At 43.8% G+C, this 43,328-nt stretch carries 34 protein-coding genes, 2 tRNA genes and 1 pseudogene; 2 read left to right on the forward strand and 35 right to left on the reverse strand.

Translation table 11 applies throughout. From position 1 onward, the window contains the following. Nucleotides 1-47: 47 nt before the first annotated feature. The 13 genes from pgk to rsgA all read right to left on the reverse strand — a co-directional run bounded on the left by pgk (nt 48) and on the right by rsgA (nt 17,273). Nucleotides 48-1,247: a phosphoglycerate kinase gene (pgk, locus tag HMPREF2704_RS03660; RefSeq protein WP_070845725.1), complete on the reverse strand. Its 1,200-nt coding sequence runs from the start codon at nt 1,245-1,247 to the stop codon at nt 48-50. Nucleotides 1,248-1,449: 202 nt separating this feature from the next. Further along, on the reverse strand, nt 1,450-6,243 hold the full coding sequence (locus HMPREF2704_RS03665; RefSeq protein ID WP_070466641.1) for an endo-beta-N-acetylglucosaminidase: 4,794 nt from the start codon (nt 6,241-6,243) through the stop codon (nt 1,450-1,452). 234 nt (nt 6,244-6,477) lie between these two features. Beyond that, nucleotides 6,478-7,488 (reverse strand): type I glyceraldehyde-3-phosphate dehydrogenase, encoded by a 1,011-nt coding sequence (gene gap / locus HMPREF2704_RS03670; RefSeq protein WP_070466643.1) that lies wholly within the window; start codon nt 7,486-7,488, stop codon nt 6,478-6,480. Nucleotides 7,489-7,767: 279 nt separating this feature from the next. Beyond that, on the reverse strand, nt 7,768-9,849 hold the full coding sequence (gene fusA, locus HMPREF2704_RS03675) for an elongation factor G (protein ID WP_003003071.1): 2,082 nt from the start codon (nt 9,847-9,849) through the stop codon (nt 7,768-7,770). A 425-nt stretch (nt 9,850-10,274) separates the two neighbouring features. Beyond that, nucleotides 10,275-10,745, reverse strand: a complete 471-nt coding sequence (gene rpsG, locus HMPREF2704_RS03680; protein WP_003003105.1) for a 30S ribosomal protein S7 — start codon at nt 10,743-10,745, stop codon at nt 10,275-10,277. A gap of 19 nt (nt 10,746-10,764) precedes the next feature. Next, complete coding sequence (gene rpsL, locus HMPREF2704_RS03685) at nt 10,765-11,178, reverse strand: 30S ribosomal protein S12 (protein WP_003003125.1); 414 nt, start codon at nt 11,176-11,178, stop codon at nt 10,765-10,767. A 205-nt stretch (nt 11,179-11,383) separates the two neighbouring features. Next, entirely contained in the window at nt 11,384-11,938 is a 555-nt protein-coding gene (locus HMPREF2704_RS03690; RefSeq protein WP_049506569.1) for a hypothetical protein, read from the reverse strand. Nucleotides 11,939-11,961: 23 nt separating this feature from the next. Next, on the reverse strand, nt 11,962-12,777 hold the full coding sequence (gene purR, locus HMPREF2704_RS03695; protein ID WP_003012466.1) for a pur operon repressor: 816 nt from the start codon (nt 12,775-12,777) through the stop codon (nt 11,962-11,964). Nucleotides 12,778-12,912: 135 nt separating this feature from the next. After that, entirely contained in the window at nt 12,913-13,857 is a 945-nt protein-coding gene (locus HMPREF2704_RS03700) for a 3'-5' exoribonuclease YhaM family protein (RefSeq protein WP_021153975.1), read from the reverse strand. Then, nucleotides 13,844-15,094: a DNA recombination protein RmuC gene (locus HMPREF2704_RS03705; protein ID WP_049506568.1), complete on the reverse strand. Its 1,251-nt coding sequence runs from the start codon at nt 15,092-15,094 to the stop codon at nt 13,844-13,846. The genes HMPREF2704_RS03700 and HMPREF2704_RS03705 overlap by 14 nt, the downstream gene beginning before the upstream one ends. 1 nt (nt 15,095) lies before the next feature. Continuing rightward, entirely contained in the window at nt 15,096-15,728 is a 633-nt protein-coding gene (locus HMPREF2704_RS03710; RefSeq protein ID WP_049506567.1) for a thiamine diphosphokinase, read from the reverse strand. Beyond that, nucleotides 15,721-16,380 (reverse strand): ribulose-phosphate 3-epimerase, encoded by a 660-nt coding sequence (rpe, locus tag HMPREF2704_RS03715; RefSeq protein WP_070466649.1) that lies wholly within the window; start codon nt 16,378-16,380, stop codon nt 15,721-15,723. Before rpe ends, HMPREF2704_RS03710 begins: the two co-directional genes overlap by 8 nt. 14 nt (nt 16,381-16,394) lie before the next feature. After that, nucleotides 16,395-17,273 carry a ribosome small subunit-dependent GTPase A gene (gene rsgA / locus HMPREF2704_RS03720; RefSeq protein WP_070676015.1) on the reverse strand — a complete coding sequence of 293 codons (879 nt, stop codon included), beginning with the start codon at nt 17,271-17,273 and terminating at the stop codon, nt 16,395-16,397. A gap of 248 nt (nt 17,274-17,521) precedes the next feature. Between rsgA and HMPREF2704_RS03725 the strand changes: the two genes are divergently transcribed. Next, nucleotides 17,522-17,604: transfer RNA gene (locus tag HMPREF2704_RS03725), tRNA-Leu, on the forward strand. A 4-nt stretch (nt 17,605-17,608) separates the two neighbouring features. Continuing rightward, a tRNA-Ser gene (locus HMPREF2704_RS03730) sits at nt 17,609-17,698 on the forward strand. Nucleotides 17,699-17,742: 44 nt separating this feature from the next. Here HMPREF2704_RS03730 and rsmA read toward each other — a convergent pair. From rsmA to HMPREF2704_RS03840, 22 genes and pseudogenes are all read right to left on the reverse strand, one after another. Next, a complete protein-coding gene (gene rsmA, locus HMPREF2704_RS03735) occupies nt 17,743-18,618 on the reverse strand; it encodes a 16S rRNA (adenine(1518)-N(6)/adenine(1519)-N(6))-dimethyltransferase RsmA (protein WP_023919235.1) in 876 nt (291 codons plus the stop codon). A 52-nt stretch (nt 18,619-18,670) separates the two neighbouring features. Then, nucleotides 18,671-19,255 (reverse strand): ribonuclease M5, encoded by a 585-nt coding sequence (gene rnmV / locus HMPREF2704_RS03740; protein ID WP_176745632.1) that lies wholly within the window; start codon nt 19,253-19,255, stop codon nt 18,671-18,673. Beyond that, nucleotides 19,227-19,997, reverse strand: coding sequence for a TatD family hydrolase (locus tag HMPREF2704_RS03745; protein WP_049483646.1), 771 nt, complete (start codon nt 19,995-19,997; stop codon nt 19,227-19,229). Before HMPREF2704_RS03745 ends, rnmV begins: the two co-directional genes overlap by 29 nt. Before the next feature lie 125 nt (nt 19,998-20,122). Further along, the gene (gene rpmH / locus HMPREF2704_RS03750) at nt 20,123-20,257 is read right to left on the reverse strand and encodes a 50S ribosomal protein L34 (RefSeq protein WP_003003086.1); all 135 of its coding nucleotides are present in this window, start codon (nt 20,255-20,257) and stop codon (nt 20,123-20,125) included. A gap of 147 nt (nt 20,258-20,404) precedes the next feature. Continuing rightward, nucleotides 20,405-21,035: pseudogene (locus HMPREF2704_RS03755) on the reverse strand (HI_0552 family protein). Between the two features lie 75 nt (nt 21,036-21,110). Then, nucleotides 21,111-22,058, reverse strand: coding sequence for an RNA-binding cell elongation regulator Jag/EloR (jag, locus tag HMPREF2704_RS03760; protein ID WP_070845726.1), 948 nt, complete (start codon nt 22,056-22,058; stop codon nt 21,111-21,113). A gap of 15 nt (nt 22,059-22,073) precedes the next feature. After that, nucleotides 22,074-22,889, reverse strand: a complete 816-nt coding sequence (locus HMPREF2704_RS03765; protein WP_003015944.1) for a YidC/Oxa1 family membrane protein insertase — start codon at nt 22,887-22,889, stop codon at nt 22,074-22,076. A gap of 1 nt (nt 22,890) precedes the next feature. Further along, nucleotides 22,891-23,232 carry a ribonuclease P protein component gene (gene rnpA / locus HMPREF2704_RS03770; protein ID WP_003002960.1) on the reverse strand — a complete coding sequence of 114 codons (342 nt, stop codon included), beginning with the start codon at nt 23,230-23,232 and terminating at the stop codon, nt 22,891-22,893. 78 nt (nt 23,233-23,310) lie between these two features. Next, nucleotides 23,311-23,988 carry a CPBP family intramembrane glutamic endopeptidase gene (locus HMPREF2704_RS03775; protein ID WP_070676011.1) on the reverse strand — a complete coding sequence of 226 codons (678 nt, stop codon included), beginning with the start codon at nt 23,986-23,988 and terminating at the stop codon, nt 23,311-23,313. Nucleotides 23,989-24,073: 85 nt separating this feature from the next. Beyond that, nucleotides 24,074-24,967 (reverse strand): TDT family transporter, encoded by an 894-nt coding sequence (locus tag HMPREF2704_RS03780; protein ID WP_070845727.1) that lies wholly within the window; start codon nt 24,965-24,967, stop codon nt 24,074-24,076. A 377-nt stretch (nt 24,968-25,344) separates the two neighbouring features. After that, nucleotides 25,345-25,569, reverse strand: a complete 225-nt coding sequence (locus HMPREF2704_RS03785) for an accessory Sec system protein Asp5 (protein WP_003003038.1) — start codon at nt 25,567-25,569, stop codon at nt 25,345-25,347. 1 nt (nt 25,570) lies between these two features. Continuing rightward, nucleotides 25,571-25,762 (reverse strand): accessory Sec system protein Asp4, encoded by a 192-nt coding sequence (gene asp4, locus HMPREF2704_RS03790; protein ID WP_003003066.1) that lies wholly within the window; start codon nt 25,760-25,762, stop codon nt 25,571-25,573. Then, entirely contained in the window at nt 25,755-27,110 is a 1,356-nt protein-coding gene (gene gtfB / locus HMPREF2704_RS03795; protein ID WP_070845728.1) for an accessory Sec system glycosylation chaperone GtfB, read from the reverse strand. The genes asp4 and gtfB overlap by 8 nt, the downstream gene beginning before the upstream one ends. Beyond that, nucleotides 27,094-28,608, reverse strand: a complete 1,515-nt coding sequence (gene gtfA, locus HMPREF2704_RS03800; protein ID WP_024056280.1) for an accessory Sec system glycosyltransferase GtfA — start codon at nt 28,606-28,608, stop codon at nt 27,094-27,096. Before gtfA ends, gtfB begins: the two co-directional genes overlap by 17 nt. A gap of 11 nt (nt 28,609-28,619) precedes the next feature. After that, on the reverse strand, nt 28,620-31,004 hold the full coding sequence (gene secA2 / locus HMPREF2704_RS03805) for an accessory Sec system translocase SecA2 (RefSeq protein WP_083312264.1): 2,385 nt from the start codon (nt 31,002-31,004) through the stop codon (nt 28,620-28,622). A gap of 25 nt (nt 31,005-31,029) precedes the next feature. Continuing rightward, nucleotides 31,030-31,500 (reverse strand): accessory Sec system protein Asp3, encoded by a 471-nt coding sequence (asp3, locus tag HMPREF2704_RS03810; protein ID WP_024056283.1) that lies wholly within the window; start codon nt 31,498-31,500, stop codon nt 31,030-31,032. Further along, nucleotides 31,497-33,041 (reverse strand): accessory Sec system protein Asp2, encoded by a 1,545-nt coding sequence (gene asp2 / locus HMPREF2704_RS03815; protein WP_024056284.1) that lies wholly within the window; start codon nt 33,039-33,041, stop codon nt 31,497-31,499. The genes asp3 and asp2 overlap by 4 nt, the downstream gene beginning before the upstream one ends. After that, nucleotides 33,034-34,623, reverse strand: coding sequence for an accessory Sec system protein Asp1 (gene asp1, locus HMPREF2704_RS03820; protein ID WP_024056285.1), 1,590 nt, complete (start codon nt 34,621-34,623; stop codon nt 33,034-33,036). The genes asp2 and asp1 overlap by 8 nt, the downstream gene beginning before the upstream one ends. Before the next feature lie 8 nt (nt 34,624-34,631). Continuing rightward, nucleotides 34,632-35,849, reverse strand: coding sequence for an accessory Sec system protein translocase subunit SecY2 (secY2, locus tag HMPREF2704_RS03825; RefSeq protein ID WP_042760209.1), 1,218 nt, complete (start codon nt 35,847-35,849; stop codon nt 34,632-34,634). Nucleotides 35,850-36,072: 223 nt separating this feature from the next. After that, complete coding sequence (locus HMPREF2704_RS03830) at nt 36,073-37,077, reverse strand: sugar transferase (RefSeq protein WP_070676006.1); 1,005 nt, start codon at nt 37,075-37,077, stop codon at nt 36,073-36,075. A 183-nt stretch (nt 37,078-37,260) separates the two neighbouring features. Next, a complete protein-coding gene (locus HMPREF2704_RS11625) occupies nt 37,261-41,922 on the reverse strand; it encodes an accessory Sec-dependent serine-rich glycoprotein adhesin (RefSeq protein ID WP_070845731.1) in 4,662 nt (1,553 codons plus the stop codon). A gap of 195 nt (nt 41,923-42,117) precedes the next feature. Then, nucleotides 42,118-43,328 (reverse strand): LPXTG cell wall anchor domain-containing protein (locus tag HMPREF2704_RS03840; RefSeq protein ID WP_141760632.1); only part of this gene is annotated, 1,211 nt, incomplete at its 5' end.

The following is a 43,328-nucleotide window of genomic DNA, read 5'->3' on the forward strand; positions in this document are numbered from 1 at the left end:
ATTGAGAGGCTAGGACTTGTGTCCCAGCCTCTTTCATTCTATTTAGATTATTTGTCTGTAAGAGCAGCCAATCCTGGAAGTTCTTTACCTTCAAGGAGTTCCATAGAAGCACCACCACCAGTAGAGATCCATGAGAATTTGTCTGCACGGCCAAGGTTGATCGCAGCAGCAGCTGAGTCACCACCACCGATGATTGATTTAACGCCTGGTTGTTTCACGATAGCGTCCATCACACCGATTGTACCAGCTTGGAAGTCAGGGTTTTCAAATACACCCATAGGTCCGTTCCATACAACTGTTTTCGCACCAGTCAATTCTTGGTCGAATTTAGCGATTGATTTAGGACCGATATCAAGACCAAGGAATCCTGGATCTACTGTTTCACCTTCAGTGTCTTTCACTTCAGTGTAGTCAGCAAATGCGTTTGCTTCTTTTGAGTCAACTGGCAAGATCAATTTGCCGTTTGATTTTTCAAGAAGAGCTTTCGCAACATCCAATTTGTCTTCTTCTACAAGTGAGTTACCGATTTCGATACCTTGTGCTTTGTAGAATGTGTAAGTCATCCCACCACCGATAAGGACTTTATCAGCTTTTTCAAGCAAGTTTTCGATAACACCGATCTTGTCAGATACTTTAGATCCACCAAGGATAGCTACGAATGGACGTTCTGGAGCTTCAACTGCTTCTTTGATATAAGCAATTTCGTTTTCAAGAAGGAATCCAGCAACAGCTTTATCAACGTTTGCAGAGATACCAACGTTAGATGCGTGTGCACGGTGAGCAGTACCGAATGCATCGTTTACGAAGATACCATCTCCAAGTGATGCCCAGTATTTACCAAGTTCAGGATCGTTTTTAGATTCTTTCTTGCCGTCAACATCTTCGAAACGAGTGTTTTCAACCAAGAGAACTTGTCCATCTTCAAGAGCGTTAACAGCTGCTTCCAATTCAGCACCACGTGTAACACCTGGGATAAATTTCACTTCTTGACCCAATTTAGCAGCCAAGTCAGCAGCTACAGGAGCAAGTGATTTACCTTCTTTATCTGCTTCTTCTTTTACACGTCCAAGGTGAGAGAAGAGGATTGCACGTCCACCTTGTTCAAGGATGTACTTGATAGTTGGAAGAGCTGCAGTGATACGGTTATCGTTAGTGATCACGCCGTCTTTTACAGGAACGTTGAAGTCAACACGAACGAGAACTTTTTTCCCTTTCAAGTCAACGTCTTTAACAGTCAATTTTGCCATTAGATATGACTCCTTCTTTTTTTAATACATGATAATTATATCACAAAAGCTGTAAAAGAGGTAGAAAAATCCAATGCTTTTCCCCTCTAATTCACAGGATCCGAACGACACTTCTAAATACAAGATCAAACCTCTCTGGTTTTCACCAGAGAGGTTTTTTGAGAGTGACTTTTTAAGTGAACGAAAGAATCCTGTAAAAGACTTACTCTTCTTTCTTCTTACCAGCCAAGAGGAAGCCGCCTAAGGCCGCTAAGAGAACAGCTTCAGCTGCAAAGGAAGCTTCTAGGCTTGCCGTATTTGGCAAGTGTTCCGATTGACTTTCTTTGCTTGCATCTTTTGTTTCTTGCTGAACCGTTGGCTGTGAGTTCGCTCCTTGGTGGGCACTTAACAACTGATGGATCTCTTGATCGACCATATCCTTGTGTTCTTCCTCCTGATGACCCGCTTGAGTAGAAGTCGTTGGGGCCAACTGATCCACTTGAGAAGACTCTGTAGGCTTCAATGGATTAGCTGGATCCGGAGTTACTGGGGCAGCTGGTTGGACTGGTTGATTTGGTTGAGCTGGTTGAACAGGCTGATCAGGTTTAGCCGGTTCCTCTGGTTGGATCGGTTGATCTGGTCCTTCCGTTTGTGCTGGTTTATAGACAATCGCATAGTGAGTAAAGTGAGGAGCTGTAAAGATGACTACATCTCCTACTCTCTCAAAGGCCAAGGATTGAGGAGCTTGACCTTCTGGGAAGAAGAGAACTTGCTCCACTTCTTTATCCTTATCCACAGGGATTTTCACAAAGGATGGATGGTGGGTATCAATATCTTGACCGCTGGCATCCACGCCTTCAATATCAAAGACGATTCCTTCTCGACCCTTCAGCTCTTCTTTTTCTGCCTGATTGGCTTCAACTTTTGCGACTTTCAGTCCTTTGACAACGGTTGGCTCTAAGTTGGAGAATTGAACTTCGACTCCAGTTGCAGGGTCTACAAAGACCGCTGGCTTATCTTCTTTCAGGAGCGCAATCAAGGTCTCTAGACCTGTCTTAGCTGTTTCAAGCGCTTCAGGAGTGAGCTCTGAAGAAGCTAGGAGCTCTTTATTTTTCTCAACCAGTGCCTGCAAAGCTTCACCAGAAGGGTGATTTGGCTTGCTTGCTAATAGAGCAGTCGCTTCTGTTGTCAGAGCAGAGAGAGCTTCTTTTTCTTTTGTTAGATTGGCTTGACCATCCAAGGCTTTCAAGAGAGCGGTCAATTGGTTCAACTGCTCATTGACTTGATCTTGTGTGCTGGTATCATGCTCTTTCAAGACTTTTTCAGAAGCAGCCATTCCAGCCAGCAAGGCTTCTTTGACTTCAGGAGTCGCAAAAGTAAAGTCTACTTTGGCTTTTGCAGCTTCAGCTTCAGCCAATTTTTGCTTGAGGTATTCATCGTTGAGAGCTGGTTTTGGATTGACGAGGACATCAAAGCTTGTGCTAGCTCCTTTGTAATGGACAGTGATGGTTTGACGACCTTCCTTGGTCGTATCAAAGCCAGTCACTTCCACACCTTCATCTGTCAAGGCATGCGTTTCGGTCGTTTCATCTTCAAAGACGACTGTAAAGCGTCCACCTTCTTTTTCCAATGATTCTCCGACAATATATTCCACTTTTGGTTTGTCGGTCAATTCTAGACCAGCAACTGCTTTTTCACCTGCTTCTTCTGCACTGACCACAAAAACAGTGAGGGTCTTATCCAATTTCTGACCAAGGTAAGAGACTTCTAGGTGTTGTTCTCCCAGCTTGCTACTGTCAAATCCATGAATCTCTACACCTGAGTTGGTGAGGTTGACCAGTTGATCTGCTTGGCCATCTTTATAATGAACGCGGAGAGTCGCCCCTTTCAAGGAAAGGGCATCGCCTTCCCGGTAGACCTTCTTGGTCAAGCCATCTTCAAATTGAAGTCCCGCAATTTCTTTATCATTTTTTGGAACTTCAATTGCTAGAACATTACTGATATCTTTGCCAGGTTCTTGCGCACGATAGTAGAGAAGAGATGGGGTTGATTCAAAAGCCAGTGGTTTAAAGATCAGATTTCCAGCTTGATCGGCTGTCATGGTCGCAATTGGATTAGTAGCTTCTTTATCGGCATAAAGAGTCAGAGTAGTATTAGCTGGAACATCTTTGAAGCCGACTTGGACAAAATGATTACCCAGATTTTGCGCTGCAGCATGTTTCATCGGGATGTTGACCGTTTCCGTATCCAGACTTTCATACATCTTCCAGTTGTAAATCCGGATGGCTTGCCATGGAGTTCCGTTATCTGCCGTAATGACATGGAGACGCCAGTCTTGAGCCTTGATCGGATGATCAAGTGTAATGTCAGATACATGGGCTTTATTGCCACGAACTTCCTTGGCTAATTTCCACTCACCGGCTTCGTCCTTGTAGTAAAGGTCGAAGTCACGGGTGTTCATCTTGCCATCATCGACAGATTCCCCACCAGCACCGGCATGGTCCATGACCCAACGAACAATGGTCCGAGGTTGTGTCAAGCGGATATCGACGGTTCCACTCAATTGAGCAGAAGACCATTTATCTGAAAGACTGGTAATGGTCCCATTTAACATGCCTTCAATGCCTTCACTACCATCCGCATCTGGGAAGCTCGAACCGATCACTTTGGCTCCAATGACTACGTTTGGCGCTAAAGCTTTTGGTAGACTGGTATCTGACACGGTCATGCCCCAATCAAAGGCTACAGTTCCCGCATCTGAACGTTGACCGTTCTTCCCAACTGCCACAACCTTGAGTTCCTGAGTGGTTCCTTCAGCACTTGCTGAACGGCTAACTTTTGGTAGATAGACGGTTGTCGCAGAAGACCCTGTTAAGAGACGCCAGTTATCGCCATCTTTTTCATAGACTTCATAATAATCCGCATCTGCTACCCCTTTAAAATTGAGGACTGCTTCTGCTTCTTGCGCATTTTGTAGGCGTTTTGCTCGAACGGATACTTCTGCTGGAGTCGCTGGTTTCTCTTGGTTTGACGTAATCGACAATTGGCCGAGATTAAATTTGTAGTCTTTAACATCCGTATCATGGTCAAAGAACATCTTCACAGCATAAATGGTCTTGCCAGCCAAACTTCCCAAATCAAAGGTTTGAGTAGACCAATCCGCACTCGGTGTCAATTCTTTCCATTCGTATTCAGAGTAGTCTTCTTTGGTGGCAACAGCTACCCAGGCAGCTGCTCCGATCCCACCTTTATGACTGACGCTCAATTTTGTCGTTTCTGTCACAGGAATCTTGGTCGAATAGAGCATGACATTTTGACTGCTATTGGCTTTTAAATCTCCTTCAAAGGCTAGAGAATTTCCTCCATTGTAGGCTTGATCAAAATCATAGCGACCTTTCAATGGTGTACTATCTTCACTATGCTCTACCCACCAACGCCATGTTGGAAGGTAGCCAGAAACAGAACGGTAGTTCCACTCCCCTTCTTTAGAAATCTTGCCATCCACAAACCAGTGTTTTCCGTGACCAGTATTGAAGGAAGTATTGAAATCTTCACTTGTAATAGGAGTTTTGTCCACTACTAGATTGGACATACCGTACCAAGATTGGTCTGCTGGTTTTCCTTTAGTCGGATCTCCTTGGAAACCTGTCCAGAATAGATCTTCATGGGTATGGTAACCTTCTCCCGTCTTTCCTAGCCCTGTAATGGTGTCAGGTGCATAAAGACCAAGAGATAGACGCAGCTTGCCATGTTCATCTAAAATGGCATTCCAGTCTACATTAGTTTTATAAGAGCCTCCTTTTTGGAGCTCGAGTCCAGCTAGAACATCATAAGGATTCCGATGAATCCATTTAGCTGTGCTGATGGAATAATCCACTTCTGATTTGCCCCAGTTAAAGTTGGCAAAGAAGGTATCAACTGGATTTTCCCCATTTTCTGGCTGCATGAAATTGTAGTTGTATTCTCCCAGCGCATTCTCATGGTAACGCCCATATTCATAGGTCATAGCATCATACCAAGAATACTTAATCGGATAGTTCAGACTCTTCGCATATTCCTTGGTATAAAGAAGAAAATCTCTCAATTTTGGACCCAATGGTTCTACAAGATTTCCGGTTGTTTCTTGGTTGATAAAGTAACCATCAAAGCCATAGTACTTGGCAAGTTCGACTAATTTACGCGCGATCGGGAAGGTCTTAGACCCCTCACTATCTTCTTTCAAAGTTTCTGCAAAATGTTCTTGATCCTTGATGCTGCTAGACCAGTTATAAAAGATTGTTCCATAAATAGGAACCCCATTTCGGTGGGCAGCATCGATCACATCTGCTGATGGAACCAGCCCTTCCCAAAAGACCATGGAATCCAAATATTGCCAGTAATCAAAAGCATAGGCCTTAGATTCTTCCCCACCGACAGACGCATGATCCTTGGCTTTGGAGTTCATGTTTGACAGTGCTTGGATCTTCGCTTCAGGGTTGGCTTGTTCATTAATTTGTTTCCCTTGAAAACGACTCGCAAGTGGGACGCTTGCTCTGTTCATATCGTCATCCACTCGTTTTCCTGGTTCCCACTTCAAGAGATCGTCCCAAGTATCGAACTTAACTTCTTTGGGTCTTAATTGTTTTTCTTCATTGGTTGGTAAATCAGCCACTTTTTCTGCAGCAGCTTTCGGTTTTTCAGTCTCTGAAACAGCTGGATGATCTGCAGTCGTCGAGCTAGCTTCTGTACTTGTAGGACTAGACTCTGGAGTGACCACTTCTGCTGTAGCTGGTTTTACAGGATCAGCTGTAGGAAGCGCTGCATCTGCAGTATAGACGCCAGCTTCTCTCACCAAATGATTGACATCATCGGTCGTTGCTGAAGAGCTTTCCAAGGGTTGTTCACTAGTAGAAACCGTCTCATCTGCAGAGACAGCGCCTGTTCCTAAAAATGCTAACCCAATCAATGCGGAGCAAACTCCCACACTGAATTTTCGTATACTAAATCGTTCTTTCTTTTCAAATAGATGACCTTTCATCTTGACCTCCTTGTATGGTTTTTTTCTTTTTCTTGAGCGATTTCCATTGTCTCCTTTCTCCACGACCTGTAATCGCTTTCATTTCGTTGTATTAGAAATCTCCAATCAAGAATAGGATACCCTAATCTATTTAGCACTGTCAATCTATTTTATCAATTCCTATAATATGATGAGAAAGCCCTAAAAAAAGTACAAAAAAAGAGGAGGTTTCCCTCCTCTCATCATACGCATGAATTATTTAGCAATTTTTGCGAAGTATTCAAGAGTACGAACAAGTTGTGCAGTGTAAGACATTTCGTTGTCATACCATGAAACAACTTTAACCAATTGTTTACCGTCAACGTCAATAACTTTAGTTTGAGTTGCGTCAAACAATGATCCGTAAGACATACCTACAACGTCTGAAGAAACGATTGGATCTTCAGTGTAACCGTATGATTCGTTTGAAGCTGCTTTCATAGCTGCGTTCACTTCATCAACAGTAACGTTCTTTTCAAGAACAACTACCAATTCAGTAACTGATCCAGTTGGAACAGGAACACGTTGTGCAGCTCCGTCCAATTTACCGTTCAATTCAGGGATAACCAAACCGATTGCTTTAGCAGCACCAGTTGAGTTAGGAACGATGTTAGCAGCACCAGCGCGTGCACGACGAAGGTCACCTTTACGGTGTGGACCGTCAAGGATCATTTGGTCACCAGTGTAAGCGTGGATAGTAGTCATCAATCCTTCAACAACACCGAAGTTATCTTGAAGAGCTTTAGCCATTGGAGCCAAGCAGTTTGTAGTACATGAAGCACCTGAGATAACTGTTTCAGTACCATCAAGAATATCGTGGTTAGTGTTAAATACGACTGTTTTAACATCTGATCCACCAGGAGCAGTGATAACAACTTTCTTAGCACCACCAGCATGCAAGTGTTTTTCAGCTGCAGCTTTAGTAGCAAAGAAACCAGTTGCTTCAAGAACGATTTCTACACCGTCGTTAGCCCAGTCGATTTGTTCTGGATCGCGTTCAGCAGAAACTTTAACGAATTTACCGTTAACTTCGAATCCACCTTCTTTAACTTCCACAGTACCGTCGAAACGACCTTGAGTTGTATCGTATTTCAACAAGTGTGCAAGCATAACTGGATCTGTAAGGTCGTTGATGCGTGTAACTTCAACACCTTCTACGTTTTGGATACGACGGAAAGCAAGACGTCCGATACGACCGAAACCGTTAATACCAACTTTAACTACCATTCGTGATTTCCTCCTTATGAAAATCAAAAAATTTTTTTGTGAAAAGAGTAACTTGACACAGCGCCAAACATCTTTTAACAGTCTCTATTATATACTTTATTGCATTAAAAAGCAACTATTTCCCAACGAAAAGCAAGATTTATCATAGATCAGTGCCTCTTTTATTAAAGTTTTTCACAAAGTCTTGATTGCTAGGAGGAGCACTTTTTTACTTGTATTCACTTTTGGAACAAACAAAAACTCTTCCCGAAATGGGAAGAGTTTTTAAGCATTGGTAAATTAAGCTTCACCTTTAGCTTTTTTAATGATTTCTTCTTGTACTGATTTTGGTACATCTTCGTAGTGGTCAAATACCATCATGAAGGTACCACGTCCTTGAGTTGCAGAACGAAGGACAGTAGCGTAACCGAACATTTCAGCAAGTGGTACATATGCACGAACGATTTGGCTTGCACCGTGTGCTTCCATACCATCTACACGTCCACGACGAGCAGTTACGTGACCCATAACATCCCCAAGGTTTTCTTCAGGAACTGTGATGGTTACAAGCATCATTGGTTCAAGGATAGCTGGTTGTGCAGTCTTAGCAGCTTCTTTAAGTGCAAGAGATGCAGCGATCTTGAAGGCAGTTTCAGATGAGTCGACATCGTGGTATGAACCATCGTAAAGCTTAGCTTTCACGTCAACCATTGGGTAACCAGCAAGAACACCGTTCGCCATAGATTCTTGAAGTCCTTTTTCTACTGCAGGGATGAATTCACGTGGAACCACACCACCGACGATCGCATTTTCGAACTCGAATCCTTTACCTTCTTCGTTTGGAGTAAATTCGATCCAAACATCACCAAACTGACCTTTACCACCAGATTGACGTTTGAAGAATCCACGTGCTTGTGTAGAAGCGCGGAATGTTTCACGGTAAGATACTTGAGGAGCACCAACGTTAGCTTCAACCTTGAATTCACGTTTCATACGGTCAACAAGGACATCCAAGTGCAACTCACCCATACCAGAGATAACTGTTTCACCAGTTTCAGGGTTTGTTTCAACGCGGAATGTTGGATCTTCTTCAGCCAATTTTTGAAGGGCGATACCCATCTTGTCTTGGTCTGCTTTAGATTTAGGCTCAACCATCAATTGGATAACTGGTTCTGGAACTTCGATTGATTCAAGGATGATTTTTGCTTTTTCATCTGTCAATGAGTCACCAGTTGTAGTATCTTTCAAACCAACGGCAGCAGCGATATCTCCAGAGTAAACTGTTTCGATTTCTTTACGAGTGTTGGCGTGCATTTGAAGGATACGTCCGATACGTTCACGTTTACCTTTAGAAGTGTTCAAGACGTATGAACCTGAGTTCAAGACACCTGAGTAAACACGGAAGAATGTCAAACGACCTACGAATGGGTCAGTCATGATCTTGAAGGCAAGAGCTGCAAATGGCTCTTCATCAGATGCTGGACGTTCTTCTTCTTCGTCTGTATCTGGGTTTACACCCTTGATTGCAGGGATATCAAGTGGGCTTGGAAGGTAGTCAAGGACTGCATCCAACATCAATTGAACCCCTTTGTTCTTGAAGGCAGAACCACAAAGTACTGGGTAGAACTCAACGTTGATTGTAGCTTTACGGATACCAGCTTTCAATTCCTCGTTAGTGATTTCTTCCCCTTCAAGGTATTTCATCATCAAGTCTTCATCAGTTTCAGCAACTGCTTCAACCAATTTTTCACGGTATTCTTGAGCTTGTTCAAGGTATTCAGCTGGAATATCTTCTTCAAGGATATCTGTACCAAGGTCGTTCGTATAGATTTCAGCTTTCATCTTGATCAAGTCAATGATTCCGCGGAAGTCATCTTCAGCACCGATTGGCAATTGAATTGGGTGAGCGTTTGCTTGAAGACGGTCATGAAGTGTGCTTACTGAGTAAAGGAAGTCAGCACCGATTTTATCCATCTTGTTTGCGAATACGATACGTGGAACTCCGTATTCAGTTGCTTGACGCCAAACTGTTTCAGTTTGAGGCTCAACACCTGATTGTGAGTCAAGAACGGTTACAGCACCGTCCAAAACGCGGAGTGAACGTTGAACTTCGATAGTGAAGTCCACGTGTCCTGGTGTGTCGATGATGTTTACACGAGTGTCTTTCCATTGAGCTGTTGTAGCGGCAGATGTGATCGTGATACCACGTTCTTGTTCTTGCTCCATCCAGTCCATTTGTGACGCACCTTCGTGAGTTTCACCGATTTTGTGAATCTTACCAGTGTAGTAAAGGATACGCTCAGTTGTAGTTGTTTTACCAGCATCGACGTGAGCCATGATACCGATATTACGAGTTTTTTCAAGTGAAAATTCGCGTGCCATGAGGTTTGTTTCTCCTATATTTTTTATTTCTATATTCTATTATAACATGATTTAATAAAAACGGATAGGCAGGACCTACCCGTTCTCAGTGTTTTCATGCTAAGTTTTGGTTCCAACTTGTAAGAAGAGTTGAATTGAACCCGGGCTAAAGTTAGTTAGCCGAGTTGAGCTCAATTGAACCTGGGCTAAAGTTAATTAGCCGAGTTGAGCCGGAACGGGATGCTGTGTGAAAAAGATAAACTTCCTTGTATTCATCGAATACTGCGTCAGTTTCCTATTTTCACTTTGCATCCTTGCCGTTCCTAGCATCATAATTGAACTCGGGCTAAAAGCTCGGAAAATAGATAAGCTTTCCTAGAATCTTCGATTCTTCGTCAAGCTTCCTAATTTTCAGTCGCTTTTTTAATGCCCTTAGTATCTTAATCTTACCAGCGGAAGTGTGCGAATGCACGGTTAGCTTCAGCCATACGGTGAGTATCTTCACGTTTCTTAACAGCTGCACCAGTGTTGTTCGCTGCATCCAAGATTTCTTTTGCAAGACGATCAACCATTGTGTGTTCACCACGTTGACGAGCGATTGTTACCAACCAACGAAGTCCAAGTGTTGTACGACGTTCTGGACGAACTTCAACTGGGACTTGGTAGTTAGAACCACCGACACGGCGAGCACGTACTTCAAGTACAGGCATGATGTTTTCCATAGCTGTTTCGAATACTTCAAGAGCATCGTTTCCAGTAGCTTCTTTAATTTGTTCGAAAGCTCCATAAACGATTGAAGCAGCTGTACCACGTTTACCATCAAGCATAACGCGGTTGATAAGACGAGTAACTAATTGTGAATTGTAAAGCGGATCTGGCAATACATCGCGTTTAGGCGCACGGTTTTTACGACTCATTTTTCTTTATCCCCTTTCCTTATGCTTTTGGTTTTTTAGTACCGTATTTAGAACGGCCTTGTTTACGATCGTTTACACCTGCAGTATCAAGTGCTCCACGGACGATATGGTAACGTACCCCTGGAAGGTCTTTTACACGTCCACCACGAAGAAGAACCACGCTGTGTTCTTGCAAGTTGTGTCCGATACCTGGGATATAAGCAGTTACTTCGATCAAGTTGCTCAAACGTACACGAGCGAATTTACGAAGGGCTGAGTTAGGTTTTTTAGGTGTCATTGTTCCAACACGAGTTGCAACACCACGTTTTTGTGGTGAAGAAACGTTTGTTTGAACTTTTTTATGACTGTTGTAACCAACGTTCAAAGCTGGTGATTTAGATTTTTCTACTTTTGATTTACGCGGTTTGCGAACCAATTGGTTAATTGTAGGCATCTACATTCTCCTGTGAAATTTTTTATTTTTGGTGATGGTACACTTGGTGACAGCTACCATCTGTGTGTACTTTTGCAACATTTGTCAGCACGTCCCTGTACACTCTTGAGAGACCAAAAGTAAAAAGTACCGTCTATTATTATAACATGACGGCACTTTGATTGCAAGATGTTTTTTTATTTTTTAAAGAAGTCGAAAAAGTTCATTATTGACCAGCTTCAGCAGGTTCTTCTGCCCCTGCATTTGCAGCCGGAGCATACTGTTGTTGCTGTTGTGGTTGAACTGTCGCATTGGCTCCAGCTACTCCGGCATTGGCATTAGCATTTGCGTTGGCATTAGCGTCTGTTTGAGTCTGCTGTGTTGCCGCTGTGTCGCTCTCATAGGTCAGTCCATAATAGTTAGCGATGTATTGGATACGGGCCTCAAGCGATTGCTTTTGAGTCGCATCTTTGACTTTCTTCACAGCAGCTTGGGCAGCGTTCACAGAATCTTGACTTGGCGTTGTTTCCATTTGAACGACTGCTTTTTCAGCAGCTTCTGTATTTTTCTTTTCTTCCTTCTTTTCTTTTTCTTCCTTTGTTTCCTTTTTCACTGGAAGGGAACCTGTTTTTTTAGCAGGTTGAATTTCTGTCGTTACCTGGGCAGCCGTATTCTTTTTAACGGTATACAAACCAGCTACCAAAATAAAGGATAGAGACAGAACTGTCACCAAGCGAATCCACAAAGGACTATTATCAAATCGATCTAAAATTCTTTTCACTTTTTGATCCTCCTTTGCTGCTCTTAATCAAAGATATTTCCAACTTCGACGCTCAATTTATTTTCTTTTACATCGATGTTGGTCACGCGCAATAAGGATTTGTGTTCAAAGAATTCCCGGTCAGTTGCAGCATTATCCGCAAAGACAGCTACTCCTGCTAATTCAGAATCGAATTCAGCCAAGAGACTGACCATCCCATTAATCGTTCCGCCACCTTTAAGGAAGTCATCGACAATCAAGACCCGGCTTCCTGCTTTTAGGCTCCGTTTTGAAAGGAACATTTTCTCAATACGATCCCCACTTGAGCCTGAAACATAGTTGACACTAACGGTTGACCCTTCTGTGATTTTCAAATCACGACGGACAATGACAAATGGAACATTCAAGACATTGGCCACTGCATTCGCTAAAGGAACTCCCTTGGTCGCTACGGTCATGACAGCATCAATCTTCTTATCTCGAAAGGCTTTGGCAATGATGCGGCCGATCCGATTCAAAATCTTCGGATTGCTCAAAAGATCAGACAGGTAAATGTAGCCACCAGGAAGGATACGATCACTTTCAGACAGCTGCTTGCAAAGATCCTCGACGATTTCTTTGGATTCTTGATCTGAGATAGACGGTGTAAAGATCACGCCTCCACCAGCTCCTGTAATGGTCTCAATATTTCCGATTTCCATCTCTTCAAACGCACGCTTAATGATCACGATATCTTCTGAGATGGAAGACTTGGCAGACTCATACTTTTCCGCAAACGTATTGAGGCTAGTCAATTCATAGGGATGGTTGATCAAGTAATTAGAAATCACGACCATCCGTTCACTTCTTCTTAATTTCATTTTCTCACCATGTAGTTTTTTCTATCATTATACCATAAGAAGCGAAAAAAACGAACATTCTGATTTACAGAAGGCCGTTTTTTCCTGATTATTTTATTTTTGGCAGAATGAATTCCGTATTTATCTCTGTTTTTACTAGTCGAGATTCGGTTTATAGAAGGAACGATTTTCCATAGCGAAGATTTTATTGGTCATCTCGCCAGGACCAATTAAGCCAAGTGCTGTTGTCATCATCATCATTTCCGCATCCAAATTATCGATCATATGAATAATCTCTGCTTCCATGATTTTTGGACGAACAGGACTACCGTATTCCAGCAAGCCATGGTGACTCAAGATCACATGGCGAAGGACGATCACTTCTTCTTTTTGATCATCAATCTTCAAGTCTTGCAAGACCTTGGTGATTTCTTCATCGATCAGTGCAATGTGGCCGATGAGGTTGCCTCGAACAGTGTATTCTGTATTTTCAGGTCCCGTCAACTCGATCACTTTGGCCAAATCGTGTAACATAATCCCTGCAAAGAGCAAACTTTTATTCAACTGAGGATAGATATCACCGATACTATCTGCCAAACGGACCATGGTCGCCGTATGATAAGCGAGACCGGCTTCAAAGGCATGGTGGTTGGTCTTAGCAGCTGGATAGCTATAAAACTCTTTCTCATATTTCCCATAGAGGGCCCGAACAATCCGTTGCCAGACTGGATTTTCAATTTTGAAAATCATGTTTGACAAGTATTCATGCAATTCTTTGGGATCTACTGGTGGTTTTTCCTTAAAGTCTGCTGGATTGTTGGGCTCTCCTGCTTGGGGCAAGCGCATGTTTAATTGGTTGACTTGCGGAGTATTATTGTAAACTTCTCGACGTCCAGACATATGGACCACGCGCCCAGCTGTAAAGCTCTCTACATTGTGGGGTTGGGCATCCCATAATTTGCCTTCGATCGTACCGGTCTCATCCTGGAAGACAAAGGCGAGGTAGTTTTTCCCGGCCCGCGTTTGACGCACTTCTGCTGACTTGATTAAATAGAATCCTTCGAACAATTCATCTTTTTTCATTTGGCTAATTTTGACCATCATCTTCTCCATCTTCTATATATACATCTAGTCCCAGCAGGTCCTCATCGCTTTCGATTTGGCGGAGTGTCCGCTCGATGGCACTAGTCCGTCTGGTTAGCAAATCATCAATATTATTGGAAGCATTTTTTAAATGGCGCTGGGTCTTGGCCAGAATCCCTCCAAACTTGTGGAATTCTGATTTGACCGATCCCAACACTTTACTAATATCGTCTGCACTCTTTTGGATGTTAAGCGTTTTAAAGCCAACAGACAAGGAGTTCAAGAGGGCTGATAGCGTGCTTGGACCAGCCACTAAAATTTGTTCGTCCCGACGCAAGCGATCGAAGAATGCTGGATTGCGAACCACTTCGGAATAGAGGCCTTCAGTTGGCAAAAAGAGAATTCCGAAATTAGTCGTCGCTGGTGGAAAGAGGTATTTTTGTTGAATATCTTTAGCAAAACGCTTGATACTAGCAAGAAGGGCCTTGCGGTAACGCTCGATCTCCTCTTTCTCTCCTGATTCATAAGCTTCTTCCAGACGATAGTAGTCTTCCAGTGGGAATTTAGAGTCAATCGGTAGATAGACTGGTTCCTCTCCTTGCCCCGGAAGCTTAATGGCATATTCCACGCGCTCACTGGATTGGGGAACGGTGACAAACTCCCGCTCATACTGGGCTGGAGTCAAGATATCTTCAATGATTTGGCCCAGCTGCAATTCGCCCATAATCCCACGCGTCTTGGTATTGGAGAGAACTTTATTAAGGGTTCCGACATCCCTCGCCACCGTCTGCATTTCTCCCAACCCTTTGTTGACCGACTCCAATTGTTTTGAAACCGTCTCAAAGGAGGTCTGCAAGCGGTGCTGCAAGGTTTTCTCCAATTTTTCTTCTACCGTTTGGCGCATCTGTTCTAGCCGCACTTCATTGGACTCTTGAATCTGGCGCATACGCTCATCTGTTTTGTCCCGATTTTTAGTAAAGTGCTCGTTCATCTCAGCGCGCAGAGCCGTCGTCTGCTGGTGGATCTCCACTCGCATCTCGGTTAAGCGATCTGTCAGGGCGATCTCTAACTGCTGATTGGCAATCTGGCTTGCTTGTCTTTCTTTTTCAAAACGATAGTCCAACTGGTCTGTCAAATGATCCTCATGGTCTTCCAGCATCTCTCGTAAAGCCGGTCTAGTATCATCTGACCGTTGCAAGAGATAGATGAGGAGGCCCAGATTGAGCAGGCCAATCAGAAGCAGAATGATATTCATATTAACCTCTGTCTTTACTATAAACAATGACAAGATAGCCACGGTCAAGACTCACTTGAATCGGTTGATCCAAAAATTCATTGGAGCCATACATGGCCTTCAAAAAATAATTATCCTGATGGAGCGGATACTTGGCCCCTGTGATCTCTAAGTGGCCTTGTCCGACAGGCATAAAACCAACATAGGACATGGCTGGATCTGGCTGAATCTCATGGCAGCCAGCTGGTCTGTAGATTAAGCGGTTTTGACCATCGACTAATTGGATCTGATCCATGTAGGGAGCTAGGTCTGGATCGGTCGGTAAAAAGATATTAGACAAGAAGTGATCCAAGCGACCGCCAAAGGCACCATAAACGGTGATAATAGCCTCTGGATAGGCTTCAAAGACTGCTTTCAAGGCCAATTCCAAATCCGTATCGTTCTTTTCAGGGATGGATTGAATAACCTGCTTGGCTTGGATACGGATCTTATTCAAATCAGTCTCAGAGACGGAATCGAAATCCCCCACAGCTATATCTAATGGCAGGCCTTGTTCCAGTAACTTCAAACAGCCACCATCAACGCCTACATAAGCGTCATGATTTCTTGGCAAAAGCGTGCTGTCCCCTCCTGCCAGTATTGCGATCTTACCCATTTACAGCATCTCGGAGCGTTTGAACACGCTCATTAACATCTCCATTAAAGACATAAGAGCCTGCTACAAAGACATTGGCCCCGGCTTCTTTTGCTTGGGAAATAGTTTGGCCATCAATTCCTCCATCGACTTCGATATCAAAGCCTAAGCCTTTTTCTTCACGAAGCGCGGCTAATTCGCGCACCTTGTCCATGGTTTCAGGCAAGAAGGCTTGGCCACCGAATCCTGGATTAACGGTCATGACCAAGACTTGATCTACCAAGTTCAAGACATGTTTGATACTGACTACAGGAGTTCCTGGATTGATCACGACACTAGCCTTCACACCTGCTTGACGAATTTTTTGAAGAGCTCCGTGAATATGGGGAGTAGCTTCCACATGGATGCTGATGATGTCAGCACCTGCACGGGCAAATTCTTCGATATGGTGTTCAGGATTGGTGACCATCAAGTGGCAATCAAAGACCAACTTGCTATGTGGACGCATGCTCTCTACGACACCAGCTCCAAAGCTGATATTGGGCACAAAATGGCCATCCATGACATCGATATGGGCATAGTCAGCTCCTGCTGCTTCTAAGCGTTTCAATTCACTTTCAAAATTGGCATAATCGGCACTCAAAATTGAGGGTGCAATTTTCATTGTTTTCATCGTTGTAGTGTCTCCTATTTTGGCATTTTTTTCGAAACTTTTTTATAGGTTTCGCGACGGTTTTCAATCTCACTTAGAAATTGCAAGTAATCCTTATAACGGAAAGGTGCAATTTCCTCTCTTTCAACGGCTGGTTTCACCGCACAAGCTGGCTCATGCGTGTGGGTACAGGTACGAAATTTACAAGAGTGGCTCACATCGGCGATCTCTGGGAAGGCTTGATTTAAGTCTTCGCTGGTCGTCACTTCATAATCGAGGGAGGAGAAGCCAGGCGTATCTGCGATCTTTCCTCCATTTAAATGGTAAAAGCTGACAGCTCGGGTCGTGTGTCGACCGCGCCCCAGACTATCTGAAATCTCACCCGTTTCAAGCTCCAGATCCGGAGCGATTTTATTGAGCAAGGTCGATTTTCCTACACCGGTCTGTCCCATAAAGACCGTGGTTTGATTGGTCAAAAGGGGCAAGAGTTCCTCAATCGACAAGACAAAGTCGTAGCCAATAGCCTGATAGATTCCTTGGTAGTATTGGATGTCTTCCATATCTTCTAACAAGTCCAGTTTTGAAATATAGACAATGGGATGAATCCCCTTGTGCTCCAAAAGAACCAGAAAACGGTCTAAAAGATTGGCATTGAAATCCGGCTCCTTCGCTGACATGATCACTACTGCCTGATCAATATTGACAATAGGAGGACGCACGAGGCTATTTTTTCGAGGCGCAATGCTCAAAATGTAGCCTTCCGAATTCTCTTCAGCAGAGAACTCCACCTGATCCCCCACATAAGGAGTCTGTCCTTTTTTTCTAAAATTTCCACGAGCCCGTGTCTGGTAAATGTGACCGTCTGACTCCACGTAGTAGAAGCCAGCCAAGGCCTTGACGATTGTTCCTTGCAAATCGCACTCCTTTGAGATTAATACTATCTATTATACCAAAAAATGAGAAATAAGGCTGGATTGCTTGATAATAAAAAACGAAAAGTGAACCTCTCCGAACGCTTTTAGAAACGAATAGGTTCGTTTTTTAAACGGATAGAAACAGAAGACGGAGTATCCGTTATGACTTGTCTTTTAGCAGAATTCGGGAAAGGGCACCTTCCTTTTTTTCCTTGGCATTTTTCCTAAAAAGTGTATAATAGAACTATGCGGAGGTGGTGGAACGGCAGACACGCATGCTTCAGGCGCATGTGCCCCTTCGGGCGTGAGGGTTCAAATCCCTTTCTCCGCATCTTGGAAAGGTGGCCCAGCTCGGTACGGCACCGGACTCGAAATCCGGCAAGTGGATTTTTATTCACGCGCGGGTTCAAATCCCGTCCTTTCCTTCTACAAAAACAAGACATGAGCTACGAAGCTCATGTCTTTTCTGTTATTTTATTCCTACTTCTAGAAGGCCATCTGCTAGGCGAGCGAAGTCTTCTAAGCTCAGAGCTTCTCCTCGTACAGAAGGTTGCAGGCCTGCAGCTTGGATTCCTGCTTCCAGTTTGGCTTTGATTTCTTCGGTCTTGCCAAAGCGACTAGTCAAGTTGTTCCAAAGTGTTTTGCGGCGGTGGACAAAGCTAGCCTTGCTGACAGAGAAGAAGAAATCTTCATCCTTGACAGCTACTGCTGGTTCTTCGCGACGGACCATCTTCAAAATGGCAGAGTCGACGTTTGGTGCTGGCACAAAGACGGTGCGAGGCACGATAAAGGCTACCTTAGCAGTCATATAGTATTGGACTGCAATGGATAAAGAACCATAAGCCTTGGTGTTGGGCTCAGCCGAGATGCGGTCTGCCACCTCTTTTTGCATCATGACCACAAATTCTTGGAAAGGAATCTTGGATTCGATCAAGTGCATGAGGATGGGAGTTGTGATGTAATACGGAAGGTTAGCCACCACCTTGATCGGAAGGTCTGGATTTTTAAACTCTGCGATGTACTGGTTGAGGTCTACCTTGAGGATGTCTTGGTTGACAACTGTGACATTATCAAAATCCCGTAAGGTATCCGCCAAAATAGGAACCAAGCGGTCATCGATCTCAAAGGCCATGACTTCTGCGGCATTTTCTGCCAAGAACTCAGTAAGTGCCCCAATCCCAGGACCAATTTCGATGACATTGACCTGCTTATCGATCTCTGCCGTATCCACAATTTTTTGAAGGATGTTGGTATCGGTCAAAAAGTTTTGACCGAAGGATTTTTTAAAGGTAAATCCGTGACGCTCCAGCACTGCCTTGGTCACGCTATAATCTGCAATTCTCATTTTTTCTCTTTTCTAATCAGTTTAGGGGTAAAGGATCCCCTCTACTTCCGTCTTAATAACTAGCCATCGCCTCTTCGACTTGTGCTAAACTAATTCCAAACAACTCCAAGCGTTTGATCAATTGCTTGCCATTGCAGTAGCCGATGCGCAAGGCTTCTCCTAAGTATTCTCGTCGTTTGCGACTATCGCTTCCCATCAACAGTCCAAGCCGCATCAAGTCGGTCTTTGTGATATCAAAGAAATTTTCATCTTCGTAAGACCCGACCAGTCCAGCTAGGGCTTTTTCTAAGTCTTCAAAGCTAGCATGCTCCACTCCCAAGGAACGCCCCTTGGTCTTGGACTTGGGTACTGCTTCGCCTCGATTTAAAAAGGCATGTTTGGCCTGGGGCACCTCTTGCATAATGATCTTGCGAATGCGCTCGCCATTATAGTCTGGATCGGTAAAAACAATGACCCCACGCAACTCTTGCAAGGTAGCAATTCGTTCCAAGTCATCTTGATCGATCGCAGAGCCTCGTGTTTCATAGGTATCCACCTCATAAAAACGACGGAGATTGGCTGTGTCGTCCTTGCCTTCAACAACAATCACTTCCGGTATTTTTCTTTTCTCAGTCAAGGCCAAATACCTTTCTTGCATTGTCATAGGTTGTCTGAGCCACTTCTTCTGTTGTTAAGCCACGTAGTTCTGCAATGAAGTCTACTACATAACGAGTGTAGGCTGTTTTATTTTCTCGGCCACGTTTGGGAACTGGTGCCAGGTAAGGAGCATCTGTTTCAACCAAGATCTTATCGAGCGGCAGGCCAGCTGCTGCTTCTTGGACATCTGTGGCTTTCTTAAACGTCACCACTCCAGAAAAGGAGATCATCATTCCCAGATCCATGAAGCGTTTGGCTTCTTCTAAACTTCCTGAGAAGGAATGCATGATCCCACCGCGAGGCCCGACTCCTTCACTCTTGATGATGGCATAGGTATCTTCAAGAGCATCACGCGTATGCACCACGAAAGGCAAGTCCAAGTCCTTAGACAATTGAATCTGACGACGAAAAACCTTTTCTTGAACATCTTTTGGTGCTGTCATCCAGTGGTAATCCAGACCAATTTCTCCTAGGGCGATGACTTTGGGATGTTTCAACTGTTCAAGTAAATAGGCCTCCACTTCAGGACTATAATCGCCCGCCTCAGTGGGGTGCCAACCAAGTGTGAGATAGAGCTCTGGATGCTGGTCTGCCAACTCCATGGCTCGCTCAATCGTTGGTTTGTCAAAACCGACAATATTATGAGCTACAACGCCCATTTCCTTGGCCAAGTCCAGCTCTTCTTGTTCTTTTCCTGCGAATTCTTCCACATTGAGATGGGTGTGGGTATCAAAAATCTGCATGATCTTCCTTTTCTTCCGAGTTTTTCTTCTTTCTATTATAGCAGAAAGCGCCTCTAAATTCACTTTCGGACAAAACAAAAACCAGTAGTCTCGAGTTTCTACTGGTTTTTAGTTTTTTATCTGAATTAGGCAGCCAAAACTTTGCGTCCTTTACGACGACGAGCTGCCAATACGCGACGACCGTTTTTAGTTGCCATACGGTGACGGAAACCATGTTTGCGCGCACGACGAAGTTTACTTGGTTGATAAGTACGTTTCACGATGAATACCTCCTCATAGATTTTGTATTCGTTTAGCCGGCTAGTTGTGATCAGTTACTAAACATACTTTACTATTCTATCGGATTCAGCTCTATTTGTCAATAGCTATGGCAAAATTGTTGCAAATACAGGTCGGAGAAAACCTTTCTACACCTGACGGGTTGCCAAGTAATAGGGTTCCAGAGCCACCAGCGCCTCTTGCAACTGATCCAGGATATCCTCAAGAGAATCTTCCACGACTAGAGAAACATCGTATTTGACGAGGACCTTACGAACCGCCCCTTCTGCTACTGCTTGTAACAGATCATGACGATTCTTTTCTGTTCCTTCTACCCTTTGACTCTCTCCATTTTTCTGGGCGAAATAATAAACTGGCTGAGTGATGGGAAGGGTGAGAACCATTTGTTGTTTTTGAAGGCTCTGCTCATCTTTTTTTTCGCTCGATAAAACTCACCTCTAAGGAAACTCCAAAATCAGCTGCATCTCCATAGAGCCTCAAGGCAAACATAGGTTCTGCCATCGTCCCTTCTCCTTTTAGATAGGCCCAAAAATGAGGTCGCAAGACCTGGGCCTGGTTCATCCATTGACTGGTCCGATCTTGCTCCAAATAGGGGTGACGCTTCTGAAAGGCTGAGACCAAATCGGTGAATTCCTTACGAGCCGCTTGAGCTAGAGCACGATACTGCTCCATCTCTGAGGCTAGCACGCCTGCCTTTGCTGGGGCCTGGTAGTGAATTCCTTGAAGCTTTAAAAACTCTCGAATCGCTGCAAATGCCATCTGCTTCCTTTCTAAACCTAAAAAAGGAGAGATCGGCTCAATCCCGTCTCTCCCTTATGGGAAATAATAGCTTGATTATCCTTCGATGTCTACCACTACGTAACGGTTTGGTTCTTCCCCTTCAGAGTAGCTAGTGACTCCTTCCATCTTAGAGACAATCCGGTGAATGATTTTGCGTTCACTGTTTGACATCGGATCTGTCTGTTGGACTTGCCCATCTTCGAGGGCACGCGTTGCCAACTTCTGAGCATAGCTTTGAAGAACTTCCGCCCGGTGTTCTACATAGTCATTAACATTAATGGTAATGTAAAAATTCTTTGAGTAGCGGTTATAGAGGTAATTTTGCGCCAAAAGTTGAAGAGCCTTCAAGACTTTTCCGTGGTATCCAATGACACGTCCCGGTTCATTGGTATCAATTTGCATATTGACCGTACGGCGGTTGTGACTGCTTGAGATGGTCGCATCCACATCCATTTCATCGATTACTGTTTGAACATAGGCTGTCACATCTGTGACGACTTCTTCGATATTGTAGTTTTCCTCTACTTCGATACCAAGGTTTGAGAAATCAGACTCATTTGATTCTTTTGCTACTGGTTCTTTAACCTTCTCAAGGATATGTTCATGCCCTTTTTCTTCAAGAACGGTATCTGCTTCTTTGTCATGTTTGAGGATTTCTGTCTTGATTTCTTCAGAGACAACTTCTCCTTCTTCTTCGACCTTTTTGATCGCTGCAACGACGCGTCCGAGATCGATCGTTGCTTCGCTCACTGTCTTAACCGGCTCGTTTTGCGCATTGATTTCATCTGGGACACCTTTGACGGCTTTTTGATTGGCTTTCACAACCGTTGTTTCTGCAATCGGCTCAATCTCAACCTGGGCTGGTTTTTTCCCAAACAAGCCAAGAAAACCTTTCTTCTCACGCGCTACAACTGTAATGTGTGCCTTCATACGGGGAATATCTAAATCGTTCAGGCCTTTTTGAATGGCTTCTTCAACAGTTGCTCCAGTATATAGGACCATATGTCCACCTCTTTCTTATTTTTTCTTTTTCTGTGCTTTGTTTAGGGCACGGCGTTTTTGTTTTTCCATGTCTCGCGAAGCTTGCTCTTTTGCTTCACGCTCTGCGATAATCTTGAAGGGGTTGTTCAAGAGATAGGTCTGTCCGACTTGGTAAGCATTGGAAGTCACCCAGTAGAGTGCGACCCCGCTAGCTGAGAACAAGGCAAAGAAGAAGATCATCACAGGCATCACATACATCATGGTTGTTGCACTCCCATTGCGCTCTGGCATGGCTTTATTGGTCAACCAACTACTGAAAAATGTGAAGAGCGCTGCAAGAACCGGCAAGATGTAAGTCGGGTCGATCGCGCCAAGGTCCAACCAAAGGAAGTGACCAACTTTAAGGAATTCGACACGGCTCAGCGCTTGGAATAAGGCCATCAAAACCGGCATCTGAATCAAGAGAGGAAGAAAGGCTGAAGATGTTTTGACGCCTTTTTCCTTGTAAAGGGCCCGCATCTCTTCAGAAAGCTTGGTCCGACTATCTAGATCCTTTCCAGGATACTTGGCTTGCAATTCCTTGAGTAGGGGTTGAATTTCCTGCATCTTGCGGGTTGAATTCATTTGATATTGGAAAAGCGGCAAGAGGACCGTCCGGATGACAATGGTAAAGACGATAATCCCCACACCGATACTTCCGCCAAATGACAAGAAGCGAATGGCTTCGGCAAAGAAGTAGACGAAGCGTTCCCAACCACCTGTCGACTGAGCTGTCACTTGAGAGGTCCCACAAGCTGTCAAGACCAATAAGGCTGCTCCTAATAATCCAGTTAACTTCAGTTTCTTTTTCACATTATTCCCTTTCTTGGTAGACATGCGCTAATTTTAAGACATGTACAAGATTTTTCTCAACTTGATGGAAGTCGAGCTCCTCCACTCCTTTACGAGCAATGACGACAAAATCATCGGTCGTAAGGAAGGCTTGGTGTTTGATCAAAACATGGCGAATCAAACGTTTGATGCGATTTCTAGTCACAGCATTTCCCAGCTTCTTACTAACAGACAGGCCGACTCGAAAATGTGGTTGGTCTTTGCGCAAGCGGTAAACAACGAATTTCCGATTGGCAACATTTTGACCACTTTTAAAAATAGCATTAAAATCTTTGTCACGTTTGACGCGGTAGCTTTTTTTCAAACCTCAACTCCCTCTATTAAATTTATTCTATTATACCATATTTTCAAAAAAAACCAATCTCACTCAGGAAATCGGTTGCTACTTGAATACAGATAAAAGTAAAGGCAAGGTGTAGTAGAGATTGAGCAAGATATGAGCCAAAATAGGAGAAAGGAGCGTCTTGCTCCGATAATACAGGGTCCCAAAAATCACACTCGGCAGGAGATAGATGATAGAAGCTCCTAATGAAAAGGGATTGTGGAGAAAATGTAAGCCACTGTAGATGAGGGCTGGAAGCCAAATCTCAGCATAGAGTTTCCAGCCTTTGAAGTAGGCATTCACCAAGGCTCCACGAAAGATCAGCTCCTCTGTCACCGGCCGGATGATAACCATTGCAATCACTAGGATAAGCACACCTGTTGGGCTAATTTCCCGTGGAAAGAGACTCAAAACGGCTGCCCGTCCTTGAACAAAACCACTGATGAAGTAGTCCAACCAGTAAACCAAACAGGCCGCAAAAACGGCTTCTATCAGAGCTTGAAGAGGGTTCTTCCCCAGCTTAAACTGCGCTTTTTTAGAAAAACGATAGACCAAAAATCCTGTAAAGACTGCATAGAGGCCTTCTAGGCCAAATAAGGTCCAATAATAGCTATTGGCACTTGCTACACTATTGGAGACATACTGGGCCAAGGGGCGAAATTGGGGCCGAACATAAAAATAAAACAAGAGCAGAAAGAGGGGATACAGCAGTGAGAGCTTTCCTTTGATGAATTTCATAGATACCTTTCCTATAAAGTATGACAAATCGTATAGTGCATCTTACCATAATCGTGACAAGGTTTCAATGAAAAAGGATGCCTTCCTACTCTCTGAGATAGGCCACATAACCACCTAAGACAGCGACTAAAATCAAGAGACAAAGAAGAGTTTCCAGCCATACAAGAACTGTCAAGAAAGGTAGTTGCAACAAGCCTTGGGCCATTTTCAAAGAGGTCGCTGTGATGACTGTTGGAAAGGTCAGGGCTGAAAAAGCAGGTTGAAAACCTTCTTTGATCATTTTCGGTAGGCGCATCAACACAAAGAAATAAAAACCTTGCGAGGCCACCACCATGATCAGTAAGAACCAGGTGGGCAAGCTCGCTCCACCCACACGAACCAGGGCTGCTAAAAGAAGAGAAAAGGGAGCACAATAGATGCCTTCTTGGCCCAACAGATGACTGGGTAAGGGGGACTGCTTCAAATCATGATAGATAAGGGGATAAAGAAGAAAGGTCAAACCAAAACCAATCACTAAAGCGAGATAAGCAATCTCTCTTATTCCCACAACTGGATAAGTCAAGGCCGCTACTGCAATGCCCACATAGAGAACGGTCCAACTGGGAGTGGCATTGGCTCTTGGTCGCGCTAGGACATGGGTCTTGGTAAAATAGAGAATCAAGCCCAGATCTAAGAGAAAGGCAGACCACCAGACCAACTGTGATAGACCTCCAAAGGCGGGAAAGAGGCGCAAAAGATAGGTGGATAGAATCATCCCTGCCATGGGAAAAGTTGCCATCCCAGATAAAAGGGCTGGTTGTTGGAGTTCTATCTTGGTTTCTTGCCAGCGAATTGCATGATAAACGACAAAGAAAAACCAGAAGAACAAACCTGTCAGACTAAAGGCGTGAGCAAGGAAGGGTAGCGAGTCTGCAAGAAGGTTTCCAGCGCCAACCAGTCCTAACAGACAGCCTGAAAATACTAAGGGGATCTTTTTCATCGGAAGCTCCAATCATTTTATCGCTTTCAGTATACCATAAAAACAAAGGCAACATCATCAAAAAACGAAGTTGGAGAATACCAACTTCGTTCAGATTGAAGATAAAGTCATATAAAAACTTTCCTTAGGTGAGTACGGACGTCAGCGAACATCTTTGAAGTTCCATGACTAATTATTGAGCCTAAGGTCTCAATAATTCCGAGTGCCTGAAACGTTATTGTTTCAGGCACTTTTCTCACAGCGGAAAGTTTCGGTATTTTCTTGAATCGATTTTAAAAATGGAACTCATTTTTGTTTTTTTGCAGAATCGCTTAACTTATTTTAATTTAAAATAGTTTGTCTACATTCTAACTTCTTTTTATCCATTCTATTAAAGACTAGGCCTGTACGACCATCATATAAAGAAATAAGGATACGAGAAAGACGATACTAACAACGAGGGTCGCTAGCTTGAGTCCACGGTGAGACCGCCAGTAACTTGGTTTTCCTAGGTTACTGGTCGCATCTGTTGAGAGCGATTGTTGTTGGCGAGGCTGCAGGGTGATCAGAACCACAAGAGCGAGGGATAAGATCGAGATCCCGATTGCAAATACCATTTCCATCTTAGGATCCTCCTAACACTCTGAAGAGGGTAAAAATAACTCCCAGCAGAATCACCAAACCAATGATCACATTAAAAGTAACATTGATCTTTTCAGAACGTGTCGTCTTTTCTTTTTCGGCAGGACGGCGTTTGAGAGACTCCATCCGTCCTTCTACTTCTTTGTAAAATAAATCTTTCTTACGATCACTCACTGTATCCACCTATCCCTTCTTGCAAGCGAGCTTTGAAAACAGCTGGCTCAACGCTACTTGATTGGGCAATTTGTTGCGCAACGGCTTCTCTGTAGTTATCCACAGATTGGTAGATTTCCTGGATACGGGACACCATATCTGCTTCTTTTCCTTGATCAAAGATATTGGCTTGTGCGAGGAAGTGGCGGTCATGCAGGGTATGGCTAAAGGCAAGGATGACTTGCTGGTGTTCGAAGGCCTTGCGAACAATGCCTTGTACCTCTGCATAGTGGTTGATATCCAGATAAATACTAGAGACCTTAAGCAACTCTTTGATCCGCTCTTGACTGATATTTTGGTACAAGACCACATTTGGGTAGCGGACCATAGACAAGAGGCTCGCAGACATCTCCGTCAAAGCTGCTACACGGAAGGTCACATTTGGCAAGTTCTCTACTAGGTAGGTCAAGGCTTCGATCTGATCCGAATTGGTCAAGACAAAGGCGTCTTTACGGATATCGTCTTTCACCTTGAAATCATACAGGTAGCCAAGGGGACCAAAATAGCTATGCTGATCTTGCGAGGTCAACTGCAAAGCACGATGATAGGTCGCGTTTTGCGGAATCAAGATCTTCTTGGTCCGGATTTCTGGGCTCTTTAGAATCAACTGCATATTGCCCGGAAGGCTGTCGTGAAGAGGCTCTTGCCACACCAAGACATCGCGTCCTTTGATGCCTTTATTACCCAACTGGAGACTAATGCTAAAGGAGGTAGCCAGCGTATTGTAGACCAAACCATCCAAATCAAAACCACGATACTCTAGATAAAAGACAAAGTAATCTAAGCGATTCTTGAAAATCCGCATGGGTTGATGGTCCAAGGTCAAAATCAAATCCCCTGTTTGGTGATTCTCTGTCAAGCGCTCGATATCCCCTTCAAAATAAGTGGTCACCAAATGTTGGCCCTGATCGCCACAAGTCGTTACGGCAATTTTGCGACCGTATTGGTCGAAGCGCTCAATCATGAACACTTGTCCCTTATCGTCCAACCACTCTAAGCGCTCAACGATGCGTTTATAGGAAGCAGCATGGTAAACAATTCGAGCCTTTTCTTGACCATAGTAGGTCACTCTCCCCGAACTGTTATCCCCAGAAACTTCCCAGAAATCAGGCACTGGAACTTCATTAAAGTAGCGTCCGCGCTTCTCCCCTTTTGCTTGTCCTAAGAAATAGATAAAGGGAGACTCAACACCGTCTGGTAAGAAACCGTTTGGCTCCAAAACAACGGTCGGATGGTCAAAGCCAGACTCTTTCATAGAGTGGAGCAAATCCTGGCTCTCACGAGAATAACTATCAAATATGTTCAGCATGTGTCACCTCTTCTATCAATTGTGCCCAAGCTTCTTCTACTCGGCTGGTCAAAAAGTCTTCTGCACGCGCATAAGATGCTTGACGCATGCTGGCTAGATCATCTTTTTTGTAAAGCTGGATGATTTTATCTGCAAAGGCAGCAGCGATCTGGTCGACCACTTGATCTGCTGATGGTGGAATGAGATAGCCATTTTTACCTTCTGTGACAAAGGTCTGATTGCCATAAGGAACATCAAAACCGATAATCGGAAGTCCAGAACCAATCGCCTCCATCAAGGTCAACCCAAAGCCTTCACTGGTCGATGCTGACAGGTAAACCTCATAATTCTTATAAATTTCCTCTAGATTGGCATGCCCTTTGAGATGGATATAGTCTGCCGCCCCCAATTCATCAATTAGAGAACGCAACTTGCCTTCTTCTCCACCTTTTCCATAGATGTCAAAAGACAGTTCTGGCAATTCTCTTTTGGCGCGAACCACTGCTCGCACCAACCAGTCAATATGCTTTTCTGTCGCCAAACGAGAGGCAGTAATCATAGAAAATGGAGTGCGATTTTCATTTTGTGGCAGGCTTGCAAGACTCCCAACTGGAATGGTATAGATAGCCGGCTGATGGTTGGTGTATTTAGCAAACTGCTCGGCCAAGATTTCTTTTTGGCGGTCAGTCGCGACAATAAAGAAGTCCACCTTGTCTGCATTGGTAAATTGGTACTCGTAGTAGTTATTCCACAGGATATACTGATCATCGACATTATTGGCGCTGAAGTGCTCGGCATGAACGACCACCCCCAGGCGGGCTTTTTGCGCTTCTTCAAAGATAGGCTGACCAATATTGGTTTCCCGATCCAAAATCACCAGATCTTGTTTGGTCAATTGAAGGGTCTGCATGAAGTAGCGGATCAATTCTTGGCGACCAACCAGGTAGCGATCTGGGAAACGATAAATTTCGCGACCATCCGCCATCTGCATGCTGTAGGCAACTGTCCCGTCTTCATTGTAAAAGCGGCGCTCAATCAAGTTGGCTTGATTGTTTTTGGGAATGAAGTACTCGGTACAATAGCGGGTATAGGAGAAGTAATCCTTTCTCACTAAAATCCCTCTAGACACGTACTCGCAGCGTTCGACATAGGGACTGTTTTCTTCGCGCAGGTAGCAGGTCAAAAAGTTGTCCTGGTCCTCATAAAAGAAGCGCTTGATCTTACCATCGACTTCTTCTCGAGTCGGTTTTCCGGCAAATCCTGCTAAGACCTGATCAATGGTATAGGTTGTTGGTGCAATTTTTATATCTGTAAAATGGCTATAGAGCCAGATAATTTCATCATTTTTAAAACCGATATTTTCTGTTAAATGCTGGATGTTATCGGCTAGGATCATATCCATAAAGACAAACTTGGCTGGTTGATGGATATTGCGTAACAACTGGGCACGGTAGGCCTGGGCATACTCAACACCACTGCTAGCCCAACCGATTCCAAGGTTGATATTGTATACTGTCATAATGTCCTCTTTTATGGGAAATGCAAGACAATTTCCCCTTTTTTATTGATTTCTACTCGACTCAGTAAGAGATTGCGGACCATTTGTTCTTTGGCCGCCTCTTTCATTCGTTCAAAGGATTGGTAGGCTTCTTGGAAAAATTCTACCAAAGGGTTTTTCTGACTGGTGTACTGACCAGAGAGCGCCATGCGCAATTGTTGCAGATAGTCTACCTGCTCGACCCAGTTCTCGTCGATAGCTTTTAGAATGGCCATGCGCTGGAATTGGGCGATCACCTCATCGGTGCCTAAGATCTCATACTTAGCTTCCAACTCGCTTTTAGCAATCTCCCATAAGAAATTTTCTTTGGTTTTCTTGCTACGGAAAGTTTGGTGGGCCTTATCCGGATCCACTTGGTAGCTAACATTGTCTAACATATAGCGATAAAAAGCTACCGGTTCCTTGTACTCTTTTTTATGGACTATGCTTGAAAAGACGGAACGAAGCACTTTTTCAACGATGTTGTCCAAGCGACCTTCTTGTTTGATCAAGCGGTCGCGCTCTTCGTAGACGATGGCACGCTGAATGTTCATGCTTTCCGCAAATTCTAACGTCATCCGACGACTGGCCTGACCAGAACTTTCACTAGCATTTTGAGCCCGTTCCACCAAGTTTCTATACTTGCGCTTGGTCAGAGCTTTAGCAGAACCAATCCGCTCATCCACATCATAGTCTTGATAGGTATCCTGGATCCAGTCTGGCCCCCAGTTTTTCATCAAATCGTCTTCCAAAGAGACGAAGAACTTGGTCAAACCGGGATCTCCTTGGCGACCTGAACGCCCCCGAATTTGAAGGTCAATCCGCTGGTTCATCATCCGCTCAGTCCCGACAACCACCAAGCCACCTAACTCAGCAACTCCTGGTCCCAACTTGATATCGGTTCCCCGACCGGCCATTGAGGTCGCAACGGTCACAGCACCTTTTCGACCTGATTCCTTAATGATCTGGGCCTCTCGAGGAGCATTGTTGGCATTGAGAAGATTGTGTGGAATCCCTTCGCGCAAAAGAAGATTCGAATAAAGAATCGACATTTCAACCGATCCGGCAAAGACCAGAATCGGATTGCCCTTTTCGTGGACCTTCTTCACATAATCCAAGGAAGCCACGATTTTCTCTGGCAAGGTCTGATAGATTTCATCCGGCAAATCTTTGCGGATCTTCTTGCGATTGGTTGGGATCTTGATCACTGACATGGCATAGGTATCAAGAAACTCTGCCTCAGCGACCTTCCCAGTCCCGGTCATGCCTCCCAACTTCCGAAACATCTTAAAGAGGTTTTGGTAAGTAATAGAAGCCATGGCCCGTGTTTCTTGGGTGAGCTTGAGACCCTCTTTGGCTTCAATCGCCTGGTGGAGTCCTCCTTGCAAACGGGTCATTTCCATCAAGCGCCCCGTCGCCTGGTCTAGTAAGACAATCTCCGGTTGCCCTTCGACATTGGGATGGATGACATAATCCTTATCCTTAATAAAGTTTTTATTGGCCTGCAGGGCTAAGCTGATATGGCGTACCAAGTCACGGTATTGGGGATCATAGAGGTTGGGAATGGCTAGAAAGGCTTCTGCTGCATGAGCTCCTTTTCGAGTCAACCAAACTCGTTTCTTTTCTTCATCAAACTTGAAGTCTTCCCCTTCTTTGAAGGTTTGGATCAGGGTATCAATAATCCCATATAGGTTGGATTGAACCCGAGGAGAACCAGAAATAATCAAGGGAGTCTGAGCACTATCAAGGAGCACCGAATCAATCTCATCAACAATGGCGTAATTGAAGTCTGCCAAAAATTGGCCATCTGCAGAAGCCGTCAAGTTCTCTGTTAAATAGTCAAAGCCCAGACTAGTATTAGTCGTATAAATGACATCTGACCGGTAAATCTCCCGTTTGGCTTCTGGATCTAATTCTTCGTCTTCTGATTGTTTCAAGGGAACTCCAACAGTCAAGCCTAAAAAGCGGTAGACCTGTCCCATCTCTTCTGCATCCCGAGTTGCCAGATAGATATTGGTCGTAATAACCATGACCCCTTTGCCCTCTAAGGCATTGAGATAAACCGGCATAGTTGCCGTCAAGGTCTTTCCTTCACCGGTATTCATTTCAGCGACATTGCCTTGGTGGAGGACAATTCCTCCCATGACTTGCACGTCATAAGGAAACATGCCCAAGACCCGTTTATCAGCTTCCCGCGCAACCGCAAATGCTTCCGGCAAGAGATCATCCAAGGTCTCGCCCTCTGCTAGTCGTTCCCGAAATTCCACAGTCTTCTCCTGTAGTTGTCGATCCGTCAAGCGGGCCATGTCATCCTTCCAGCTATTGACTTCTTTTAAGATTTTTTTGATGTTTCTTAATTTAACGTAATCCAATGTAATCCTCTTTTTTTGCAGTGATGTTCGTCTATTCGAGAACTTCTGCTCCCTCAGACGATATTGGTTGAATCGTGAAATAGTGGAAGGTAAACTCTTGCAAACCTGCACTGAGCAAGCGTACTTCATATGCGTATGCTTGATCTGGGTAGGTAAACGGCAAGCGACCTTCTGCGGTTACTCGACGGCCAACGACCTCTCCAAAGCGATCTTTGAAGACAATTTCTACCATAACGGTATGAGCAGGAGTCGCTTCCATCGTGATAACCAATTCATAATCTTGTTCTCTTTTGAGCAGGGGCAGACTAGGAATTTGACGAGTTGCACCAAAATTTGTCTGCGAATGCCAAGTTTTCAGCACTTGACCAGATGGCATGAGGGGGTTCTGAAACTGAACGCTTCCTTGAGCAGTTACCTGAATGGTCGACCCCCAAAGATAATCTGCTAGAACAGTATCGCCCCAGTAGATTCGTCTGCTTTCATTTTCTTTTATTTTTATCATTGGTTTCTTCCAAAATCCCTTTCCATGATTTCATTGTACTGGGTCATAAACCATTCAATGATTGGAGCACTCGCGTCATTGTGCCGACCAGCGCGACTGGTGCTGATAATACGAACCGGCAATTCATACAAGGCCTCTAAAATATCTGGATAAGCCTGCTGATCGTAGTCATCATCCCTCATATAGGCAAGGGCTAAAATCGTATCCTTGAAATCTGCCTGATCAAACCGGTCCCAGAAGCGTTGATTCAGCTGACCGATCCCTTCTTGCGACACTTGACCAATGATCAACTGCATCATATCTAGGGATGTTCCAAACTCATCTGGGCGTTTAAATTTCAGGTTGGCAGCGACATCCCCCAGATTGACAATGGGTTTTCCGACCAAGATCGCATGAGGAGAATAAAGAGCACCATAGTAAAGGGCACCAAAGGTCCCCATGGACAAGCCTGAAAAATTCATATCTTTTGGCTCAAAGCCGAGCAAGTCCAAGTGCTGATCAATAAAGGCAGTGATTTGACTTTCCAATTCTTCTGAGCCCATATAGAAGGATCCACCTTCCAGTCTTGGGTCAGAAAAGAGAATAAAGGGACTACCCATCGCACGCATCATCCCAAACCCTTCAAAACCTTCGGCCGGGCGATACCCAGAAAAGTAAATGTTTAAAGGTGGCTTCATATCGCCAGGATGGAAATAAGCAAAAATTTCTTGGCGTTTGTGGTCCCGTAGCGTCTTAGCTCCTACGGTCATCTCTCCTAAAGGACCATGTGACAAGCGCTTATGTAAGGCTCCGATCGTAAGCGCCCCCTCTCCTTTTGCTTCCAGCGAAAAGGCTAGGTAATAAGGTTCTGCTCCATCCAATTCTAGCGGTTGCTCCATCTCTTCTTCTGAAAAGACTGCATCTTTGACCCACTCTCCCAGTGCACCAAAGCGATAAAATTGAATCCGCAATTGCAGCTGACAGCTTGGATCTTTTTCATATTCCAACCAAAAATTGATAGGATGGCTAGCATCATACACGTAGTTGTAGACCCACTGAGCAATCGGTGTAAACTCTTCACCGTATGATCCATCTAGCTTCAGAAAATGTTGCCCCAGCACCGTTTGCTGGCCAGCAAAATCAGGTCTCACTCGCAGGTCACGAACCGTAAAGGCATCTCCATATTGATTGTCGTATAAAAAGCGCTCTAAGACATAGAGAAATTGATGCTTGTTTGAGAAATCCCAGGGTCTTGCTTGCTTGAGTCTTAAGAGGTGGGCCAATTCGTCAGAAGGCGCCTCTAGTTCATGGCTTTGATCATAAAAAACGGTATAAGGTTGAAAATAAGCCAGGTCTTCGCCTAAAGCTAATAAATCTTCTGGCTTTTCTAGAATCAAGGCTTTGAATTTGGAGATTTCCTCTTCTTCCATATACTCTTTGAGCGATGGAAGAGCGGCAGCTTGAAAAAAGTGCCAGCCTAGTCCATCAGGAAGCTCCACCTGATCCTGCCAACTGCTTGAGCCGATTTGGAGAATATGGGGTATTTGTTGTTTTTTATCCATGACGTTCTTTCATCCATCCTTCCCATTTCTCGATCAAGCGTTGACCGGTGTATTCTTGAATTTTTTCGATCGAGTAGACCAAGGCTTCGTTCCAAGGCTTCAATTCGAATAAAAAGTGAGTAATCGCCTTCTCTAATTCCTTGTCTCCCTTTGATAAGACATAGCCATTTTTCAAATGATCAACATATTCTGTCTGGACGCGGTTGACCTGAGGAATCCCAGCAGAGATCCCTGCAATCTGAGTATAGAGGTTGGGTTCCTCGCTTAAATCTACGATCAAGCGGGTTTTTTCCAACTCTTGAATAATGTCATTTTCATTTGAAAAATTCTTAACTACAAAGCGATAGTCCGGTGCGTCTTGTACGGACTCTTCATCGATAATCTGGTTTTCCCCAAGCCCTTCCATTTGGGCTGGTGATTGAACCAGATGCAAGTCCTGCTCGCTAGCGATCAATTCCTCGAGTTGCCCTTCTAATTCCTTAACACGCTCCGGCGAGCCATTGTAAAATGCAAAAACAACTTCAAATAAAGGATGGTGAGACAACACTTCTAAGACCTTCTTGAGCTGGCTCTTACTTGGGAGCTCGGCTTCATTGACATAAAAGTAAATCTTCGATTCCTTGCGCTCCTGACTAGAACCCAAACGGAGTCGGGAGTCAAAAGAGGTGATCCGGTGTGTCTTTTGAGCCAAACTAGGAGAAAAGACTCCAATCGCTTCTTTGGTTTTTTCACTATCTGTAATCAAGAGCTGGGCATCAATCATATCAAAATAGAGGGCAAAATTTTCAGCAGACAAGGGCTGACGATCCCCATAGAAAGACAAGACTTTCTTGACGCTACTTGCTGTATCTTGTAAAAAAGCCAAATTTGCTGGATGAGCTGCCAGAACCAACTGATCTCGTCCTGGAACCAGAGTCAGTAAATGTTCCTTCATTTTTTCAGCTACAACTTCTCCTATATCAGAGTAGCTTTCTTTTTTGAAGGCATGAAAGAAAGCTTCATTGACCATGACGGAGCGGTTCTCTTCGATCAACATCTCTCTCAAAACCCATTGTCCATCAAAACTCAGATACTCTTGGAAATAAGGTTTGCCATCTTTATAGTATACCCTACTAGAAATAAACCCACGGTCATCTAAATATTCGACATATAGGATTTCATCCTCTTTATAACGGGTTAGGGTAAGGATATTTCCATCCACTCCCATATCAATTTTCGCTAGGTGGTGGCCCTTTCGAAATGCCATTACCAAAAAGGGAGTGTAGGAAAAAGTGGTCTCACTTGGCCATTCGATGTCCTGAAGCTGGACTGGGCGCATAGTCAAATCAGACGGAACCTGTTGGATTTTATCAAAAATCGAAAGAACATCTGTCTCTAACAAATCTTGGCGGTGTAAAAAATAGCGCAGTTGTGGACTATATTGAGGCAACAATAAGATCCGATCCATTTCTGCTTCTTGAAAAATACGAACTTGATTAATGGTATCGTCAAATTCAATGGACTCTCGCATCCAGTACCAAGGGGTAGCTGTTTGCTGCCAGATGCGGTCCGTTCCATACCAAGCTGGTACAAAATAATACATGGTTACTCCTAGAATATTCTTGTATAACGTTGATTCACTCGAAGGGCACGAATTTCTTCTCGGATATTGTAAATCATCCCGACAAACATGAGAAAGGTTCCTGGAATCATGGTCAAGCGCAAGAGATCCTTATCCCATAACAAGAGAGAAAAAGGAAGCGCTGTGAAGAGGATCAGATACAAGGTCCCAAAAACAGTCAAGCGTAGCACAATTTTATTGATATAGCGACGTGTATCTGCTCCAGGATAGACATGATCGATATACTCAGAAGCCTTCATCATCTTATCTGCAATTTCTTCTCCGTTCACATTGACAAAGGCGAAAGCAAAAGAGAGAAGGGCGATCATCAGAATGTAAAGAAGGATCCAAATCGGATCTCCCATCACCAAGTGTTTGGCTAAATGAGCAGCCCACTTGGCATTGGAATCCATAGACAAGATCAAGAGCATGGCATACTGAGGAATGGACACCAAGGTCATGGCGTACATAAAGGGCATCCCTCCTGCTGGGTTGATCTTGATATCCAAAAAAGTATAACTTTTCAAGTTGTTGTGGATCCCTAATTTATTGACAGGAATCTGGTACTTGGAATATTCCACTAAGACTGCCACATAGACAAAAATCAAGATGAAAATCACGCCCAGAACATAAGCGATTTCTGGTATATTATTGACATTTGAAAGGGTCTGCATCACGTCTTCTGGCAGGTACATAACCATCCCAGCCATCATGATGACCACAGAGCTTCCAAGCCCCAAAGCGGCATTTAGATCGGAGAGCCAAACTAAAAAGAAGGCTCCAGCTACCATAATCATGGTATTGACCGCAATGACAAGTCCAGAGTTCAACCCTGTCTTCAAAGGGAGATACATGGCCACTGCCAAAGACTGGACGATGGCGAGCACCAAGGTTACGTACATCTTTCGCCGTTCCACAATCTCCGTGCTGGTTTTTTCGAGGTTAAAGCGTTTTGAAACGGTAAACATCCGCCACAAAATCATGGAAGACATCCATGGGGATAGACCGATCGAAAAGATCGACATCCCGCGGAGGTTTCCCCCCATCACAGCGCTTGAGAGCTGCAAGCCCGTTGTCGTTCCCTCATTGAGTCTCAAGGCCTTTGATAAGTCAACAAAAGGCAGGGAAATTTTACTTCCCAAAACATAAATAAAGACGAAAAATATCGTCCAACAAAATCTCTTTCCTACTTCAGATCGTTTTAACATTTCTTTTAAACTTTCTCTTACTCATTTTGACTCTTCCACTTGGAAAACAGCCTTTAAATATGTGCCTTTAGAGCATTTTATCTCAACTTATTTTACCATAATTTGCTTATTTTCTACACTTATTTGTCACTAATCCTTAATATTGTAAAAAATTATAGCCTTGGTACCGTATTCAATAAAAAATTCTTCAGATTTATGTCTGAAGAATCCTATTTTATTCTATTTATTTTCCTAAAGCCATGACACTATCAACAAATAATTTCTTTGTAAAATAGCCATTGCGAATCAAATAAGAAGTATGTTGAGCCTTTTGAACCATTTGGGCATACTCTTCTTCTGTGCAGTCTTGAACCAAACGATTGGCTTCTTCGAGACTGGAGGCTACAAATCCGAGCCCTTTTTCTCGAATATAGTCTGCATTTGACAAATAATCTGGTACCACTACTGGAAGACCAGCAGAAAGATAGGTTGATAGTTTGTAGGAAATATTTTCTTTGTAGTAATCCCGCTCATCCTCAGGATTCTCTGAATTTCCCCAGACAAGTCCAAAACCTCCCTTGGAAAGTTCGAGAAGCAACTCTTGCTTGGTCCGCCAGCCTTCAATATGGACCTTAGAATAATCGACTCCTTCAACTGGTTCGGTATAGACATGAAGGGGGGTATCATATTTCCAATCGATGATATGTGGGAAACGTGACGGATTTCCTGAGAAGATCAGTTTTTTCTCAAATTGCGGAGTATAGAGATCCAAACTGTGGGTCAAATCCCACAACTTTTGGACCACATATTTTTTTACTGTAAGCCCTTCTGATACTAGACGATGGTACATCTGTTCTGAGGGGACTACAACAAGGTCGCTCTTATTATACATCTCAATATAAGCAGGCATGAGATAATAATTACTTTCAAACATGAGTGGCGGGACATCATGGATGAACATGACCAGTTTGGTTTGAAGGAGTTTTAACTTATCCACTAAACGATTATCCCACTCAATTCCGTTCCAAGAGGGTGATTGAACGAAGACGATATCTCCAAAAGCTACACCAGCTAAAATACCGTCCATCCGTGAATTCAACTCACCAGCCGGTTCATTAGTTTGATCATAAAAGTAGATCCCAAGTTCATTAACCCCGAGTTCACGAACCACATTCATAATATCATTTTGCGCCATTAAGGCAACACTTTGCGAAGATTGCCCAAATAAATTTGTGAAATGGATTTTCATTTTTTCCCTCAAACTCTTATTATTGATCCTATATTGTAATTGCATATAGACAGATACATTTCTCACAGGTATCCTTCTCTATATCACTTTACTCAAAACTTCCTTGTCCATTATAACATATTTCCCAACTTCTTAGACATTCTAGATCAATAAAAGACCAGTTCATTCCGGTCTTTTAAGGTTTTATTTGCCATCCTTTTTCCGAATTCCTAAAAGGGCTAATCCAGACAGAAGAATGGAAGCTCCTGTAGCAAGAATATTAGATGAAGGATGGGTACCTGTCTCTGGAAGAGCAGGTTCTGAAGAACGCGTCGCACTTAGTGAGCTTGTGTCTGATGGAGATTCTGAGTAAGAGGTGCCAAACGAAGACACGACAGACTCCGAAGAACTTGTCACAGCAGAGAAGCTTGACGCATAAGACACACTGATCCATTCAGAAATTTCCTGCGATAGGGATTGACTCTCTGTTGATGATGCGCTTATAGAATCTGAAACACTCGTCAAAGGAAATTCAGATACTGGCATGGACGTTGAAGCCGATTCGCTTGTTGAAAGGAGTGAAGCTGATTGGCTATAGGAGTCAGACTTCGATAGCGAGGCCGACGCTAGAGATTCTGAATGGGATGTCCATTGTGAAGCAGATAGACTCTCAGAAACGGATCGAGAGAACGATCCAGACTCTGAAACCTGCGATGCAGCTACGACATGAGAAGTTGAAGCCGATTCGCTTGTCGAAGCAGAAGCTTGAACTAATGAATCTGATTGACTCGCGGAAACCGAAGCTTGGACCAACGACTCTGAGTAGCTATTAGAGATCGAAGCTTGTATCAACGATTCAGACTGGCTTGCGGAGACTGATGCTTGAACTTGTGACTCAGATTGGCTCGCTGAAGTCGATGCTTGAACCAACGACTTTGATTGACTGGCAGATACAGATTCCTGAACCAACGACTCTGATTGACTTGCAAAGATCGAAGCTTGAACTTGTGATTCTGACTGACTCCATGATGTTGATTGCAAATCAGTCGATACTTGCGATTCCGACTGACTCATTGAATCAGAACGAGAAAAGGACATAGATTCTGTATTTTGAGACTTAGATTCGACATCAGAAGTAGATTGTGATTGACTCACTGAAACCGATTCTTGTACTAACGATTCTGATTGGCTCGCTGAAACTGATGCTTGAACCAAAGACTCTGATTGGCTAGACGATACAGATGTCTGAGCCAAGGAGTCTGATCGACTGGCGGAAACTGATTCTTGTACTAACGACTCTGATTGACTCACTGAAACCAAGGCTTGTACCTGCGAGTCTGATTGGCTCGCTGAAACTGACGCTTGTACCAACGACTCAGACTGACTTGCTGAAACTGATTCTTGTACCAATGACTCAGACTGACTTGCTGAAACTGATTCTTGTACCAATGACTCAGACTGACTTGCTGAAACTGTGGCTTTTACCAAAGACTCTGATTGGCTAGACGATACAGATTCCTGAACCAAGGAATCAGACTGACTCGCGGAAACTGATTCTTGTATCAAGGAATCGGACTGACTCGCTGAGACTGACTCTTGTACCTGCGAATCAGACTGGCTCGCAGAAACGGATTCTTGAACCAACGACTCTGACTGACTGGCCGATACAGATTCCTGAACCAACGACTCTGATTGGCTAGCAGATACGGATTCCTGAAGCAAGGAATCTGACTGACTCAACGAAACGGATTCTGACAGCTTTTTGCTCATCGAAATAGATTGTGACAAGGAAATCAGTTGAGAAACCACTTCCTCCGATCCAACAGCTGATGTCGACTGCGATTGAGACACAGAAATTGATCTAGATGCTAAATTAGATAAGGATACCGACTGACTCAACGAAACAGATTTAGAGGCTTTTTCAGACTCACTCTTAGATGCTGATGCTGCTTTTGATTGTGAGTCTGATTGACTGGATGATACCGACTCTTGGACCAGCGAATCTGACTGACTTGCTGAGACAGATTCTTTAACCAGCGAATCGGATTGACTGGCCGATACAGACTCCTGAACCAATAATTCCGATTCACTCTCAGAAACTGAGGCTTGGACCAACGACTCTGATTGGCTTGCCGAAACGGACTCTTGAACCAATGAATCTGACTGGCTTGAAGAAACCGACTCTTTGAGCAGCGACTCGGACTGGCTAGCAGAGACTGAGGCCTGAACTAACGAATCCGATTGACTTGCTGAAACAGAGGCCTGAACCAACGAATCAGACTGGCTGGCAGATACGGATTCTTTAATCAAGGAATCTGATTGACTGGCTGAAACCGACTCTTGGACTAGAGACTCCGACTGACTAGTGGAGATCGATTCCTGAACCAACGAGTTGGATTCGCTTGTCGATACAGATTGTGACAAGGAAATCGAGGTTGAAACCTGTGAATCTGATTGACTGGCGAAGCTAGATGCTTGTGACAAGGAAACGGACTCACTGACCGAAACAGATTGAGAAGATGAAATGGATTCTGAAACTAGTGACTCTGAAGTTGAAATCGAGAAGTTTTGAGATTGTGAAGCAGATTCTGACGGTGTCATCTTCCGATAGTAATAATTCACACTCGTTAAGGGATATGAATCTACTATTTTTTTGATCGTTTGTTTGAAGTTGGAAAAACCATCTGCTCCTTGAGGTGTTGCATCTTCTCCAACGACCATGGTCGTATTTTTATCGAGGTAGGCTGATTTTGGAAGTTCCGTGAATGGTTTTGGAACAGTATATTCTATTCCTGTTTTCTCATCAGTGTATGTAACTGTCTCCTTACTAGAGAACCAACCTGTAATATCCAACTCAAAATGTTGGTAATCTATTCGTTTTGGTGTAACATTCAGGAAATAATCCTTGTTTTTACTTTCAACTTTACGAGTTCCACCTAAATCTGAAAGGTTATCCGTACTATCTTGTTTAAATTCTTTTTCATAAACAAGTGTATATACATCGGTTACCTTAGCGTTTCCTACATCACCACTACTAACATCATGGATTTTAGAAGGATCTAAAACATAGTAGCGAAGAGAATAATCACCATTTTGATTAAGGGTGACAACTTCACTTTTAATGAAATGCTCACGCGCATCCCCTAATAGTTCAATTCTTGATTTCCCATTCTTACTATTATCGAACACCCCACTTTTACGATTCGGGAACACGGTATGCGCTGGGACCTGTACATAACCAGGAAATTCGCGTGGATTGGAAGCTGTATAATGCTGGCCTTCCAATCCGTAGATTCTATACTCTAGTAAGGATCTTTCTTTCCCCGTTGGTTCATATTGCCCATTAAACCATCTACCATTCGGGTCCACTTCTCTATAGAAGGTCGATTGTTGTCCCATCATAGATGGAATTTTGATACTAGGATACGTCCTAATCAATTGCCCCTGATTCTCAGGCGTCATGACATCATAAATACTCCGGAATAAGAAAGCCTGTTCCGGAATAAAATTCGTTAGCATTCCAAAGGTCCCATTACCTGTAGAAGGTTCCGAATTAAAAACCTTGTTCCCAAGGGGAGCCTGACCAATTAGTACTTCTTTTGGTAATTGAATATCTTGGCCATATCCTTCTGGAGATACAGTTTGTGAAAAAATTTCAGCCCCATCTGATTTTCGGACAATGCGGAAATAAACATCCATTGCCTTATGCTTTTCCGGATCTATCTCACTGATATCAATCGACATGGTCGCATAGTAACCAAGTGACTCTCCTTGTTTATTCACAAAGTCCCAAATACCAAATGTATAACGATTGGTGTAGGGTTCACCTAAAAAATTTTTCAACTCTTCAGGCGAAAATCTTAAGAGATCTTTATCTAGATGAGGATCCTTAGCATATCCTGGTGTGTCAAGTGTAGGATCTTCTACACTCGCACCATTGGGATCTTCTGGGTTCGGGCTCATATCCAATACATCATCAGCCAAGTATGTTTCCTCAGCTAGAGGAGCCAACTGAGCAGAGATCGCAGGTTTCCCATCTACATTTGTATTTCCCACAAAACCTGCAGCTGTCAAGGTCGTCATCATCTCATCGACAGCTTTCTCCAAACGATCGCGCTGGTCAGCATAAGCTTGAGCACTGGCATTGGTATGGATCAAGTTATTACTTGCAGCCACTTCGGCCTGCACTTTGTTAATGACCGCTTCGACCACTGCTCGGCGATCGGTGTCCGTCATTTTAGATGCGTAATTCCCTGCAATTTCCTGTAGCAATTCAGCTTCAGAGGTATTTTGTTCTAAAACAGTAGCTTCTTCTAAACTAGTCGGCTCTTCAACAACTACCTCTGACTCTAGAGCTTGAGCAGACTCACTAAGTGCCGTTGATAATGCAGTTGATCCAACTTCGCTCAAGGACAAAGAGGTGGATTCACTGATCGAAGCAGACGCACTCTCAGATGTAGAAAAACTAGTTGATCCTGAAACAGAGATGGATTCTGAAGGCTGGCTTGAAGTTTTTGCTAAGACCACACTATCCACTTCTACCAAGGTTTCCTCTTTTGTCTCAGAAACCGTTGGTGCAAGTGATGTTGCATCCTCCGCCTTAGCAGTCGTAGCAAGCACAGCACCACCAAAAACAGTCCCTACCGTAATCAAACCCTTTAAGAAGGCTTGGTTATGCTTTTGACTTTCTATTTGATCTTGCTGCACGTTGGCAATGATAGTCTCCTCCACTTGCCCACGCACCACGCGAAAGAGGCCTAGAGCAGCTGTTGATGCTCGAAGCCAATTTTTTCCTGATTTAATTAATTTGAAGCGTACGACACGATCTGTCTCACGAAAGTTTCCTTTTGAACGCTTAAATTGCATGATATTCCCCTTACATTGTAGTCATTATTATTATACAGGAATACTACGTAGATTCAAGTAATTCGCTACAAAAAACTTCTATATTATTGTTTAATTTTCAAATTTTTTGTAACACATTAAAAATACTTCATTCTACTAATAAAAAAGTGAATCTCCTATGAGATTCACTCGAAAAAAATGATATTTCCTACTAGATCAGTTCCCCTTCTTTTTACGTCGGGTAAGTCCAGCAATTCCAGCTAACCCTGTAACTACCCCGAGAAGAACTGATGTTACAGATTCTGTTTCGCCAGTATTCGGAAGCGCCACAGATTGGCTGTGTTTTTGTGAACCACTTGCTGTTTCTGATACAGACAATGACTCTGAACGAGAAATTGATTGGCTCATTGAGTTAGAGTATGAACCGCTACCAGATGTTGATCCTGATTGTAATTGACTCACTGAAACTGAAGTACTTACTGATGTTGAAGTTAATTCAGGTGCAGAGGTACTCAATGATGCTGACTCTGATGCAGATACTGATGTCGAAACCGAAAGCGAAGTAGAGACTGACTGGCTTTCTGATACTGAACTGCTCAACGATGCTGACATTGATTCGGATGTCGAGATTGATTCAGACGTAGACGCTGACAAGGACGCTGAAACTGATTCAGATACAGAAATCGATTCGGACATTGAGACTGATTCAGAGGTTGAGACTGATTCTGAGGTAGAGGCCGACTCAGAGGCTGATGCTGACTCAGATACAGAAACTGATTCAGACGTTAATACTGATTCTGATGTAGACACCGATTCAGACGTTGACACAGATTCTGATGTTGAAACTGACTCAGACGCTGAAACTGACTCAGACACAGATGCCGATTCGGATGTTGACACAGATTCAGACGTTGATACTGATTCTGATGTTGACACTGATTCAGACGCAGAAACTGACTCAGAGGCTGATGCTGATTCTGACGTAGAAACCGATTCTGATACAGAAACGGACTCTGAGGTCGATACTGATTCAGAGGTAGAAACCGACTCGGATGCTGAAACTGATTCAGACGCAGAAACTGACTCCGATGTCGAGATTGATTCAGACGCAGAAACTGACTCCGATGTTGATACCGACGCAGAGGCTGAAACTGATTCTGATGTCGACACTGATTCAGATGCTGAGACTGATTGGCTTACTGAAGTTGAAGCTGATTCGGACACTGATACTGATTCAGAGGTAGAAACCGATTCGGATGTAGACACTGACTCAGAGGCTGACAATGATTCAGATGTCGAGATTGATTCAGACGTTGATACTGACTCGGATACCGACTCAGACGCCGAGACTGATTCAGAGGTTGATGCTGACTCAGATGCAGACAATGATTCTGACGCTGACTCGGATGCAGAAACTGATTCTGAGG

Origin of the sequence: Streptococcus sp. HMSC076C09 (assembly GCF_001837905.1) — a bacterium.
GTDB lineage: Bacteria > Bacillota > Bacilli > Lactobacillales > Streptococcaceae > Streptococcus > Streptococcus parasanguinis_I.

Coding starts and splice junctions, on each gene's coding strand:
- pgk (WP_070845725.1), bottom strand. CDS start 1,247: ATGGCAAAATTGACTGTTAAAGACGTTGACTTGAAAGGGAAAAAAGTT.
- HMPREF2704_RS03665 (WP_070466641.1), bottom strand. CDS start 6,243: ATGAAAGGTCATCTATTTGAAAAGAAAGAACGATTTAGTATACGAAAA.
- gap (WP_070466643.1), bottom strand. CDS start 7,488: ATGGTAGTTAAAGTTGGTATTAACGGTTTCGGTCGTATCGGACGTCTT.
- fusA (WP_003003071.1), bottom strand. CDS start 9,849: ATGGCACGCGAATTTTCACTTGAAAAAACTCGTAATATCGGTATCATG.
- rpsG (WP_003003105.1), bottom strand. CDS start 10,745: ATGAGTCGTAAAAACCGTGCGCCTAAACGCGATGTATTGCCAGATCCG.
- rpsL (WP_003003125.1), bottom strand. CDS start 11,178: ATGCCTACAATTAACCAATTGGTTCGCAAACCGCGTAAATCAAAAGTA.
- purR (WP_003012466.1), bottom strand. CDS start 12,777: ATGAAATTAAGAAGAAGTGAACGGATGGTCGTGATTTCTAATTACTTG.
- HMPREF2704_RS03700 (WP_021153975.1), bottom strand. CDS start 13,857: ATGGTCAAAATTAGCCAAATGAAAAAAGATGAATTGTTCGAAGGATTC.
- HMPREF2704_RS03705 (WP_049506568.1), bottom strand. CDS start 15,094: ATGAATATCATTCTGCTTCTGATTGGCCTGCTCAATCTGGGCCTCCTC.
- HMPREF2704_RS03710 (WP_049506567.1), bottom strand. CDS start 15,728: ATGGGTAAGATCGCAATACTGGCAGGAGGGGACAGCACGCTTTTGCCA.
- rpe (WP_070466649.1), bottom strand. CDS start 16,380: ATGAAAACAATGAAAATTGCACCCTCAATTTTGAGTGCCGATTATGCC.
- rsmA (WP_023919235.1), bottom strand. CDS start 18,618: ATGAGAATTGCAGATTATAGCGTGACCAAGGCAGTGCTGGAGCGTCAC.
- rnmV (WP_176745632.1), bottom strand. CDS start 19,255: ATGCAAGAAAGGTATTTGGCCTTGACTGAGAAAAGAAAAATACCGGAA.
- HMPREF2704_RS03745 (WP_049483646.1), bottom strand. CDS start 19,997: ATGCAGATTTTTGATACCCACACCCATCTCAATGTGGAAGAATTCGCA.
- jag (WP_070845726.1), bottom strand. CDS start 22,058: ATGGTCCTATATACTGGAGCAACTGTTGAAGAAGCCATTCAAAAAGGC.
- HMPREF2704_RS03775 (WP_070676011.1), bottom strand. CDS start 23,988: ATGAAATTCATCAAAGGAAAGCTCTCACTGCTGTATCCCCTCTTTCTG.
- HMPREF2704_RS03780 (WP_070845727.1), bottom strand. CDS start 24,967: ATGAAAAAGATCCCCTTAGTATTTTCAGGCTGTCTGTTAGGACTGGTT.
- HMPREF2704_RS03785 (WP_003003038.1), bottom strand. CDS start 25,569: ATGGAAATGGTATTTGCAATCGGGATCTCGATCTTATCCCTCGCTCTT.
- gtfB (WP_070845728.1), bottom strand. CDS start 27,110: ATGCTGAACATATTTGATAGTTATTCTCGTGAGAGCCAGGATTTGCTC.
- gtfA (WP_024056280.1), bottom strand. CDS start 28,608: ATGACAGTATACAATATCAACCTTGGAATCGGTTGGGCTAGCAGTGGT.
- asp3 (WP_024056283.1), bottom strand. CDS start 31,500: ATGATAAAAATAAAAGAAAATGAAAGCAGACGAATCTACTGGGGCGAT.
- asp2 (WP_024056284.1), bottom strand. CDS start 33,041: ATGGATAAAAAACAACAAATACCCCATATTCTCCAAATCGGCTCAAGC.
- asp1 (WP_024056285.1), bottom strand. CDS start 34,623: ATGTATTATTTTGTACCAGCTTGGTATGGAACGGACCGCATCTGGCAG.
- secY2 (WP_042760209.1), bottom strand. CDS start 35,849: ATGTTAAAACGATCTGAAGTAGGAAAGAGATTTTGTTGGACGATATTT.
- HMPREF2704_RS03830 (WP_070676006.1), bottom strand. CDS start 37,077: ATGAAAATCCATTTCACAAATTTATTTGGGCAATCTTCGCAAAGTGTT.
- HMPREF2704_RS11625 (WP_070845731.1), bottom strand. CDS start 41,922: ATGCAATTTAAGCGTTCAAAAGGAAACTTTCGTGAGACAGATCGTGTC.